Annotated in this window: 46 protein-coding genes and 2 tRNA genes (1 of these 48 cut by a window edge); 29 read left to right on the top strand and 19 right to left on the bottom strand. The window is 63.3% G+C overall.

The annotated features are described in order from the left end of the window. From ACQ4WZ_RS13430 to ACQ4WZ_RS13420, 3 genes are all read right to left on the bottom strand, one after another. Positions 1-1,178: the 5' portion of a TonB-dependent siderophore receptor gene (locus tag ACQ4WZ_RS13430; RefSeq protein WP_436573649.1), read on the bottom strand. Its footprint begins 1,279 nt before the window's first position; the window shows 1,178 of its 2,457 coding nt (coding positions 1-1,178); the start codon lies at positions 1,176-1,178; its stop codon lies beyond the left edge, outside the window. A 140-nt stretch (positions 1,179-1,318) separates the two neighbouring features. Then, complete coding sequence (locus tag ACQ4WZ_RS13425) at positions 1,319-2,335, bottom strand: FecR domain-containing protein (protein WP_436573648.1); 1,017 nt, start codon at positions 2,333-2,335, stop codon at positions 1,319-1,321. A gap of 1 nt (position 2,336) precedes the next feature. Next, complete coding sequence (locus ACQ4WZ_RS13420; RefSeq protein WP_436573647.1) at positions 2,337-2,855, bottom strand: sigma-70 family RNA polymerase sigma factor; 519 nt, start codon at positions 2,853-2,855, stop codon at positions 2,337-2,339. Positions 2,856-3,175: 320 nt separating this feature from the next. On the opposite strand from ACQ4WZ_RS13420, the gene ACQ4WZ_RS13415 reads away from it, so the two are divergent. Continuing rightward, a complete protein-coding gene (locus tag ACQ4WZ_RS13415; RefSeq protein WP_436573646.1) occupies positions 3,176-3,730 on the top strand; it encodes a hypothetical protein in 555 nt (184 codons plus the stop codon). 66 nt (positions 3,731-3,796) lie between these two features. On the opposite strand, the gene ACQ4WZ_RS13410 is transcribed toward ACQ4WZ_RS13415, so the two are convergent. Beyond that, a tRNA-Met gene (locus ACQ4WZ_RS13410) sits at positions 3,797-3,873 on the bottom strand. 111 nt (positions 3,874-3,984) lie between these two features. After that, positions 3,985-4,836, bottom strand: coding sequence for a LysR family transcriptional regulator (locus tag ACQ4WZ_RS13405; RefSeq protein ID WP_101480532.1), 852 nt, complete (start codon positions 4,834-4,836; stop codon positions 3,985-3,987). 110 nt (positions 4,837-4,946) lie between these two features. On the opposite strand from ACQ4WZ_RS13405, the gene ACQ4WZ_RS13400 reads away from it, so the two are divergent. After that, positions 4,947-5,339, top strand: a complete 393-nt coding sequence (locus tag ACQ4WZ_RS13400) for a tautomerase family protein (protein WP_133992576.1) — start codon at positions 4,947-4,949, stop codon at positions 5,337-5,339. Positions 5,340-5,399: 60 nt separating this feature from the next. Here the strand turns inward: ACQ4WZ_RS13400 and ACQ4WZ_RS13395 are convergent. The 4 genes from ACQ4WZ_RS13395 to ACQ4WZ_RS13380 form a co-directional block, all read right to left on the bottom strand. Further along, a tRNA-Met gene (locus ACQ4WZ_RS13395) sits at positions 5,400-5,476 on the bottom strand. Positions 5,477-5,532: 56 nt separating this feature from the next. After that, on the bottom strand, positions 5,533-6,711 hold the full coding sequence (locus ACQ4WZ_RS13390; protein WP_166674826.1) for a methyltransferase: 1,179 nt from the start codon (positions 6,709-6,711) through the stop codon (positions 5,533-5,535). A 58-nt stretch (positions 6,712-6,769) separates the two neighbouring features. Next, on the bottom strand, positions 6,770-7,624 hold the full coding sequence (locus ACQ4WZ_RS13385; protein WP_436573645.1) for a hypothetical protein: 855 nt from the start codon (positions 7,622-7,624) through the stop codon (positions 6,770-6,772). 60 nt (positions 7,625-7,684) lie between these two features. Continuing rightward, on the bottom strand, positions 7,685-7,894 hold the full coding sequence (locus ACQ4WZ_RS13380) for a hypothetical protein (protein WP_034755039.1): 210 nt from the start codon (positions 7,892-7,894) through the stop codon (positions 7,685-7,687). A 178-nt stretch (positions 7,895-8,072) separates the two neighbouring features. Between ACQ4WZ_RS13380 and ACQ4WZ_RS13375 the strand changes: the two genes are divergently transcribed. After that, positions 8,073-8,240, top strand: a complete 168-nt coding sequence (locus tag ACQ4WZ_RS13375) for a hypothetical protein (RefSeq protein WP_166674825.1) — start codon at positions 8,073-8,075, stop codon at positions 8,238-8,240. Between the two features lie 16 nt (positions 8,241-8,256). Here the strand turns inward: ACQ4WZ_RS13375 and ACQ4WZ_RS13370 are convergent, their stop codons facing one another. The 3 genes from ACQ4WZ_RS13370 to ACQ4WZ_RS13360 all read right to left on the bottom strand — a co-directional run bounded on the left by ACQ4WZ_RS13370 (position 8,257) and on the right by ACQ4WZ_RS13360 (position 16,354). After that, on the bottom strand, positions 8,257-12,024 hold the full coding sequence (locus ACQ4WZ_RS13370; RefSeq protein WP_436573644.1) for an AAA family ATPase: 3,768 nt from the start codon (positions 12,022-12,024) through the stop codon (positions 8,257-8,259). Between the two features lie 15 nt (positions 12,025-12,039). Then, positions 12,040-13,266 carry an exonuclease SbcCD subunit D C-terminal domain-containing protein gene (locus ACQ4WZ_RS13365; protein ID WP_436573643.1) on the bottom strand — a complete coding sequence of 409 codons (1,227 nt, stop codon included), beginning with the start codon at positions 13,264-13,266 and terminating at the stop codon, positions 12,040-12,042. A gap of 67 nt (positions 13,267-13,333) precedes the next feature. Continuing rightward, entirely contained in the window at positions 13,334-16,354 is a 3,021-nt protein-coding gene (locus ACQ4WZ_RS13360; protein WP_436573642.1) for a PAS domain S-box protein, read from the bottom strand. Positions 16,355-16,635: 281 nt separating this feature from the next. Between ACQ4WZ_RS13360 and ACQ4WZ_RS13355 the strand changes: the two genes are divergently transcribed. Further along, positions 16,636-17,007 carry a YajD family HNH nuclease gene (locus ACQ4WZ_RS13355; RefSeq protein ID WP_034755042.1) on the top strand — a complete coding sequence of 124 codons (372 nt, stop codon included), beginning with the start codon at positions 16,636-16,638 and terminating at the stop codon, positions 17,005-17,007. Positions 17,008-17,030: 23 nt separating this feature from the next. Then, on the top strand, positions 17,031-17,699 hold the full coding sequence (locus ACQ4WZ_RS13350) for a response regulator (protein ID WP_436573641.1): 669 nt from the start codon (positions 17,031-17,033) through the stop codon (positions 17,697-17,699). Between the two features lie 35 nt (positions 17,700-17,734). On the opposite strand, the gene ACQ4WZ_RS13345 is transcribed toward ACQ4WZ_RS13350, so the two are convergent. Continuing rightward, complete coding sequence (locus ACQ4WZ_RS13345; RefSeq protein WP_436573640.1) at positions 17,735-19,879, bottom strand: TonB-dependent receptor domain-containing protein; 2,145 nt, start codon at positions 19,877-19,879, stop codon at positions 17,735-17,737. Between the two features lie 289 nt (positions 19,880-20,168). On the opposite strand from ACQ4WZ_RS13345, the gene ACQ4WZ_RS13340 reads away from it, so the two are divergent. The 8 genes from ACQ4WZ_RS13340 to ACQ4WZ_RS13305 all read left to right on the top strand — a co-directional run bounded on the left by ACQ4WZ_RS13340 (position 20,169) and on the right by ACQ4WZ_RS13305 (position 33,303). Beyond that, a complete protein-coding gene (locus ACQ4WZ_RS13340; RefSeq protein ID WP_436573639.1) occupies positions 20,169-21,452 on the top strand; it encodes a winged helix-turn-helix domain-containing protein in 1,284 nt (427 codons plus the stop codon). Next, entirely contained in the window at positions 21,449-22,441 is a 993-nt protein-coding gene (locus tag ACQ4WZ_RS13335; protein ID WP_436573638.1) for a DUF2804 domain-containing protein, read from the top strand. Before ACQ4WZ_RS13340 ends, ACQ4WZ_RS13335 begins: the two co-directional genes overlap by 4 nt. Positions 22,442-22,545: 104 nt before the next feature. Further along, entirely contained in the window at positions 22,546-25,242 is a 2,697-nt protein-coding gene (locus ACQ4WZ_RS13330) for a bifunctional acetate--CoA ligase family protein/GNAT family N-acetyltransferase (RefSeq protein ID WP_166674824.1), read from the top strand. Between the two features lie 105 nt (positions 25,243-25,347). Continuing rightward, a complete protein-coding gene (locus ACQ4WZ_RS13325; RefSeq protein ID WP_436573637.1) occupies positions 25,348-26,022 on the top strand; it encodes a hypothetical protein in 675 nt (224 codons plus the stop codon). A 178-nt stretch (positions 26,023-26,200) separates the two neighbouring features. Then, positions 26,201-28,780, top strand: coding sequence for a DUF349 domain-containing protein (locus tag ACQ4WZ_RS13320; protein ID WP_436573636.1), 2,580 nt, complete (start codon positions 26,201-26,203; stop codon positions 28,778-28,780). Then, positions 28,777-29,250 carry a molybdopterin synthase catalytic subunit MoaE gene (moaE, locus tag ACQ4WZ_RS13315; RefSeq protein WP_436573635.1) on the top strand — a complete coding sequence of 158 codons (474 nt, stop codon included), beginning with the start codon at positions 28,777-28,779 and terminating at the stop codon, positions 29,248-29,250. The genes ACQ4WZ_RS13320 and moaE overlap by 4 nt, the downstream gene beginning before the upstream one ends. A 121-nt stretch (positions 29,251-29,371) precedes the next feature. After that, a complete protein-coding gene (gene clpB, locus ACQ4WZ_RS13310; protein WP_101480545.1) occupies positions 29,372-31,978 on the top strand; it encodes an ATP-dependent chaperone ClpB in 2,607 nt (868 codons plus the stop codon). Positions 31,979-32,181: 203 nt separating this feature from the next. Further along, positions 32,182-33,303 carry a polyamine ABC transporter substrate-binding protein gene (locus tag ACQ4WZ_RS13305; RefSeq protein WP_133992554.1) on the top strand — a complete coding sequence of 374 codons (1,122 nt, stop codon included), beginning with the start codon at positions 32,182-32,184 and terminating at the stop codon, positions 33,301-33,303. A gap of 70 nt (positions 33,304-33,373) precedes the next feature. Here the strand turns inward: ACQ4WZ_RS13305 and ACQ4WZ_RS13300 are convergent, their stop codons facing one another. The 3 genes from ACQ4WZ_RS13300 to ppk1 form a co-directional block, all read right to left on the bottom strand. Beyond that, on the bottom strand, positions 33,374-33,499 hold the full coding sequence (locus ACQ4WZ_RS13300) for a hypothetical protein (protein ID WP_254926692.1): 126 nt from the start codon (positions 33,497-33,499) through the stop codon (positions 33,374-33,376). Between the two features lie 187 nt (positions 33,500-33,686). Next, the gene (gene sixA / locus ACQ4WZ_RS13295; protein WP_101480547.1) at positions 33,687-34,145 is read right to left on the bottom strand and encodes a phosphohistidine phosphatase SixA; all 459 of its coding nucleotides are present in this window, start codon (positions 34,143-34,145) and stop codon (positions 33,687-33,689) included. 25 nt (positions 34,146-34,170) lie between these two features. Then, the gene (ppk1, locus tag ACQ4WZ_RS13290) at positions 34,171-36,264 is read right to left on the bottom strand and encodes a polyphosphate kinase 1 (protein WP_101480548.1); all 2,094 of its coding nucleotides are present in this window, start codon (positions 36,262-36,264) and stop codon (positions 34,171-34,173) included. A gap of 286 nt (positions 36,265-36,550) precedes the next feature. Between ppk1 and pstS the strand changes: the two genes are divergently transcribed. From pstS to ACQ4WZ_RS13220, 14 genes are all read left to right on the top strand, one after another. Further along, entirely contained in the window at positions 36,551-37,585 is a 1,035-nt protein-coding gene (pstS, locus tag ACQ4WZ_RS13285) for a phosphate ABC transporter substrate-binding protein PstS (protein ID WP_436573634.1), read from the top strand. 215 nt (positions 37,586-37,800) lie between these two features. Continuing rightward, positions 37,801-38,772: a phosphate ABC transporter permease subunit PstC gene (gene pstC, locus ACQ4WZ_RS13280; protein ID WP_257560884.1), complete on the top strand. Its 972-nt coding sequence runs from the start codon at positions 37,801-37,803 to the stop codon at positions 38,770-38,772. Then, positions 38,769-39,656, top strand: coding sequence for a phosphate ABC transporter permease PstA (pstA, locus tag ACQ4WZ_RS13275; RefSeq protein ID WP_101480551.1), 888 nt, complete (start codon positions 38,769-38,771; stop codon positions 39,654-39,656). Before pstC ends, pstA begins: the two co-directional genes overlap by 4 nt. A 38-nt stretch (positions 39,657-39,694) precedes the next feature. Further along, on the top strand, positions 39,695-40,477 hold the full coding sequence (gene pstB, locus ACQ4WZ_RS13270; RefSeq protein ID WP_373629715.1) for a phosphate ABC transporter ATP-binding protein PstB: 783 nt from the start codon (positions 39,695-39,697) through the stop codon (positions 40,475-40,477). 48 nt (positions 40,478-40,525) lie between these two features. Then, complete coding sequence (phoU, locus tag ACQ4WZ_RS13265; RefSeq protein WP_071078202.1) at positions 40,526-41,236, top strand: phosphate signaling complex protein PhoU; 711 nt, start codon at positions 40,526-40,528, stop codon at positions 41,234-41,236. A gap of 5 nt (positions 41,237-41,241) precedes the next feature. Beyond that, the gene (locus tag ACQ4WZ_RS13260; protein ID WP_094444609.1) at positions 41,242-41,931 is read left to right on the top strand and encodes a response regulator; all 690 of its coding nucleotides are present in this window, start codon (positions 41,242-41,244) and stop codon (positions 41,929-41,931) included. 12 nt (positions 41,932-41,943) lie between these two features. Continuing rightward, positions 41,944-43,260 carry a phosphate regulon sensor histidine kinase PhoR gene (gene phoR, locus ACQ4WZ_RS13255; protein ID WP_101480552.1) on the top strand — a complete coding sequence of 439 codons (1,317 nt, stop codon included), beginning with the start codon at positions 41,944-41,946 and terminating at the stop codon, positions 43,258-43,260. Positions 43,261-43,337: 77 nt separating this feature from the next. Beyond that, positions 43,338-44,534 (top strand): selenoneine synthase SenA, encoded by a 1,197-nt coding sequence (gene senA / locus ACQ4WZ_RS13250; RefSeq protein ID WP_257560893.1) that lies wholly within the window; start codon positions 43,338-43,340, stop codon positions 44,532-44,534. 45 nt (positions 44,535-44,579) lie between these two features. Beyond that, positions 44,580-46,526: a UvrD-helicase domain-containing protein gene (locus tag ACQ4WZ_RS13245; protein WP_436573633.1), complete on the top strand. Its 1,947-nt coding sequence runs from the start codon at positions 44,580-44,582 to the stop codon at positions 46,524-46,526. A gap of 94 nt (positions 46,527-46,620) precedes the next feature. Next, positions 46,621-47,535, top strand: a complete 915-nt coding sequence (locus tag ACQ4WZ_RS13240) for an NAD-dependent epimerase/dehydratase family protein (protein WP_436573892.1) — start codon at positions 46,621-46,623, stop codon at positions 47,533-47,535. A gap of 381 nt (positions 47,536-47,916) precedes the next feature. Then, a complete protein-coding gene (locus ACQ4WZ_RS13235; protein WP_243858168.1) occupies positions 47,917-48,300 on the top strand; it encodes a LiaF transmembrane domain-containing protein in 384 nt (127 codons plus the stop codon). Further along, positions 48,290-49,099 (top strand): LiaI-LiaF-like domain-containing protein, encoded by an 810-nt coding sequence (locus tag ACQ4WZ_RS13230; protein WP_436573632.1) that lies wholly within the window; start codon positions 48,290-48,292, stop codon positions 49,097-49,099. Before ACQ4WZ_RS13235 ends, ACQ4WZ_RS13230 begins: the two co-directional genes overlap by 11 nt. 6 nt (positions 49,100-49,105) lie before the next feature. After that, positions 49,106-50,182, top strand: a complete 1,077-nt coding sequence (locus ACQ4WZ_RS13225; RefSeq protein WP_101480556.1) for a sensor histidine kinase — start codon at positions 49,106-49,108, stop codon at positions 50,180-50,182. Positions 50,183-50,193: 11 nt separating this feature from the next. Continuing rightward, positions 50,194-50,922 (top strand): LytR/AlgR family response regulator transcription factor, encoded by a 729-nt coding sequence (locus ACQ4WZ_RS13220; protein ID WP_101480557.1) that lies wholly within the window; start codon positions 50,194-50,196, stop codon positions 50,920-50,922. Here ACQ4WZ_RS13220 and ACQ4WZ_RS13215 read toward each other — a convergent pair. The 3 genes from ACQ4WZ_RS13215 to ACQ4WZ_RS13205 form a co-directional block, all read right to left on the bottom strand. Next, positions 50,908-53,184: an ATP-dependent DNA helicase gene (locus ACQ4WZ_RS13215; protein ID WP_436573631.1), complete on the bottom strand. Its 2,277-nt coding sequence runs from the start codon at positions 53,182-53,184 to the stop codon at positions 50,908-50,910. The two genes, ACQ4WZ_RS13220 and ACQ4WZ_RS13215, sit on opposite strands and share 15 nt — an antisense overlap. Next, complete coding sequence (locus ACQ4WZ_RS13210; RefSeq protein WP_101480559.1) at positions 53,181-54,833, bottom strand: VRR-NUC domain-containing protein; 1,653 nt, start codon at positions 54,831-54,833, stop codon at positions 53,181-53,183. Before ACQ4WZ_RS13210 ends, ACQ4WZ_RS13215 begins: the two co-directional genes overlap by 4 nt. Before the next feature lie 94 nt (positions 54,834-54,927). Next, the gene (locus ACQ4WZ_RS13205) at positions 54,928-55,632 is read right to left on the bottom strand and encodes an SMI1/KNR4 family protein (protein WP_436573630.1); all 705 of its coding nucleotides are present in this window, start codon (positions 55,630-55,632) and stop codon (positions 54,928-54,930) included. Positions 55,633-55,791: 159 nt separating this feature from the next. Between ACQ4WZ_RS13205 and ACQ4WZ_RS13200 the strand changes: the two genes are divergently transcribed. Together ACQ4WZ_RS13200 and ACQ4WZ_RS13195 are read left to right on the top strand one after the other, a co-directional pair. Then, positions 55,792-57,009 carry an MFS transporter gene (locus ACQ4WZ_RS13200; RefSeq protein ID WP_436573629.1) on the top strand — a complete coding sequence of 406 codons (1,218 nt, stop codon included), beginning with the start codon at positions 55,792-55,794 and terminating at the stop codon, positions 57,007-57,009. Next, entirely contained in the window at positions 57,006-57,635 is a 630-nt protein-coding gene (locus ACQ4WZ_RS13195; RefSeq protein ID WP_436573628.1) for a helix-turn-helix transcriptional regulator, read from the top strand. Before ACQ4WZ_RS13200 ends, ACQ4WZ_RS13195 begins: the two co-directional genes overlap by 4 nt. Positions 57,636-57,671: the final 36 nt, after the last annotated feature.

The raw sequence follows: 57,671 nt of genomic DNA, 5'->3' as shown, positions 1-57,671 counted from the left end.
AAGAGGTCGGTCGAATTGGTGCCGAAGCGATTCGACGTGGCCGCCGGACTGAAGGAGCGGGGCAGGTCCGTCATGGCGCCATTGCTGTAGAACAGGGGAAAGCCCAGGTAGGACAGGGATCCATTCGAGCGCTTGCGCTGGTGCGTGACGCCGGCTGTCAGTTTCGTGTCGGCGGACAGGTCCGCCTCGACCACGCCGTAGACCACTTTCTTGTCGCGGCTGTAGCCGTCGATGATGCTGTCGCCTTCCTCGTACACCGTCACCAGGCGGCCGCGCACCGTGCGCGCTTCGTTGAGCGGGCCGGCAATGTCGGCCAGGACGCGCCGCTCATTGTAGGAGGCCAGCTCGCCCTCGACGGAGGCCTGAAACTGTGGCGTCGGCTTTTTACGCACCATGTTGATGGCACCCGAGGCATCGCCCGCGCCCGTCATCAGGCCCGAGGCGCCGCGCAGCACTTCGATGCGGTCATATAGCGCCATGTCGGCCAGGCTTTGCGACGGTATCGCGTTGAGGCCCAGGTTTTCCGAATGCGTGCTGACGCCATCGAGCTGGTAATTGGTGATCGAATAGCCGCGCGAAGTAAAGCCCGTGCGCTCGCTGCCCAGCGAGAAGAGGGTGATGCCCGGCGTTTGCGCCATTACTTGCGCGATGGTGCTCAAGCCCTGGTCCTGCATGCGCTGCTGCGTGATGACGCTGACCGACTGCGGCGTTTCCCGGATCGACAGGCCCAGCGGCGTGGCCGTGGCGATGGGCAGGGTGGAAACATACGCGCCCGACCCTTCCGTCGCATCCTGCTGCGCTTTCACCGACACTTCCGGCATCATGGACAGCGCCTCGCCGCCCGCAGCGATATCGGCCGGGCGCAGTACATAGCTGCCGTTGGCGCTGCGCTCGGCCTTCAGGCCCGTGCCGCGCAGCACGCCGTTCAGGGCGGCCAGCACCTCGTGGCGGCCCGTGAGGCCAGAAGACGTCTTGCCGCGCGTCTGTTCCGGCGTGAAGCTGAGGATGACCCTGGACTGGCTGGCAACCTGGCGCAGCGCCGCTGCGAGGTCGCCGGCAGGCACCTGGAAGTCCTGGCTGGCCGCTGGCGCTGCCGCGCTTTCCTGCGCCAGGGCTGGCGCCAGGGCGTTCAGCAGCAGGGCCGAACCGATGAAGACGAGTTGGATGGCATGCGCCATGCGTTTGATGTGCGGCCGTGACCGGGACCTGGAAGACATAACTGGAGACATGGTTACCTTGTGGTGTAGTCGTCAAAAAGAACGTTGCCTACACAGGTCACGCGAGAATCGCAAACGGGTAAGGTTTTTATGCGGTGGACTCAAAATAAATGCTTGGCGTGCCGGCGCGCTTCCACCTGCACCCAGTAGCGCGTGCGCAGGCGCACGTCGACGGGCAGGGACTCGGGCAGCGACAGCAGCACGGCGTCCAGGTTGGCCAGCGGGAAGACCCCGGAAATGCGCAGCGCGGCGACGTCATCGTCACAGCCCAGCAAGCCGTGGCGGTAGCGGCTCAGCTCATTGAGGAAGTCGCGCAGCGGCATGGCGTCGGCCAGCAGCAAGCCATGGCGCCAGGCCCAGATGTCGGGCGAGACGGCATGCGTGGGCAAGAGCTGTTGCGCCGTCATGCCGCCGCCCTGGCCCGCCTGAATCACCAGCTTGGCATCGCCATGGCGCGGCGTCAGCCGCACGGCGCCTTCCTCGACGGCGACCAGGGTGTTGCCGTCCGCCTGGCGTACCGAGTAGCGCGTGCCCAGCGCCTGCGCCTGGCCTTGCGCGGTGTCGACGATGAAGGGGCGGTAGGGCCGGCCCGTGTCGCGGGCGGTGGCGATGAACACTTCGCCCCGCACCAGTTGCAGCAGCCGTTGCGTGCCGCTGAAGCGGATGTTCACGGCACTGCCGCCATTCAGGTGCAAACGGCTGCCGTCGGGCAGGGTCAGCTCGCGGCGCTCGTTGATGCCCGTGGCAATGTCGGCCAGTGCGGCACGGGCCATGTCGGGTGCGTAGGGCGAGCGCGCGCCGAACCAGCCCGTGATGCCGATGGTCGATATCCACGCCAGCAGTTGCAGGCTGTTGCGGCGCGAGACGGGTGCCGCAGGACGCCGTGCCAGGGCCGTGCGGCACGCTTGCGCATCGAGTTCCCGCAAGCCGCCGCTGGCGCTTTCGATGTGTTTCCACGCCCGCTCATGGTCGGGGTGCGCCTGGCGCCACTGGTGCCAGGCCGTTTTTTCCGCCGGCGTGGTGGCGCCACTCATCAGGGTGGCCAGCCATTCGGCTGCCTGCATGGCGATGGCCAGGTCGATGGGCTGGCCCTGTGCGTAGACGGTGGCGCCGCGCATGTCAGTGGCTGGCAAAATCGGGTACGGCAAAAAAGCACAGCAAATTGGCCTTGCTCAGGTATTTTTTGACGGAGTGCGTGGTGGTGCCCAGTTCGGCGGCGATCTCGGCGTAGCTCATGCCGTCCAGGTGGGCCAGCAGGAAGGCAGCCTTGGCCTTGGCGGAGAGCTGATCCAGCGCGCGGTCGATCAGTTGCAGTGATTCGAGCAGGAGGGACATCGCTTCCGGTGAGGGTGCGCAGGCTTGCGGCTGCTGCTGCAGCGCGTCGAGGTAGGCCCGTTCGAGTTCTTCGCGCCGGCAGTGATTGGCCAGCAGGCGCTTGGCGATGGTGGCCAGGAAAGGCCGCGGCTGCACGATGCCGGCACTGCTGCGCGCAACGAAGATTTTGACGAAGGTATCTTGCGCCAGATCGCCGGCCAGCCCCGCATCGTGCAGGCGGCGCTTCAGCCGGTGCAGCAGCCAGGAGTGGTGCTCGGCATACAGGGCCTGGAAATCGGGCGGAGGTGAGGTGGTGGACAGCATGCGTACAGGACGCCTTAATCTAAATGAGAATTGTTCTCATAATAACCTGGCAGTGCGCGCCAGGCAATCAGGAAAACGCGGCGTTGTTGAAATGCGACTGCGCGCCCGGGCCGCGCACGGTGGTGGATTTGCGCTGCTGCACGGTAGATGTAAAAGTTTCCTTGGCGCAAGCTTTCATGTGAGAAAATGCGGGCTGTCGATGTGGTGCGGAGCGAAAAATGATGTGGATGGTTGGCGGTGCCCTGATTCTTTTGGTCGCCAGATTTTTATGGTTGGCCTTTTTTCATCGGGTCAACGCGATGTCACGCCAGGCGGAGCTGATGAACTGGCTCGACATCGGCCGGGTGTCGAATGCTGATGGCGGCAAGGATATTTTGTTGGCGAGAAATGAGCGCGGCGCCCGGATCGACTGGCGCACGGGCGAGGTCTGGTTGATGAATCCCAAGGTGGAGGAGCCGTTTGCCGATTTTCTCGCCGTCGAACGCTGGCTTACCCTGCGCGACATGCCGAAGGCGGACAGGCCTGCGCCAGCCACCCCGGCGGAACCGGAGCCGGCGCCTGAACCCGGACCCGCGCGCGATACCTTGCCGGTCTTCCAGCAAAAGGTCGACGAATGCCTGGCCAAGGCGGAAGGCGGCCAGGAATTGCTGGAAACGAAGCAGGCGTTCGAGGCGGGCAGCGAGCCTTATCTCGAGGCGTCGACGGAATTGAGCAAGACCGCGCTTGAGCTCGACGTGTCGCCAGCGATGGTGGCCACGTTTCATATCAGCGCCTTTGCCGCGCTGGCTGAAACGGCGGGCGCCGACAAGCTGGAACGGGTGGCGGCCAGCCTGCATGCTGCAGCCAGGCAGATCAGGGCCAGCGTCGCAGCCTGAGCACGGGCCAGGCCTGGAATGAAAAAGCCGCTGATACCCTTGCGGGTATCAGCGGCTTTCATGTATTGGTTGCGGGGACAGGATTTGAACCTGTGACCTTCGGGTTATGAGCCCGACGAGCTGCCAGACTGCTCCACCCCGCAGGCGAATTATAGCGGGGTTTGCTGCAATGCGCAATGGCCAGGGTAATTGCGCAGGATAGGGCGCAAGGCGGCGGCACGGCAACGCCATTGTGGCGCAGGCATCATCGTGATTTATGCCGCCGTCGAGCGGATGGCGGCGGCCAGGCGGCGCAGTGAGTCCCGCGTCTGTGGATCGGCGGCATTGGAATACAGCAGCACGTCCAGCGTGGGCAGGGCCGGTAGTCCGAACGTTGGCCCCGCGTCCATCGTTCCTGCGGGCGCCACCCGGCACCCCAGCGCCGCAATGGCGAAACCTGCCGTAATGGCGGCGCCGATGGTGGTGATGCCGCCGCCGACGAAAACCTCGGTCCAAGCGATGCCGTGCTCCTTGAGCGCGGCGAGTGCAATGCTTCTTACCCGGCAAGACTCGGATTGCGCCGCGAGACGCAAGGGCTCGTCCGGGTGGTATGCGAAGCCGGGGGCGGCCATCCAGCCGAAGCGTTCTTCGAGTATCACGTCGCCACCTTTGCGCAGATGGTCATGCCCCAGCACGATGGCGGCATCAAGCGTGCCGCGATCAAAGCAGCCGAGCACTTCGTGCGATGAGGCGATGCGTACTTCCAGCACCAGATCCGGCTCGGCGTCGTGCATGTGTTTCAGCAAGAGTGGCAGTTCCGCGCCGACGATGTGGTGGCTGATGCCGATCACCAGTCGCCGCTTGCTGGCGCTGAACGCGGCAAGTGCGCCTTGATGGGCCGCTACCAGCTTGCGCGCTGCGACCATGAACTGGTGTCCATCCGCAGACAGGCCCACCAGGCGCGGCGTACGGTCCAGCAAATGCCGGCCGAGCATCTTTTCCAGTCGCTTGATCTTCAGGCTGACGGCCGACTGGGTGGTGTCGAGCGCCTCGGCCGCGCGCGTGAAGCTTTTCAGTTCCGCTGCCAGAACGAAGGCTTGCACGGCCTCGATATCGAGCGTCTTCATGGGCAATCATTTAAAAAGCGAATCATTGAAATATGGTGCCATGTGTTTTCATTATGGTCAATAGCGCCTATCGTTAGCTATCTCAATCAACCATCAGGAAGGAGTCACTCATGCCGATGACACGCGTATCTCTGCGGCGGGGCAAGCCCGCCACCTATCGCCAGGCCATACTGGATGGCTTGTATCTGGCCATGCGCGAAACGTTTGACGTGCCGGACGATGACCGCTTCATGACGATCAGCGAACACGACGAAGACGATTTCAACTACGGCAAGTCGTATCTTGGCATCGCGCGCAGCGACGATCTCGTCATGATCCAGATCACGATCAGCAAGACCCGGACGATAGCGCAGAAAAAGGCGCTCTATGGCCGGATCGCCGAGCGCCTGTCCAGCAGTCCCGGTCTGCGTCCCGAAGACATTTTTATCAACCTCGTCGAAGTAGCGCCCGAAAACTGGTCGTTCGGCCATGGCGTCGCTCATTACGCGCCGCGCGACGCCTAAGCATTACAGGCATGAAAAAGCCGCTGATCCCTTTGCAAGAATCAGCGGCTTTCATGTATCTGGTTGCGGGGACAGGATTTGAACCTGTGACCTTCGGGTTATGAGCCCGACGAGCTGCCAGACTGCTCCACCCCGCAGGCGAATTATAGCGGGGTTTGCTGCAATGCGCAATGGCCTTGCAGCAGATCTGTTATCAGGCAGCTGCCAGGCGCCACAGCGACGTGATTTCCTTCGAGCGGGCCGCGTGCAGGCTGTCCGTGGCGTCCTGCGCGCGCGGGTGCGTGGGTTTCACGTCCAGGCGGTCGAGCACTTTCAAACCCGCTTGCGCTATCCACTCGAGCAATTGTGCGCGGGGGCGCAGGCCCAGGTGCTCGGCCAGGTCCGATAAGATCAGCCAGCCTTCGCCAGCCGGCTCCAGATGATCGGCCAGGCCGGCGAGGAAACCGCGCAGCATGCGGCTGTCCGGATCGTAGACGGCGTATTCGATGGGCGAGCTTGGACGGGCCGGCAGCCATGGCGGATTGCACACGACCAGCGGCGCGCGTCCAGCAGGGAACAGGTCGGCCTGTACCACGTCGACCTTGCCTTGCAAATCGAGGCGGGCCAGGTTTTCGCGCGCGCAGGACAGGGCGCGCGGGTCCTGGTCGGTGGCGACGATGTGGTCGATGCCGCGCTGCGCCAGCACGGCGGCCAGCACGCCCGTGCCCGTGCCGATGTCGAAGGCCAGTCTGGCGCGCGGGGGCAGGGGCGCGTCGGCCACCAGACCCACGTATTCGCCGCGGATGGGCGCGAACACGCCGTAATGGGGGTGGATGCGCTGGCCCAGGGCCGGCAGTTCCACGCCCGTGCGGCGCCATTCGTGCGCGCCGATCAGGCCCAGCAGCTCGCGCAGCGAGGCGACGAAGGTCTCGTCGCCGCGGCCATATGCCTCATTGCATGCCAGTTTCACGTCCGGCGCGCGGCGCAGCGGAATCGTGTAGTCGGCGTCAAAAGGCAGCAGCAGCATGGCCAGGGTGCGGGCGCGTTGCGATTGGGCCTGGCGGTGCAGATGGAAGGCTTCCGTGGCGGACGGTTCCGGTTTTGCCAGCTTGGCGGCCTTGGCCTTCTTGCTGGGTTTGTCGTTTTTGTGGTCGGCGCGCCGCGCCAGCGCCTGCAGCAGCTGGCGCGCGTTCTGGAAGTCGCCGCGCCACAGCATGGCCGTGCCTTCGCAGGCCAGACGGTAGGCCTGGTCGGCCGTCGTGCGGTCATCCGCGATGACGACGCGCTTGGGTGGCGGCATGCCGCTTTCCGAGCGCCAGCGGGCCGAATGCTCGGCGCCGTTTTCGCTCCAGTGGATCTGCGGATGAACGGTAGGTGAAGAGGTGTCGGACATGGGATTCAATCGATAGAAGGGGGCGCGCGGCATGGTCGCCTGCGCAGGCCGTCTTCCATTATACGTCGCTGGACGTACTGTCAGCGGTGTCCGTGCCATAGGCGAGTGCCAGCGCACGGGCGCGCGCCTGGTCTTCGGGCGCCGTTGCCACGGCTTTTTTTGCGGTCTCGGCGGCATTGTCTGGCTGCACCAGCTTGAGCAAGCGCAAGCTCAGGCTGCCCGCCAGGTCGCCATCCTTGCCGCTGGCGCTGGCGCCGTCGGACGCGCTCTGATGGAGATTGCTTTGCAATTGTTGGCCCAGCAGCTTGAACAGATCGTGCAGATTGCCGGCGAAGGAAGTTGCGGGCAACTCTTTGGCGGGCAGGGCGGCGTCATCGGATGGCGGAACTTCCTGTGCATCATCTTGCGTTTGCGCAAATGCACCTGCGCTGATGTTCGATTGATACTGCACTTCCAGTTCGAAGTCGAACGTCTGGCCATCGGCCGTGGTGATCTTGCCCTTGCCGATAAAATGGGCATTTTCATCGAGGCTGAAGGCGGCGGCGCGACTGCTGCTGCCGGCGCCCGAGACGCTGGCATTGCCGCTGCTGAAGCTGGAACCGGCTTGCAGGTCGACTGAATCGAAGGCGATCGTGGCGCCGTCGCCGAACAGCTGGCGTGTCATGTTGGTCAGAAAATCCTGCGCCACGTCGACGGTGGCGTTGCCCAGCGCATCGGTCCGTTGCGAGAGTCCCCTGGCCGACAGGTCCAGGCCATTCTTCGACAGGGCCACCACGTCTTGCGCCGTGCGCTGCATCAGGGGTGAAGCGCCCAGGCTAGCCACACCGGTGCCCGCCTTTTGCGGCGCTTGCCCGGCCAGGGTATTGGCAGCAGGCTGGCGCGAGCCGGAAACGAGGGCGGGAAGCTGGGACATGGTCGGTTCAAATGGGGAGGATATGCGAATTAACGGCAGTATCTCCCCATTCTTTAACCATTAGTGGTGGTGCGACCAGCTACCGTCTGCCGACTCCAGGTAAGACTTGACGGCATCGGCCTGGCCCGTGGCGTGGCGCTTGAGTTCGCCGCATGCGCAAATGCCCTGATACGGCTGGATATGCGAGCAGGCAGAGACTTTTTGCAGGTAGACCTGCATGGATTTGTGACATTTTACGCACTTGAAGGTGAGGCTGCGGGCGGCTTTCATGGGTTTCCTTGAACTGTTGCGGGGCGTAGGCGGTGCCTGCGCGAAGGCGGCGATTTTAACGCACTCCGGCCACCGTTACACGTTGTTGCATCTGCGCCACGCGCACGTCAACTGAATCCGCGCCATGACGTTGAACGTATACAGGAGGTCAGCTGACCGCCATTGAAGAGGTAGCACCATGGAAAAGCATGACAAGGAAAAGCCAGTACAGCCCGCCAAGGAGCTGGTCAGGAAGTGGTTGAAAGCGGAGTTGGAACAGCGCCGGCCCCCGCCCGACCCCGAGCAAATCCGCCGCGAACTGGGCTGGGATTTGCTCAGGCTGGAACGGGAACCCCTGCTTCGCTGACGTCCTTGCCACTCCGCTAGCGCACCGTCACCACGCTCTTGCCGCCGGACCCCGGCTGCACAAGGATGCGGGTGGCGATGCGCTCCGTCATTTCCTGCACGTGCGAGATGACGCCCACCTTGCGCCCCATCGCCTGCAAGCCGTCGAGCGCATCCATGGCCACGCGCAGGGTTTCCGTATCGAGGCTGCCAAAGCCCTCGTCGATGAACAGCGATTCCACGCGCACGCGGTTCGAGGATAGCGAAGCCAGGCCCAGCGCCAGGGCCAGCGAGACGAGGAACGATTCGCCGCCCGACAGCGAGTGCACGGAGCGCAGTTCGCCGCCCATGTCCTGGTCGCGCACCATCAGGCCCAGCGACGGATTGTTCGGATTGTCGATGCGTTCCAGCTGATAGCGACGCGCCAGGTGATTCAGGTGTGCGTTGGCATAGCCGAGCAGCACTTCCAGTGTGAATTGCTGCGCATAGTTGCGAAATTTCTTGCCGTCGGCCGAGCCGATCAATTCATTCAGGCTGGCCCAGCGCCGCTCGATGGCCGCCTGCGCCTCGATCTGCGCCAGCATCGATTGCGCGCTGTGGCGCCGCGCATCGTCCTGCGCGATGGCCAGGCGCAGGCGCGTCGCTTCCTGATTGGCTGCCTTGCGTTCCGCGCCAAGCGCGTCGAGCGCGGCCTGCAGCGCCGCCACGTCCGTTTCCAGTGCTTCCGGTGGCCGCTCCAGGTGGGCCGCCAGTTGCTGCCGGCGCTCCGCCAGCACGGAGAGCGCCGCCGTATGGCGGTCGGCGATCACTTGCAGGGCGTCCCTTTCCGCGCGCATGGCTTCCGGCGCGATGGCCAGATGCGCACGCAAGGCTGCCATGTCGGCTGGCGCATGGGCCGGATGGGCAAGCTGGAACCGGTGCAGCCAGTCCTCCAGCGCTGCCGCGGCATCGCTGTCTTGCTGGCGCAAGGTATCGAGGCGCAGTGCCGCTTGCGTGCATGCTTCGTCCAGCCGCGCGCGCGCCTGGCTGGCCGCTTGCGCCGCCGCTTGCTGCTGCGCCAGATGGTCTTTTGCGCGCGCGACGGCGCCTGCCAGCGCACCTTCCACCTCGGCCACGGCCTGGCCATTCCACAGCGCCGCGCGCTGCGCTTGCAGCGCTTTCAGCTGCGCGTCCAGGGCGGCGTATGCCGCATGCGCCTCCAGTGCCAGCTGCTGCGTCGTGCGCGCGGCAGCATTGGCCGCGTCCAGTTGCGCGGCCAGGGTCGCCAGCGCGTGGAGACGGCTATCCTGGTCCGCCTGCTGCTTCAGCCATTGCCGGCTTTCCGTGTCGCGCGCCGCGCGGAAGGCGGCGGGGCCGGCGCGCCAGCCATCTTTCCAGCCTTCGGCGCCTTCCACGTCGTCAAACGCGGCATCGAGCTGCGCCAACAAGCCGTCAAGCATGCTGCGCGACGTCTCCGCCTTGTCATGGCTGGCCGCCAGCTGCGCCTGCAACTGCGCCAGCCGTGTTTGCGTTTCGGCGACGGCGGCCGTCAGGCGCCCGTGTTCCGCGCCTGCCAGTTCGTGCGCCGCCTGCGCTTGCTCACGCCGCGCGCTGGCCTGGCGCAGCGCCGTCTCCTGCTGCGCCAGCGCCTGCAAGCCGGCCGCATTGGCCGCCAGTTGCTGCGTGAACCAGTCCGCGCGCTGGTCTTCGGGCGGCAATTGCAGGGTAGCGGCATGCGGCAGCCACTGCGCCTCCAGGGCGGCGATGGCGGACGGCAGGGCCGCCAGTTCGGGCGCTATTTGCGCCTGTTCGCGCGCATAGCCGGCCAGCGCCGCCTTGTGCGTGGCCAGCTGCTCCAGATTGCCGCGCGCCTGCGCGCGGCAGGCCAGCACGTCATCCTGCAAGCTGGACAGCATTGCCTTCAAGGCGTGGTTGCTATGGTCGGCGTGAGTGTACGGGTGCTCCAGCGCGCCGCAGACGGGGCAGGGCTGTTCATCCTGCAAGGTCGCACGCAGCTGTTCGACGCTGGCCGCGCATGCCGCTTCCGCGCCTTTCAAGGACTTTTCCGCCTGCGCCAGGCGCGCTTCCAGCAATGCCGTTTGTGCCGCTGCCGCCGCCAGCGCCGTGTGTTCCGTTTGCGTGGCTTGCGCCAGTTGTGCGGCCCTCGCTTGCCCGTGCGCCAGCGCCTGCTGCTGGCGCGCCAGCTCCATCCACGTCTTTTCCGCCGCATTCAACTGGTGCGCATGGTCTTCCAGCTGGCCGCGCTGTTCCTGCAGCAGCTGCCCGTCGATGGCCTGCACGGCGGACAGCGCCTCGCGCCGCTGCGCGTCGTGCGCGGCGAGCGTGGCGGCGGCGGCCGTCAACGCCGCTTGTGCTTCGTGGCCCGCGTTGCCTGCCGCGCGCACCAGCTGCGCCGCTTCGGCAACCTTGGCATCGGCCGCATCGGCTTGCGCGGCGGCCTGGCCGGCCTGGGCGAACAGCTGGTCCGACAATTGCCACGACGTGGCCAGCGCTTGCCACTGCTGGTGCGACGCCAGCCACAGGCGGCCCGTTTCCTGCTCCGCCTGCATGGCGTGCTGGCGCTGCTGCAGATCGTGCAGCGCGCTGCGCGCGCTCTCGTTGGCCTGGTCGGCGGCCAGGGCGCCATCTTGCGCCTGGCGGTGCGCCGGCAAGTGGGCTGCAATGCCGGCATCGAGCGCCTTGGCGGCATCGAGCAGGGGCGCCGCATCGCGTTGCGCCCCTTCCCTGGCAAGCAAGGCCGCTGCAGCCAGCTGCAAGGCTTGCGCCAGTTGCGCTTCGCTGGCCACGGCGTGCGCCGCCTGTACGCGCGACGCTTCCAGTGCCGCGCCGGTGCTGGCGATCTCGCTGGCGAGGCGCGCCACGTCGTCGATGAGGGGCCGCGCCGGCTGTAGCAATTCCCACTGCGCCAGCGCTCTGCGGCGCTCTTCTGCGGCGGCCCGTTCGGCATCGGCGCTGCCCAGCGCTTCTTGCGCGGCGCTTACCTGGGCGTGCAGCTTGTGCGTCTCCTGGTGCCAGCGCTGCTGCAGTTCCAGCACCGCCTTGCGCAGGTCGAGGTGTTGCAGGGTGCTTTCGGCCGCGCCGCACAGCGCCTCGGCGTCGGTGCGCTCTTGCGGCGACAAGGGCCGCTGGTCGGCCAGTTTTTCGCCCAGGCGTTCGAGGACCTGCTTTTCCTTCTTCGCCCGCTCGAAGGCGCGCACGGAAATATCGGTATAGATGCTGCTGCCCGTCAGGGTTTCCAGCAATTCTCCCCGTTCATTGTCTTCTGTCTTGAGGAAGGTGGAAAACTCGTTCTGCGCCAGCAGCACGGCGCGGGTGAACTGGTCGAACGTCAGACCGATGCGTTTCTCGATCTCGTCCTTCACTTCCGTCTTGGTGCCGCCGATGGGCTGCAGCGCTGGCAGCTGGTGCAAGCTCATGGCGGTCGCCTGCAGCGCCCCTTCGGCCCGGGTGCGCGAGCGGCGCACGCTCCAGCGCGCGCGGTAGTGAGCGCCGTCGTTGCCGACGAAATCGACTTGCGCGTAACCGTCCGGCGTACCGCGGCGCAGCAGGGTGCGCGTATCCTGGGCGTTGACGGTTTCCTTGCCCACGTCAGGCAGGGCGCTGCCCCTGCCCAGTACCTTCAACAGGCGCGGCGTAGCGTCGTACAGCGCCAGGCATAGCGCGTCGAGCAGGGTGCTCTTGCCCGCGCCCGTGGGGCCGCTGATGGCAAACAGGCCGGCGGACGCCAGCGGCTCCTGCTGGAAGTCGACTTCAAATTCGCCGGCCAGCGAAGCCAGGTTCTTACCGCTGATTTTCAGGATTTTCATGGTTCTCAGGTGCGCTCAGGCGCCGGGCAGCAGCAGTTCGGCCAGGGCCGAGAGGAGTTCGGGTGGTGCTTCCTTGGCGTATTTTTGCAGGTACAAGCGGCGGAAGATGTCGTCCGGCTGCAGCTGGCCCAATTGGTCGAGCGTCATGTTCTCGGGTGCGCTGCTGCGCGCGGCGCTCGACGTCTCGATCTTTGCCAGGCGCACGCTCTTGCCGTCGAGCGCCGTCTCGATGCGCGTGCGCAGGCCCGGCTCGGGCGCGTCGAGTCGCACGCGCACTTCCAGGAAGGGCTGCGCTTCCGGTGGCGCAGCGGGCACGTCGAGGGCAGCCAGCTGCGCCAGCACTTCGGCTATGGGCGCAGGCGTGCTTGGCACGCGCAGCAGGGGCACGGCGCGCGGCACCTCGATGACGCGTACTTCGCGTAATTGCTCGCCTTCGATATCGAGGCACAGCACCTGGTGGCGGTAGTTCACTTCCGCGAAGGACAGGGGAATCGGGCTGCCGCAATAGCGGATGTGTTCTTGCCCGCCGACGGCCTGCGCCTTGTGCAGGTGGCCCAGCGCCGCGTAGGCGATGGCGGCATCGAAGATTCCCGACGGCAGCATCTCGGTGCCGCCGATGACGATGCGCCGTTCGGAATCGTTCGACATTTCGCCGCCCACCATGTGGCAGTGGCCCATGGCAAGGATGGCTTGCCCGGGCTGGCGGCGCGCCAGCGCCAGGTCCGCCAGTTGGCGGTACAGCAGGGCGATGCCGCCCAGGTAGGCATCCTGGGTGTCGCCGGCGGGCAGCTTCGGCACGTCGCCGGGACGCAAGAAGGGCACGGCCAGGCACCATGCCTGCACCTGCCCATCGGCGCCCGACAAGGGCAGCAGCAGGCGTTCCAGGTCGATATCGCCATCTTCGCCGCGCAGCACATGGCCGATCACGTGGGTGCCGTGCGCGGCCAGCAGAGGGCCGGGCGCTTCCAGCCGACCGGCCGAATCGTGGTTGCCGGCGACGACCACCAGCTGTAGCGCGGGCAGGCGCGCGCGCGCCTGCTGCAGGAACATGTACAGCTGCTTTTGCGAGGCGGCCGACGGGTTGGCGTTGTCGAACACGTCGCCGGCCACCAGCAGCACGTCGACGCGTTCGGCCACGACTGTGTCAAGCAGCCAGTCGAGGAAGCGCTGATGTTCGTAGCCCCGTTCGTAGTTGTGCAGGGTCTGGCCCAGATGCCAGTCGGAAGTGTGCAGCAGGCGCATGGTGGGGCAAGGGTAGGGAAGACAGGCGCCAATATAGCAGGAATGGCGCCAGGCGCCATTGGCTGGATCAAACTACTGCAGCACCCGCGCGATACGTGTTCCTGCCATCCTGCTTGGCCTGGTACAGCAGCACGTCGGCCCGCTGCAGCAGTACGGCAGGGGGGATGTCTTCGTCGCGGTAGAAGGCCAGGCCGATGCTGGCGGAAATGCGCACGATGATGCCATCGAGTTCGAACGGCTGCTGCATGGCGGCGACGATCTTTTCCGCCAGGACGGCCGCGTCGTCGGGCCGGGTGATCTGTTCCATGATGATGGTGAATTCGTCGCCGCCCAGGCGGGCGATGATGTCGGTGGCGCGCATGGTCTGCGTCAGGCGCTGCGCAAAGGCGCGCAGCAGGGCGTCGCCGGTGCCGTGGCCGTGCGTGTCGTTGACGGGCTTGAAGCGGTCGATATCCATGTACATGACGGCCATCAGGTGCCGCTGCCGGCGGCTGGCGTGCATGGCGTCGCTGAGTTTTTGCTGGAAGCCGGCGCGGTTCGACAAGCCGGTCAGGGCATCGACCTGGGCCAGCTTCAGCAAGCGCTGTTTTTCGCGCTTTTGCACGGTGATATCCTGGCGCATCACGTGAAAGCCCGCCACCTGCAGCCTGTCTTCGCCTATCTGCGGGATGTAGATCACTTCCATGCAACGCTCGATGCCTTCTTTTTCGTCTTCTTCCTCGAAGCTCAGGGTTTCACCGGCAAGCACTCTTTCGATATATGGCGCCATCGTGCGGTAGCGCGCCTCGCCGACGGTCTCGCGCACGCTCTTGCCCAGCGCCTGCCGGCCCGTCAAGCCGAATTCGCGCTCATAGGCGATGTTCAGGAAGCGGTAGACCTGGTCGGCGTCGATATACGCGATCATGGCCGGCAGGGAGTCGGCGATGGTGCGCAGGCGCGCTTCGCTTTCCCGTAGCGCCACTTCCGATTCGCGCAGGGTGGTGATGTCGTCCAGGCTGCCCACATAGCCTTCGATCTGGCCGTCGATGAGGATGGGGGCGATCTTCACGGAGACCCAGACCAGCCTGCCGTCGCGCTGCAGGCAGCGCAGGGTGGACTGGAACGGCGCATGGCTGCGCGTGAGCTGCTCCAGCGCCACGTGCATCAGCGGATAGTCGTCCGGGTGCAGGGCGCTGGTCCAGCCGGCGGCCAGGGCGGCGGCGCGCGGCAGGCCCGTGATCGATTCGAAGGTGCGGTTGACGTAAGTGCAGCGGCGCTGGCGGTCCAGGCGCACCAGCCCGAGCGGCGAGGCGTCGTTGACGGCGGCCAGTTCGGCCTGTTTCTGGCGCAGTTCCAGTTCCTGCTGGCGACGCTGTGAGATATCTTCGGCGATGCACAGGATATGTTCGATCTGCTGGCGCTCATCGAACACGGGCACGGAGACGGCGCGCAGGTAGCGCAGGCTGCCATCATGCAGGCGCAGCGGTTTTTCCGTATGGTCGATGACGCCACGTTCTGCCAGGATGGCGCGGTCGTCCGCGGCGTCGTGCAGGCCGAAGTCGGGCGGGAATGCCTGGCAATCTGTCTTGCCGATGACGTCGGCGGCCAGGTGGCCGGTGATATCCTCGGCCGCCTTGTTCCACACTTCCATCTGGCCGAAATTTTCCGGGCGCGCGCTTTTCACGTAGACCAGCACCGGCAAATGGTCGATCAATGACTGCAGGAAGCTGCGGTTGTCCTGCAGCGCCAGTTCGTCGTGCTTGCGGGCGCTGATGTCGCGCGAAGTGACGGCCACGCCGTCGGTGATCGGCACCACCTGATGGCGCAGCCAGCGTGTGCCGCCCGAGGCCAGCGGCAGCTCGAATTCATCTTCCAGCGGCCGGCCCGTTTCCATCACCAGCACGAAGCGCTTGAAAAAGCGCTCGTCGCGCAGCAGCGGCACTCGCGGCAGCACGCGCTGGCCCAGCAGTTCGGAGCGTGGCTTGCCCAGCATGTCGGCGGCCCGCTCGTTGACGTCGGCGAAGATGAAGTCTTCCACCGGCTTGCCCGGCGCTGGGCGCCAGGCCTTCAGCAGCAGCACGGCATCGAGGCTGCCCTGGTGCGCCGCGCGCAGCAGCGCTTGCGTTTCCTTTGCCTGGCGGATGCTGCGGCGCAGGCGCGCGCTCTGGCGCATCAGCAGGGCCGTAAAGCCGGCAATGAGCACGCTGGCGGCGAGCAGCGCGCCGACATACGCCAGGCGGCGGTGTTCGAAGCGCGTCAGGGCGGTGGCGCGGCTCACTCCCACCACGGCCAGCAGCGGGTAGCGCGGCAGTTCGCGGTAGCTGTAGATGCGCGCCGTCTTGTCGACGGGCGGCTCGATCAGCAATTCTTCGGCGGCATGCTGGGGCGGCCCAGGCATGCGGAAGTCGATGCGGTCGCTGAGAATCAATTGCTCGCCGATGCGTCCCACCGTCAGGCCGCTGTCGCGTGCCACCAGCATCAGCGCTCCCTGTTCATCGAGGTTCAGGCGATCGTAATCGTCGACAAAATAGGTGGGGTCGACGTGGATGATGATGGCGCCGGCAAAGCGGCCCTGACCATCGTTCAGGCGGCGCGCCAGGCGGATGGTCCAGTGCTTGCTGCCCGCGTCGAGCATGGGCGTGTCGACCAGGGCCGTGTCGGAAGCATTGGCGGCCAGCGCCCTGAAAAATGCCTGCTTGGCCAGGTTTTCCGGCAAATAGGCGTTAGTGCTGTCGAGCACATTGCCCCGCGCGTCGACCAGCGCGATCGGCAGTGCCAGTTTTGATGGCAGCACGCTGTCGAGCAGGCCCTGGCGGCGCGTGAATTCATTCAGGCGCAGGCCGCCGTCCGTTTCCTCGTATTTGAGCTTGAACAATTGCGTGGCGTGATCGGTCTGACGCAGAGTGAAACTGGTATGGTCGGCCAGAGTACGCGCCAGTGACTGGCTGACGGCCACGGCGTCGCGCACGGCGCTGGCTCGCTCCTGTCCCACCTGATAAAAGACGGCCGCCCACAGCGCCAGCAGCAAGATGAGCGCGAACAGGGGCACCAGGCTGAAACGGTACAGGCGGCGGGCAAGGCGTTGCAGGGGTCTTGTTATCGCTATCACGGGCGCTTGCAGGCTATATTCATGGAAAAGGGGAGGGGCGGCGTGGCGCGCATGATAGCCGATCCGGCTGCCTTGCGCGTAACCCTGTTGCCGCCGCTCCCATCGTCTGTTCGCGGTCTGTCGCTAGGCTTATTTTGCGTTAAATCAAATATTCGTGGTGCCGCGCACGCTAAAAAAAGCACGCCGGCGGCGATACGGGCTGGCGGCGTGGCAGAAAAAGTACAATTGCGCCTCCATCCTCATTAAAATGAGTGCTTCTCCCTCCCATATCGAAAGTTGTCATGCAGAGTAAAAAGCCCGACGCGGCAAGACTGGACAAGATCGTGGCCGAAGCGCGCCGCGCCGCCGACCAGCGCGAGAGCGGCTACCGCGAGCGCTCGCTGAAGATGTATCCGTGGGTATGCGGCCGCTGCATGCGCGAATTTACGCGCGCCAACGTGCAGCAACTGACGGTGCACCACCGCGACCATAACCACGACAACAATCCGCCCGATGGCAGCAACTGGGAACTGCTGTGCCTGTATTGCCACGACAATGAGCACTCGCGTTATCTGGAAGCGGACCGTGGCGCCGGCCTGCTATCGGCCGAGGTGGCGCCCGCCACGCACAATCCCTTCGCCGCGCTCGCTGGCCTGATCAAGAAAAAGGACTGAGCGGGCCATCCGGCCTTGATCCCATGCGCATCTTGCTGACCGAAGACGACCCGCAGCTGGGCCGCGCCACGCAGATCGGTCTGGAACAGGGCGGCTATGCCGTCGACTGGGTCACGAGCGCCGAACACGCGCACACGGCCGTGCGCCTGCACGACTATGGCTGCATCCTGCTCGACCTGGGCTTGCCGGGGCAGGACGGCATGCAGGCGCTGGGCGTGCTGCGCGACAACGGCTATAGCGGCGCCGTGCTGGTCGTCACGGCGCGCGACCAGGTGGGCGAGCGCATCGCCGGACTCGATGCGGGCGCCGATGACTTTATCGTGAAACCGTTCGACCTCGATGAGCTGGCCGCGCGCATTCGCAGCGCTTGCCGCCGCGCCGCCGGCCGCCTGCGCGAAAACCTCGTGCACGGCGACCTGGTGCTCGATATCGCGGACCGGCAGGTGACGCAAGGGGGAATGCCCGTGATGTTGACGGTGAAGGAATTTCGCATCCTGCAACTGCTGCTGGAACACGGCGGCCGGGTGCTGAGCCGGGAACAGCTGGAGAAAAACCTGTACAGCTGGGGCGATGAAGTGGAAAGCAATGCCGTGCAAGTGCATATCCACCACCTGCGCAAGAAGCTGGGGCGGGATTTGATACGCACCGTGCATGCGATCGGTTACTGCATCGACAAGCCTAAAGCGGCTTGACGAAAAAACGGGCGGCCCGCAGGCCGCCCGCTTGATCAGAAATCGACGGTTGCTGACAGCCACAGACGGCGTCCGTCCAGGCTGTTGACGTAGCGGTTGGCGTAGGTCAACGTCGGAGCGCGGTAAGGCTGGTAGTCGACGAAGTCCTTGTTGAGCAAGTTGTACACGGCCGCGTTGAGGGTGACGCGCTGGTTCAGCTGGTAGCTGCTGCCCAGGTGCAACATGGTGTAACCCTGGTAGTCGCCCAGCGCGGCCTTGGCGGCGCGCGTGGAAGCCGAGGTGCCCGGATCGCGGAAGCGTTCGCTGCGGTACTCGGCGCGCAGCCAGCCGTTCCACTCGCGCGAGATATCCCACGACAGGCGCGCATTGACGGCGTGCTTGGGCGTGTCGCTCAGGGCCTTGCCGGCGTTGCTGCCGCTCTTCTGTTCGCTTTCCGTGTAGGTGTAGTTGGCGCTGGCCGACAAGGTCTTGCCCAGCGGGAAGCGCGTGTTCAGCTCGACGCCGCGCGTGACGGCCTCATCCACGTTGACCGACTGGCCAAACGCATCGACGTTGGGCCAGTTGCCGAAGCTGACGCAGCCGGGACGGTTCGGCGCGGGACGGTAATCGCAGTTGACGAGGCCTGTGCCCGTGGTGATCTTGTCCTTGAATGCGTTGTTGAACAGGGAGCCGCTGGCGGTCCAGCCCGCCAGGTTGTCGAAATACGCGCCGATTTCCGTCGTCGTGCTCGTTTCCGGCTTCAGGTTCGGGCTGCCGACGAGAGGAATCGTGCCCTGGCCGCCGAAACCGTTGATGCCAGGCGACAATTGCTCCACGCGCGGCGTCTTGTAACCCTTGCTGACGCCGCCCTTGATGGTCCAGTTCGGCGTCGCATTCCACACGGCGTAGGCACGCGGGCTGGTCTGGCCGCCAAAGATGCTGTGATTGTCATGGCGGGCGCCGAAGGTCAGCGCGACATGCTCCAGCACCTGCCATTCGTCTTCCACGTACAGGGCTTTTTGCGTGAATTCGAATTTCTTTGGCGCCACGCCGTCCGTCATGTCCGCTTTCCACCATTGCGCGCCGACGGTAGCCATGTGTTTGCCCAAAGGCATGACCAATTTCGTGTCAAACACCTGGCTTTCCACTTCCAGCGTGCGCGCGCTGCCGGCGACGGCGCCCGGCGTGCCTGGCGGAATCGTGCGGCCCAGAGTTTCCGTCTTGTTCACCATGTAGCTACTGTCGAGCGTGCCGAAGCCGAAGCGGCCCGTGTGCGACAGGGTCCACTGGTCGCGCTTGTATTTCTGCTCGGGACCGTAGCCGCCCTGCAAGCCCAAGGTGCCCAGCTGCTGTTTCGAATTGTCGTAGGTCTGGCGGCCCGCGTCGGCGTCGAGGATGACGGTGTGGTAGCGGTTTGGCGTAAAGGCCAGGCGCGCGCCAACGTTTTCAATGTCCGCGCGCACGGGGTTGGCGCCCATGTTCGGCGCGGTTCCCGGACCGGCCGCGCCGTTGTAGCGGATATCGGCCGCATCGCGGCGCTGCTTGCTGCCGCGCAGGGACAGGCCCAGCAGGTCGGCGGCGATGGGGCCGCTCAGGTAGTAGCGGCCGTTTTTCACGTCGCCAAAGTCCGATTCCTGCTGCAAGGTGTAGTCGGCCGAGATAGAACCCATCCATTGCTTGGCCACCTTGCGCGTGATGATGTTGATCACGCCGCCCATGGCGTCCGAGCCGTACAGGGTCGACATGGGGCCGCGGATGATCTCGATGCGCTCGATGGCGGCCAGCGGCGGCATGAAGCTCGTTTGCGTGCCGCCGAAGCCGTTCGGCGTGACATTGCCGGCCGCGTTCTGGCGGCGCCCGTCGATCAGCACCAACGTGTAGTCGCTGGGCATGCCGCGGATGCTGATGTTCATGCCACCCGTCTTGTCGCCCGCCGCACCGACGTCGATGCCTTCCACGCTTTCCAGCGCCTGCGTCAGGTTGCCGAAGCGCTCTTTCGACAGCTCCTCGCGCGTCAGCACGGTGATCGAGGCGGGCGCCTGTTTGATATCCTGCTCAAAACCTGAGGCGGAAACCACCACTTCGGGCATGCTGGCAGGCGTGCCCGTCTGGGCGTGAGCGGGCAGGCAGGACAGGGCGGCCAAGGCCAGGGCCAGGGTGGTGGGACGCGGCAGGCGCGCGCGGCGGGTGCTGTTGGACATGCAAACTCCTGGAGGGTTGATTCGTAATTGGTCTGTATTTTTTGGGTAATGGGAATCATGAAAGCAATAAGAATCATTTACAATTACTGACCTGGCTTCCCAAAAAATATTTGGCTCCGGATCATGCGCAGAAGTTCTTAAGAGATTCTTAACAAGCTGGCCGGGAATGCACGGCGCTGTGTTCTCGTCGGCGGCTGCGGCGTCGTGCGCCTGGGCTGCCTGCCGTTGCCGGGCAAGCCGATAGCGATAAAACGTGCAAGGGTCACGCGGAATGCGGTATCTTTCAGCTATGCACAGCCCAGACAAGCACATTTCTCCCGACCTCCCCCCTTTATCGCTGGCTGCCGCGCGCGCCTTGCACCTGGCCGCGCAGGGATTGCTGCAAGCGCGCCGCAAGAAGGCCGTGAAGGCCGACGTGCTGGCCGCCATCCGCCAGATGGGCGTGCTGCAGATCGACACCATCCATGTGGTGGCGCGCAGCCCGTACCTGGTGCTGTGGAGCCGGCTGGGCGATTATCCGCAGCCGTGGCTGGAGCAATTGCTGGCCGAGGGCGCGCTGTTCGAATACTGGGCGCATGAAGCCTGCTTCGTGCCCATCGAAGACTATGGCTTGTATCGCCACCGCATGCTCGACCCGGCCGCCATGGGCTGGAAATACTCGGTCAAATGGATGGCCGAGCAGGGCGATGCCGTGGCCGCCGTGCTGGAGCACATCCGTGCCAACGGCCCCGCGCGCTCGGCTGACTTTGAACGCACGGATGGCCAGGCGGGCGGTTGGTGGAGCTGGAAGCCGGAGAAACGCTCGCTGGAAGTGCTGTTTACGTCGGGCGTGCTGATGATCGCGAAACGCCATCATTTCCAGCGCTATTACGACCTGGCCGAAAGAGTGCTGCCCGGCTGGCACGATGGCTTGCTGCTGCCTGAAGAGCAGGTGCGCCGCCACCTGCTGCTGGCCAGCGTGAAGGCGCTGGGCCTGGCGCGGGCCAGCTGGATCAGCGACTATTTCCGCACGAAACAGTCGCGCGCCAGTCTGGCGCAGGATTTGCAGGCGCTGGTGGACGAGGGAGTGCTGCTGCGCTGCGCAGTAGCCGGCTGGGATGATGCCGTCTACGTGCATGCCGAGCATGGCGAATGGATGCGCGCGGCGGCGGCCGGCAAGCTCTCGCCCACCCTGACGACGATATTGTCGCCGTTCGACCCCGTCGTCTGGGACCGGCGCCGCGCGCTGGAATTGTTCGGCTTTGACTACCGGCTTGAATGCTATACGCCGGCCGAGAAGCGCCGCCACGGCTACTTCACTTTACCTATCCTGCGCCGCGGTGCGCTGGTGGGGCGCCTGGACGCCAAGGCGCACCGCGCGCAGGGGCGCTTCGAGATCAAGTCGCTGGCGCTGGAAGACGGCGTGCGTCTCAGTGCCCGCCTGGTGCAGGACGTGGCCGGCGCCGTGCAGCGCCTGGCGCACTGGCATGCGTGCCCCGCGATTGATATGGCGCGAGCGCAGCCGGCAGCCTTTGGCGCGCAGCTGGCTGCCGCCCTGCAGAATGGCAGCGAAGCGGCAAGGCGGGTCGCATGATGCTGCCACCAGCCCCGCCCGAACTGCTGGACGCCGAGGGCCAGCCCCGTTTCGGCCGCTACACGGGGCAGTTGAATGCCTTCGACTGGGCCGCGTTGTCGCCGCCGCATGCGCGCGGCGCCTTCTGGCGTTTGTTCCACCACAAGCGCTGGCATTACGTGGCCCTGTCCACGCCCACCCTGTTTTGCGGCGTGGCCATCGTCGACCTCGGCTGGACCAGCACGGCGTTCGCGTATGCCTTCGACCGTCACAAGGGCAAGATCGTGGCCAGCTTTTCGCAGGATGGCATTCCTGGCCTGTCCGCTGCCGTGGCGCCGCACGCCGCTGCCAGCAGCCGTTTCCGCTTCCTGTCGCACACCATCGTCATCGAGTCCCAGCCGCAGCAGCGCTACCGTTTGCAGCTCGATTGCGGCCATTTCGGCATCGATGCGGAATTCGGCCCGCCCGTGGCGCCGACCCTGCTGGCTATCGGGCCGGTGGCCGAAGGCGGCAGTGTGCATGCGACGCAAAAATCGGGCGGCCTGCCTTTGTGGGGCACGGTGCGCTGCGGCGCCATGGGCTACAGCCTCGATGACGGCGTGGCCAGTTTCGACTATTCGAACGGCTTGCTGGCGCGCGAGACGGAATGGCGCTGGGCTTCGGCGCACAGCCTGGACCTGGGTTTCAATCTGCAGGCCGGCTATTTCGGCGCGCATGAAAATGCGCTGTGGCTCGATGGCCAGCTGTATGCGCTGGGCCGCGCGCATTTTGACTTCAATCCCGACAACCCGCTGGCGCCCTGGCACGTGTGGACGGACGACGATTTACTGGACCTGCACTTCAAGCCTGAAGGCGCGCGGCGCGAGGACAAGAACCTGTGGATCGCCGCCAGCCGCTACATCCAGCCCATCGGTACTTTCAGCGGCTGGGTACGCACCAGCGCGCAATCTCCCAAGCGCATCGTGGCGCATCTGGCGGGCGTGACGGAAAGCCACCGCTCGCGCTGGTAGGCACGCGCGGTTTTTTTGCGAAACGCGCTACAAGGTCAAGTTTTTTTGGCAGCGCATCCTATACACTGGCGCGTAGCCGCTCCGGCAATCCATGAGGCCAGAACATGAGTATCCGTAATCTCGACAAGCTGTTCAAGCCGGCCTCAGTGGCCCTGATCGGCGCCACGGCGCGCGAACACAAGCTGGGCGCCATCGCCCTGGCCAACCTGCTGGGCGGGGAGGGGCAGGGTGCGCAGGACAAAGGGGCGCAGTACAGAGGTGATATCTGGCCCGTCAATCCCAAGTATGACGAGTTGATGGGCCTGAAATGCTACCGCAAGCTGTCCCAGTTGCCCAAGGCGCCGGACCTGGCCATCATCTGCACGCCGCCCGCCACGATTACCGGCCTGATCCGTGACCTGGGTGCGCTGGGCACGCGCGCAGCCATCGTCATGACTTCCGGCCTCGATCCGGTGCGCGAGCAGTCCCTGCGCCTGGCCATGCTGAAAGCGGCCAAGCCGCATCTGCTGCGCATCCTCGGCCCCAACAGCATGGGGCTGCTCGTGCCGAAGCTGGGCTTGAATGCCAGCTTCGCCCACCTGGGTGCGACCAGCGGCAAGATCGCCTTCGTGTCGCAGTCGGGCGCGCTGGTGTCGGGCGTGCTCGATTGGGCCAACGCGCACGGCGTGGGCTTTTCCAAGTTCATTTCGCTCGGTGGCAGCTATGACATCGATTTCGGCGATCTGCTCGACTACCTCGCCGGCGACATCGACACGGCTGCCATCCTGTTGTACATGGAAGACATCCAGGCGGCGCGCAAATTCATGTCGGCGGCGCGGGCGGCCGCGCGCAGCAAGCCCGTCATCGTCTTGAAGGCGGGACGCGAGGCGGAAGGCGCGGCCGTGGCAGCCTGGCATACGGGCGCGCTGGCCGGCTCCGACGCCGTGTATGACGCGGCCATCCGCCGCGCCGGCATGCTGCGCGTGTATTCGGCCGAGGAACTCTTCGATGCCGTGGAAACCCTCACGCATATCCGCGCCCAGCGCGGCGAGCGCCTGGCGATTTTATGCAATGGCGGCGGCCTGGGCGTGATGGCCACCGATGCGCTGGTGGGCAGCGGCGGCAAGCTGGCCGATTTGTCGCCCGATACCGTGATCGCACTGGAAAAGGCCCTGCCACGGGGCTGGTCGCACGACAATCCCGTGGGCTTGCCCGGCGACGCGCCCGTGCAGCGCTATGTCGACGCCATCAAGCCCCTGCTCGACGAGCCGCAGGCGGACGCCTTGTTGCTGCTGCACGCGCCCACGGCCATGGTCTCGTCGATCGACATCGCCGAAGCCGTCACGCCGCTGATCAAGGCCACCTCGCGCACGGTGCTGTCGTGCCTGCTGGGCGGCACCACGGTGGCGCCTGCGCGCCAGGTCTTCAACCGGGCCGGCATTCCCACCTACGACACGCCGGAAAAGGCCGTGCATGGTTTCATGCAGATCGTGCAGTACCGGCGCAACCAGGAAACCCTGATGCAGGTGCCGGCGCAGCTGCCCATGTCGGCCACGCCGCGCCGCGCGCGCGTGCGCGAAATCGTCGCCGCCGCGCTGGCCGCCGGCCAGACGGTGCTGGGCGAATGCCGCTCGAAGGAAATCCTGGCTGCCTACGGCATTCCGGTGGCGATGACGCGCATGGCGGCCGACGTGGAAGAGGCGCTGGCCGTGGCCGCGGACATCGGCTACCCGGTGGCGCTGAAAATTCATTCGCCCGACATCGCCCACAAATCCGACGTGGGCGGCGTGGCGCTTGACCTCGACACGCCCGACATCCTGCGCACGGCCGCCGCCGCCATGCTCAAGCGCGTGCGCCGCATGCGCCCCGATGCGCTGATCGACGGCTTTACGGTGCAGCAGATGGCGCGCCGGCCGCAATCGCATGAACTGATCGTCGGCGTCACCACGGACGCCGCCTTCGGCCCCGTCATCCTGGTGGGGCAGGGCGGCATCGCAGTGGAAGTGACGGCCGACCATTCCATCGGTCTGCCGCCGCTGAACATGGTGCTGGCGCGCGACATGCTGGCCCGCACGCGCGTGTCGAAACTGCTGGCTGGCTACCGCAACCAGCCGCCGGCCGACATCGATGCCATCTGCTACACCCTGATCCAGGTGGCCGAACTGGTGGCCGATATCGGCGAGCTGGCCGAACTCGACATCAACCCGCTGGTGGCCGACGCCGACGGCGTGATCGCCCTCGACGCGCGCATCCGTCTGGAACCGGGCCAGAAGAGCGACCGCTTGGCCATCCGCCCGTATCCGCAGGAGCTGGAAGAGCAGGTGACGTGGATGGGGCAATCCATTTTGCTGCGCCCTATCCGCCCCGAGGACGCGCCGCAGCACCTGGACCTGTTCAATGCGCTGGACCCGGACGACGTGCGCCTGCGCTTCTTTACCTCCATGCGCGAGCTGCCTGTGTCGCAGCTGGCGCGCCTGACGCAGATCGATTACGACCGCGCCATGGCCTTCATCGCCACGCACACGGGCCCGGACGGCAAGCCGGAAACCCTGGGCGTGGTGCGCGCCGTGGCCGACCCGGACAATATCCACGCCGATTTCGCCATCGCCGTGCGCTCGGCCCTGAAGGCCAAGGGCCTGGGCCACATCCTGTTTGAAAAGCTGGTCGACTACTTCCGCAGCCGCGGCACGGAAGCGCTGGTGGGCGAGGCGATGGCGCGCAACAAGGGCATGCAGCGGCTGGTGAAAAGTTTTGGCGGCGAAGTCACGCCATCGGAAGAGCCGGGCGTGGTCAACCTGCATATCGGCTTGCGCGCGCCCTGAAAAAAGCCGGTGCGGGTTTGTGCAGGATCAATCCCGCCCCTGTCGGTAGTCTTTACACTTTCACTTCCAGGATGAGACATCCAGCGCATTTTCGGGAGTGAGTGCATGCTTACGGCAACATATATATTGGTTTCCCTGTCGGTGGAACAGGCCAGTATCCGCATGAGTTTGTTGGCATTTCAAAAATACATGCAGGTGCAACTGCGCCAGCAGAGCCGGCTGAGTCTGGCGCAGCTGCAGTACACGGGCGACTGGCTGAACCGGCTGTATCAGGGCGGCTACTGGCGCAAGGTGGAGATGTATCTGATCCCCGCCATGCGCCAGGCCACACCGCATGCGGATGGCTTGCTCAATGGTCTGCTCGATGAACTCAACGGCCTGAACCACGCGGCGCTGGAGAGCATCAACGTCGTGCAGCAGCGCGCAGGAGCCACCCTCGACTGCTCCGAGCAGCAAACCGAGCAGCTGTGTGCGGCCATCGATGCCTTTTGCACGGCCTTGTTGCAGCGCCTGGAAAAAGAAGAGCGCGAACTGTTCGCGCTGGCGCGCAAGGTCATCGTGGGCGAAGCGTGGTTTGCCATCGCCTACCAGTTCCTTGCCCACGATGCGCAGGTGCGGGAAGCACGTCGTGGCAGGGCGCAAGTGCTGCCCTTTATTTTGCCCGTGCCTGTGCCGGCATCGGGTACGCCCGGCGGTGCCATTGCAACCACGGGTATGGCCGGCACCTCGGCGGAGGATGCCTTGCCTGGCATGCCACCGTCCCTGCTTGCGCAGGCTTGAACGGGTAGCAAGCGCCCACCCCGTCCGCCCGTTTGCGCCGGCTCCGCGCCCCTGATTTTGCGCTGGCGCCAGCTGGGGAGAAATGTTGTGTTACTCATTTGGTAACTTGTACAGACCTGTCCGATGCAATACCCCGGGCTTTGTTATGATGATGGTTTTGATTCACGCGAAACCCGTCATGTTCGAATTTCTTTTCAAGCGTTCTGCCAGCAAGTCTTCCGCACCAGACCCTGTCGTGGCAGAGCAGGCCGCCGCTACGGCGCAGAGCGCATCGCGCCGCGCCGAACAGGTTGCGCGTGCCCACGCCGTGGCGGGCGACGAAGTCGCTGCCGCCGATTTTATTGTTTCCAGCGAATTTGCCGATGCCCGCCTGATCGCGGCTGAACACGTCCATACCTTGCCACTGCTGGAAAAAGTCCACCAGGCCATGCGTAACACGGACCGCCGCGTCGCCAAGCTGATGCAGGGCCGCATCGACCTGATCCGCCATCAGGCGGCGGAAACCCAGCGCGCCCAGGCCAGCATAGCTACGGCCCAGCGCCTGTTGAACGATGACAAGCTCAGTCCCAATCAGGTAGCCGAGCTGGACCGCCAATGGCAAGTCATCAAGGCCACGCCCGAACTGGCGGCGGCCTTTGCCGCCGCGCGTGCCGCGCTGGCAGCCCGCCTGGAAGCGCAAGTGGTATTGCAACGCGCCGTGATCGACGCCGTCGCCGCCGCGCGCGCACTGGCCAGCAATGGTCAGTCCGCCGACGAACTGGCGCAGGCGCTGGCCCGCCTGGATGCGGAACATGCGCGGCATGCGCAATCGCCCGAATGCGGTTCGCTGCCGAAACACCTGGAAAACGATTTTATCCAGGCGCGCGAACAGGCGCAGTCCGCTTTGCAAGCCCTGCAGCAGCACCAGGCCGTGTTCGACGCGCGCCAGGCCGCGCTGGCCGAATGGCAGGCGCAGGACGCCGCCACCCTCGATGTGGATACCCTGAAACGCGCCTGGCAAGCCTTGCCGCGCCTGCCTGAGTCGCCGCTGTCCGACAGCCTGCAGCAGCAATTTGCAGCCGTGCTGGCCAGCGCCCCTGCGCCTGCCGTCACTGCCGCGGTCGTGGCCACGCCAGTGCATGCCGAAGCGGCGCCGCGCAAGCCGCGCCAGGAGCTCGCTGCCGTGTCGAAAGAAGCGACGGAGCAGTTCTTCAAGACGCTCGACGCCATGGAAGCGGCGCTGCAGGATGGCTTGTTGCACGTGGCTTCCGAGCATGACAAAACGTTGCGCGATAGCAAGCACGGGCGCTTGACGCCTGCGCAAGCGGATCGCCTGGCCCATGTGCGCGGGGAGTTCAAGCGCCTGGCCGACTGGGCACGCTGGGGCGGCAACGTGTCGCGCGAGGAACTGGTCAAGGCGGGCGAGGAATTGCCGGCACAAGAATTGCCGATGGCCGAGCTGGCCAAGAAAGTGGGCAGCCTGCGCGAGCGCTGGAAGTCGCTCGACACCTTGTCCGGCCCCGCGCCAAAATCCCTGTGGGAGCGTTTCGATGCCGCCTGCAGCCTGGCGTACGCGCCGGCGGCCCAGCATTTCAAGCAACTGGCCGAAGAGCGCCACGGCAATGCGGCCAAGGCCCAGGAATTGATCGCGGAAACGGCGGCCCTGGCAGCCGAAGAAAGTACCGACTGGAAACACGTCGCCTCCGCCTCGCAGCGCTTGCGTCAGGCGTGGACGCGCCTGGGCACCATCGACCGCAAGGAAAAGAAACGCCTGGATACGGAATTTGGCGCCGCACTGGACGCCTTGTCGAAGCCGCTGGACACGCAGCGCCAGATCGAGACGGCGCGCCGCGAACAATTGATCGTCGAAGTGGGCTTGCTCAAACCATCCGAGCGCAACACGGTCGACATGTTGAAAGCCTTGCAGGATAAATGGCAGGAACTGGCGAAAGCCCTGCCGCTGGAGCGCCGCGCGGAACAGGCGCTGTGGCAGCGCTTCCGCGCCGCTTGCGATGATATCTTTGCCAAGCGCAAGGAAACGGCGCACGCTGCCGACCATGAACGCCGCGAACACCTGCATGCGCGCGTAGCCCTGTGCGCCAGCCTGGAAACGGCCGTCGTGCCCGAGGGTGACGACAAGGCCCGCAGCGCCTTCATCCATCACTTGTTGCGCGAGACGCGTGCCGCCTGGAACGCCACCGGCCCCGTGCCGCGCGCCAGCGAAGCGAAGATCGAACAGCGCTACCAGGCGGCTGTTGCCGGCGTGCAAGCGCAAGCGGATGCCATCGCCGAGCGCGCCGGTGCGGCCCAGGCCAACGCCTTGCGCGACAAGCTGCGCCTGACGCAGGCATTGGAAACGGCCTTGGTCGAAGGTGATGCCGGCGCGGATGCGGCGCCTTGGGTTCAGCGCTGGAGCGCCTTGCCGCCACTCGACGCCCAGTACGAACGCAGCCTGCAACAGCGCTTTGCCGCTGCCCAGGCCGCGCTGGGCGAGGGCGCTGCCGCCTACGTGCAGCAATTGCAGGCTAACCAGGATCGCCTGCGTGACGAAGTGCTACGCCTGGAAATCGTCGCCGGCGTCGACAGCGGCGCCGAATTTGCCCGCGACCGCCTGAAAATGCAGGTGGAAGTGCTGCAATCGTCGCTCAAGTCAGGCCAGAAGCCGCTCACGCAAGTATCGCAGCTGATGCAGCTGTGTGCGATTGCCGCTGCCACCGATGCGCGCACGGCCAGCCGTATCGAAACCTTGCTGCGCCGCATCGGAGGCCACGCCAAATGAGCACTTCCGTCCGCGTCCAGCAAGCTGATTTTGACCTCGGTCAAGAAATTGCACAATTGCGTGCAGGCAACCCCAAGGTAGGCGCCGTCGTCGGCTTCGTCGGCACGGTGCGCGACATGAACGAGGGGCTGGACGTGGCCGCCATGGAGCTCGAGCACTATCCTGGCATGACGGAAAAGTCGATCGAGGCCATCGTCGAGCAGGCGCGGGGTCGCTGGCCCCTGTCCGGCGCGCTGGTGATCCACCGTGTAGGGCCCCTGCAGCCGCAGGAACAGATCGTGCTGGTGGCCGTCTCGTCCGCCCACCGGGGCGAGGCCTTCGCCGCATGCGAGTTCATCATCGATTACCTGAAGACGGAAGCGCCGTTCTGGAAGAAGGAAGACACGCCCGAAGGGGCGCGCTGGGTCGATGCGCGTGACAGTGACGAGACGGCGCTGGACAAATGGACGGCAAAAGCAAGCGCCATTTGAGGCGTATCCGCCGCGCACGTTAGCATTTGCAAGAATGCATCAGTTTTCTGCTTTGTGTATGCTTGAAAAGCACTGCCTCACCCCAATTTGGTTAACAACTAATTAACCGGGAGCGCTTTTCATGCGACAAGACAAACTCACTACCAAATTACAGGAAGCCCTGGCCGATGCGCAAAGCTTGGCCGTGGGCAACGACAACCCCTATATCGAACCAGTCCATCTGCTGACGGCCCTGTTGAACCAGGACGACGGCGGTGCCCGCTCGCTCTTGCAGCGAGCCGGCGTCAACGTGGGCGGCTTGTCCAAGGCCCTGGGCGCCTCGATCGAACGCCTGCCGAAAGTCTCTGGCACGGGAGGCGACGTGCAGGTCAGCCGCGAATTCGTGGCCCTGTTGAACCTGGCCGACAAGGAATCGCAAAAGGCGGGCGACCAGTTTGTGTCCAGCGAAATGGTCTTGCTGGCCATGACGGACGACAAGTCCGACTGCGGCAAGCTGGCGCGCGAAAACGGCCTGACCCGCAAGGCCTTGGCATCGGCCATCGAGGCCGTGCGCGGCGGCAATAAGGTGGACTCGCAAGAGGCCGAAGGCCAGCGCGAAGCCTTGAAAAAATACACCCTGGACCTGACGGAGCGGGCGCGCAAAGGCAAGCTCGACCCTGTAATCGGCCGTGACGATGAAATCCGCCGCACCATCCAGATCCTGCAGCGCCGCAGCAAGAACAATCCCGTGCTGATCGGCGAACCGGGCGTGGGCAAGACGGCCATCGTCGAAGGCCTGGCGCAGCGTATCGTCAATGGCGAAGTGCCCGAATCGCTGAAGGGCAAGCGCGTACTCTCGCTGGACATGGCCGCCCTGCTTGCCGGCGCGAAATTCCGCGGCGAATTCGAGGAACGCCTGAAATCCGTGCTGAAGGAACTGGCCATGGATGAAGGGCAAACCATCGTCTTCATCGACGAGATGCACACCATGGTGGGTGCGGGCAAGGCCGAAGGTGCGATGGATGCCGGCAATATGCTGAAACCGGCGCTGGCGCGCGGGGAGCTCCATTGCGTGGGCGCGACCACCCTCGACGAGTACCGCAAGTACATCGAGAAGGATGCCGCGCTGGAACGCCGCTTCCAGAAAGTGCTGGTCGACGAGCCGACCGTGGAAGCGACCATCGCCATCCTGCGCGGCTTGCAGGATAAATACGCGCTGCACCACAAGGTGGAAATCACGGACGCGGCCATCATCGCCGCCGCCGAGTTGTCGCACCGCTACATCACGGACCGTTTCCTGCCCGACAAGGCGATCGACCTGATCGATGAAGCGGCGGCGAAGATCAAGATCGAGATCGACTCGAAGCCGGAAGTGATGGACAAGCTGGAACGCCGCCTGATCCAGCTCAAGATCGAGCGCGAAGCCGTCAAGAAGGAAAAGGACGAGGCATCGTTGCGCCGCCTGGCCTTGATCGAGGAAGAGATCGTCAAGCTGCAGCGCGAATACAACGACTTCGAGGAAATCCTGAAGGCGGAAAAAGCCGTGGTGCAAGGCAGCACGCACATCAAGGAAGAGATCGAGAACGTCAAGCTGCAGATGGAGCAGGCCACGCGTGAAAGCAACTGGCAGAAAGTATCGGAATTGCAATACGGCAAGTTGCCGCAACTGGAGGCCCAGCTCAAGCAGGCTGACAGCGGCATCCCGAAACGCGATCCCGACCAGCCAAAATTGCTGCGCACCGAAGTGGGCGCCGAGGAAATCGCCGAAGTAGTGTCGCGTGCGACGGGTATTCCCGTATCGCGCATGATGCAGGGCGAGCGCGACAAGCTGCTGCATATCGAAGAAAAGCTGCATGAGCGTGTCGTGGGCCAGGATGAAGCGATCACGGCCGTGGCTGATGCTATCCGCCGCTCGCGCGCGGGCTTGAGCGATCCGAACCGTCCCTATGGTTCCTTCATGTTCCTGGGGCCGACGGGCGTGGGCAAGACCGAGCTGAGCAAGGCGTTGGCGACCTTCCTGTTCGATACGGAAGAATCGATGATACGCATCGACATGAGCGAGTTCATGGAGAAGCATTCCGTGGCCCGTTTGATCGGCGCACCGCCCGGCTATGTGGGCTACGACGAGGGCGGCTACCTGACGGAAGCCGTGCGCCGCAAGCCGTATAGCGTGATTTTGCTCGACGAAGTGGAAAAGGCGCATGCCGACGTCTTCAACGTGTTGCTGCAAGTGCTCGACGATGGGCGCATGACGGACGGCCAGGGCCGCACGGTGGACTTCAAGAATACCGTCATCATCATGACCTCGAACCTGGGCTCGCACAAGATACAGGCCATGGAAAGCGATGATCCCGGTGTCGTAAAGCTGGCCGTGATGGCCGAGGTACGCTCGCACTTCCGTCCCGAATTCGTCAACCGTATCGACGAAATCGTGGTGTTCCATGGCCTCGACGAGAAAAACATCGGCGCGATCGCAAAGATCCAGCTGAAGATACTCGAAGAACGCCTGGCGCGCATGGACATGCAACTGAGCTTGACGGACGCGGCACTGCAGCAAATCGCCGAAGCGGGCTACGATCCGGTGTATGGAGCACGTCCTTTGAAGCGGGCGATCCAGCAGCAGATCGAAAATCCGCTGTCGAAGCTGATCCTGGAAGGCAAGTTTGGCCCGAAAGACGAAATCCGCATCGATGCCCAGAACGGCAACCTGGTGTTTTCGGGTGCGCAAGTGGGGCTGGACAAGGTTTAATCTGGCCGGTCAGTCCCTGCGGGATTGGAATTTGCCCCATTGGGGCAAATTCCCCCGTCGGGTCTGACCCCAGTTTTGCGCTGTGGGGTGTTGGCGCAAGCTAACATCGGCATAATCTAAAGCAGGGCGCGATCAGGGTAGACCTGATCGCGCCCTTCTTGCTATCATCGTCACTATTTTCTGATACTTCTGGAGGCGACACGATGGCAAACACATGGCAAGCAGGACGGCGCATTGGAGCGGGATTGACCTTGGCGGCAGCCGTGCTGGCTTTGCCTGCCCAAGCTCAGGCCCAGGAAGAGAAAGTGCTGAACATCTATAACTGGTCGGACTATATCGGCGACGATACGATCAAGAATTTTGAAAAGGAAACGGGCATCAAGGTACGCTACGACGTTTTCGATAACAACGAAATCCTCAACGCGAAACTGGTGGCGGGCAAGTCCGGCTACGACATCGTCGTACCCACGGCCCAGTGGGCACGCCTGCAGATCGACGCGGGCCTGCTGCGTAAGCTCGACAAGAGCAAGCTGACGAACCTGGGCAACCTGGACCAGAACTTGCAGGCGAAGCTGGCGAAGATCGACCCGAACAACGATTACCTGGTCGACTGGCTGTGGGGCTATACGACGGTGGGCATCAACGTCAACAAGGTCAAGGCCGCGCTGGGCGCCATGCCCATGCCCGACAATGCCTGGGACCTGGTTTTCGACCCGAAATACGCGTCGAAGCTGAAATCGTGCGGCGTGTCCTTCCTCGACTCGCCATCGGAAGTGCTGCCGGCTGCCCTGCAATACCTGGGCAAGCCGGCCTACTCGAAAACGGCTGGCGACTACCAGGAAGCGGGCAAGGTGCTGCAAGCGATCCGCCCCTACGTGACCCTGTTCAGCTCGTCTGGCTACATCAATGACATGGCCAACGGCTCCGTCTGCGTCGCGCTGGGCTGGTCGGGCGATATCAATATCGCGCGCCAGCGTGCCATCGATGCGAAAAACGGCAATGTGATCCAGGTACTGGTGCCGAAGACGGCCGCCCTGATGTTCGACACCATGGCCATCCCCGCCGACGCGCCCCATCCGAACAATGCGCACCTGTTCATCAACTACATCCTGCGCCCGCAAGTGCATGCCAGCCTGAGCAACAAGGTGTTTTACGCGAATCCGAATCCGGCCAGCATCAAGTATGTACGCAAGGACATCGGCGAGAACAAGGCCATCTTCCTGTCGGACACCGACAAGCAGCGCATGGCCGCACCGGAAGCGACCACGGCCGATATCCGCCGATTGATGACGCGCATCTATACGAAGTTCAAAACGGGAGTGTAAATACAAGGATGGCGCGAGGGACGGGCCTGTAGGCCGTCACTGGCGCCATGCGATATTGCCGAGGTGAACACTACTCGTGGTAGCGGTCCATCAGCTTGTGGTGGCTGCCGCGCATTTCTTCGATCAGTTCAAAGGCGACGAAGCCGATGATGGCGGCGAAGATGGCGATGAAGAGAAAAACGAGGAAGGTTAACATGGTCTTTCAGCCGCCGTTGGACGGCTGTCCGCTGGGTTGCTCAAGGTGCCAGAGCATTGCTCCAACACGTCGTTGATGCAATTAAACTCTAGCAGATCGGCAGCGCTTTGCAAGGCTGCCGAGTTGCAATTCCTACTAGTATTTGTCCCAGCGCACTTTTTGTGCATTAAGCTGTTTCACCGCCCCCTTATTTCACCACCAGGTCATGCGCCATCACAGCTTTCAAGTAGACGCTGATCGGGTCGCCCAATTCTCGCTGCGAGAACCACCAGGCGCTGGCCTTGCGCATCTCCCATTCCTGCTCCTCGCCCGTCAGCAGCAGGGCGGCGGCCTGGCCCAGGGTGGGCTGGTGGCCGACGATGAGCACGGTTTCCTTGCCGCCGGGCCAGTTGGCAGCCTTCAGAATGTCTTCCGCCTCGGCACCTGGCGCCAGTTCCGGCATCAGCTTGAACTTGCGCCCCAGCGCTTCCGCCGTTTGCAAGGTGCGCAGGGCGGGGCTGACGAGGATGCGGCAATTTTCCGGTAGTTGCGAGGCCAGCCATTCGCCCATGCGGCGCGCCTGTTTCTGACCTTTGACGGTCAGGGCGCGTTCGAGGTCGGGCAGGCCCGGCTCGGCTTCTGCGTGTCGCCACAAGATGAGATCCATGCTGTGCTCCTCTGTGTAGAATTGCCTATTCGCCGACCTCCGCGCCCGGCGTGCCCAGTGTATGCATCAGATACTGCTGGGCGCTGAATGGCGTTTGCTTGCCGCGTGGCTTGCGGCGCGCATAGTGGCCTGTCGGCTCCAGTTCCCATGCATTCGTATTATCCTTCAAATACGGATTCAGGCCCTCGGCGATCACACGCCGCTTCAGCGCCCGGTCCAGCACGGGGAATGCCACTTCCACGCGGCGGAACAGGTTGCGGCTCATCCAGTCGGCGCTTGCCAGGTAGACATCGTGCGCCAGGTCGTTGCGGAAGTAGTAAATGCGGCTGTGTTCGAGGAAGCGGCCGATCACGGAGCGCACCTTGATGTTTTCCGACAGGCCAGGCACGCCCGGTTTCAGAGTGCAGGCGCCGCGCACGATCAGGTCGATCTTCACGCCATCGGTCGACGCCGCATACAGGGCGCGGATCACGGATTCATCGACCAGCGCGTTGACTTTCACGATGATGCGCCCGCGCCGGCCGGAGCGGGCGATCTTCGCCTCGTTGCGGATGGCCTTGATGATTTCGCTCTGGAGGCCGAACGGCGCCAGCCATAAATGGTTCAGGTTGTGCGGCTTGGTCAGGCTGGTCAGGTGGATGAAGACTTCGTTCACTTCCACTGCCAGGTCCTGGTTGGCCGTCAGCAAGCCAAAATCCGTGTACAACTTGGTGGTGGTGGGGTGATAGTTGCCTGTGCCCAAGTGAGCGTAGAAGCGCAGCGCGCCTTCTTCGCGGCGGATGACGAGCGCCACCTTGGCGTGGGTTTTCAGGCCCACCACGCCGTACACGACTTGCGCGCCCGCCTGTTCCAGCTTGTCGGCCCAGTTGATATTGGCTTCTTCGTCGAAACGCGCCATCAATTCCACGATGACTGTCACTTCCTTGCCCATCTTCGCGGCCGCAATGAGTGACTCCATCAAGTCCGAATTCATGCCCGTGCGGTAGATCGTCTGCTTGATGGCCACAACGGACGGATCGTAGGCGGCGCTGCGGATGAAATCGATGACTGTCTGGAACGACTGGTAGGGATGGTGCAGCAGGATGTCATGCTTGTTGAGCGCGGCAAAGATGTCGCTGCCGATGGCTTTATGCGCCAGGCCCGGGAAGAAGGGCGGGAAGCGCAGCTCGGCTTGCTTGACGTGGTCGATCATCTCCGACAGGCGCACCAGGTTCACGGGGCCATTGACGCGGTATAGACGGCTTTGATCAAGGCTGAACTGGTCGAGCAGGAATTGTGACAACTCCGGTGGACAATTGCGCGCCACTTCCAGGCGCACGGAGGTGCCGAACTGGCGTCCCACCAGTTCGCCCTTCAGGGCCTGGCGCAGATTCTTGACTTCGTCTTCGTCCACCCACAGGTCGCTGTCGCGCGTGACCCGAAATTGCGAATAGGCAATCACTTCGCGTCCGGCGAACAGGTCCGAGATGTGTGCATGGATGACGGAGGACAATAAACAGAAGGACACGCCATCACCGGATATCTCGTCCGGCAGCTTGATGACGCGCGGCAAGACACGGGGCGCCTTGACGATGGCGATCGCCGTGCCGCGCCCGAAGGCATCCTTGCCGCTCAGCGAAACGATGAAATTGAGGCTTTTATTCACCACTTGCGGGAAAGGATGGGCCGGGTCCAGGCCGATAGGTGTGAGCAGGGGGCGCACTTCGCGGTCAAAATACTGCTTCACCCACGCGCGCTGCGCCTCGTTGCGGTCGCTGTCGCGCAGCAAATGCACGCCCGCTTCGCGCAGGGCTGGCAAGACGTCGCTATTTAATATCTCGTACTGGCGTTCCACCAGCGCATGGCATTCCTTGCCGATGCGTTCCAGATTGGCCGCCAGGACAGGGTGGCCCGCCAGTGAACCGCCGATGCTGCCGGCCGCCAGCAAGCTGGCCACGCGCACCTCGAAGAACTCATCCATGTTACTGCTGACGATGCACAGGTAGCGCAGGCGCTCGAGCAGTGGAATGTTCGGGTCTTCCGCCTGGGCCATCACGCGCCGGTTGAAAGTCAGTTGCGACAGTTCGCGGTCAAGCAAGATGCCCGATTTGGTCACTTCCGTGTGCAGTTCAGGTTTCATATTCTTTTGTCTTTGCAGATAGTTAATTCTAGCCGTATTTCATCATGTATGACGCGCTGTGAGTGTAATCATGAAATATGACGTAAGCGTGACATAAGCTGTCATAAAGCGTCGCCCATTCTGTCATTTTTCGTGCCGGAAATGGCGTTCCCCGGGGCGTAGGCAAATATTTCATGAAATTTTGCACATGTCATAAAGCTGTCATATTCGCTTGCTAGACTGCGCAGCATTCAACCGGGACTTTGAGCCCTAACAACCCTGAGGACTTGATATGCAAATGAAGCAAATGTTCAAATTTATCGTCGTGGGTGCTTCGGCAGCGATGGCATTTTCTTCCGCTTCCGTCATGGCGGCAGATATGACAGGTGCTGGTGCTACCTTCCCATACCCTATCTACGCCAAATGGGCTGAGACTTACAAAGCCAACACCGGCAACGGCCTGAACTACCAGTCCGTCGGTTCCGGCGCTGGCATCAAGCAAATCAAGGCCAAGACTGTTGAATTCGGCGCCTCGGACATGCCTTTGAAGGCAGAAGAGCTGGAAGAAGCAGGCCTGATGCAGTTCCCTGCCATCATGGGCGGCGTGGTCACCATCGTCAACCTGGACGGCGTGAAGCCAGGCCAGCTGAAAATGACGGGCAAGGTCGTTGCCGACATTTACCTGGGCAAGATCACCAAGTGGAGTGCTCCTGAGATCGCCGCACTGAACACGGGCGTCAAGCTGCCAGACACGGAAATCACCGTGGTGCACCGCGCCGACGGTTCGGGTACCTCTTTCCTGTTCACCGACTTCCTGTCGAAAACCAACCCGGAATTCAAATCGAAAATCGGCGCTGGCTCGGCTGTGAAATGGGCCGTGGGCGTGGGCGGCAAGGGTAACGAAGGCGTTGCCGCTAACGTACAGCGTATCAAGGGTTCGATCGGTTACGTCGAGTGGGCTTACGCCAAGAAAAACAATATGTCGCACACCCAGCTGCAAAACAAGGACGGCAACTTCCTGCAGCCTGACGACGACAACTTCAAGGCGGCAGCCGCTTCGGCACCTTGGACGCAAACCCCAGGCTTCGGCGTGGTCCTGACCGACCAGGCTGGCAAGAACAGCTGGCCTATCACGGGCGTGTCGTTCATCCTGATGCACAAAGTCCAGCCTGACGCAGCCAAGGCAAAAGAAGTCCTGAAATTCTTCGACTGGGCCTACAAGAACGGCGGCGCAGCTGCTGTTGAACTGGACTACGTGCCTATGCCAGCATCGGTCGTGAAACTGGTGCAGGAATCGTGGAAAGCCAATCTGAAAGATGCATCGGGCAAAGCGATCTATTAATTCGATAGCTTGACCAAATAAGTACCGATCCTTGTCCCCGCCAGCAGCACGGCGGGGCAGGGAGTTAGCCAGGACCGCCCGCAAGCCCTTGCAGGCGATCCTGGCTAAAAATAAAACATGAGTTCAAAACAAGCAATACCGGCAGTACCACCCACATCTGGCACAATATGAGCGCACAATCAACCTCCTCCACGATCCCCATGCCAGGCGGCACCATGACCGACTCCATCAGTCACGCGCAAATGCTTTCCACCATGCGCAAGCAGCGCATCCAGGATTTCCTGTTCCACAAGGTGACGATGCTGTTCGCCCTGTCGGTGCTGATCGTCCTGGTCGGCATCATCATTTCGCTGATCATGGAATCGATACCGGCCTTCAAGACCTTCGGCCTGCATTTCATCGTGTCGGCAGAATGGGACCCCGTCAATGACCAGTACGGCGCCCTGATCCCCATCATCGGCACCCTGGTGACGTCCGTCATCGCCCTGCTGATCGCTTTTCCCGTCAGCTTCGGCATCGCGCTGTTCCTCACGGAAATCTGCCCGGCCTGGCTGCGCCGCCCGCTGGGCACTGCTGTCGAGCTGCTGGCCGGCGTGCCATCGATTATCTACGGCATCTGGGGCCTGTTTGTCTTCGCGCCCCTGTTTGCCGACCACGTCCAGCCTATCCTGAAGGCCACGCTGGGCAACGTGCCCGTCATCGGCCAGCTGTTCAGCGGCCCCATGATGGGCATCGGCTTGCTGACGGCAGGTCTGGTGCTGGCCATCATGATCATCCCTTTCATCGCCTCGGTGATGCGCGACGTGTTTGAAATCGTCCCTGCCGTGCTGAAGGAGTCCGCCTACGGCCTGGGCTGCACACGCTGGGAAGTGGTGCGCAAGATCGTCTTGCCTTACACCAAGACCGGCGTCGTCGGCGGCGTCATGCTGGGCCTGGGCCGCGCACTCGGTGAAACCATGGCGGTGACCTTCGTCATCGGCAACGCCAACAAGCTGTCGTGGTCGCTGTTTGCCGCCGGTAACAGCATCACCTCCTTGCTGGCCAATGAATTCGGCGAAGCGCAATCGGCGCTGCACGTGTCCTCGCTGTTCTCGCTGGCCCTGATCCTGTTTGTCATCACCTTTATCGTCTTATCCGCCGCCAAGCTGATGCTGGCTGGCATGTCCCGCAAGGAAGGCACGAAATGAGCCAAGTGAGCACCCTCGACGTTCCGGCCAAGCCGGCCATGAATCCCGTCTACCGCAAGCGCCTGCTGATGCACCGCATCGGCATCGCCCTGTCGGTGGCGGCCATGGCCCTGGGCCTGGCCGTGCTGGTATGGATTTTGTTCACGCTGGTGATCAAGGGTTTCGGCGCCCTGTCGATCGACCTGTTCACGCAAACGACGCCGGCCCCCGGCAGCGAAGGCGGCGGCCTGATCAATGCCATCGTCGGCAGCGCCCTGATGGTGGGCCTGGCTACCGTCGTCAGCACCCCGATCGGCATCCTGGCCGGCATCTACCTGGCCGAATACGGCGAAGAAAACAGGCTGGCGCAAGTGACGCGTTTTGTGACGGACATCATGCTGTCGGCGCCATCGATCGTCATCGGCCTGTTCGTGTATGCGCTGTACGTGGCGCATGTCAAGCACTTCTCCGGTTACGCGGGCGCCATCGCGCTGTCGCTGATCGCCGTGCCGGTGGTGGTGCGCACGACGGACAATATGCTGCGCCTGGTGCCGAACAGCCTGCTGGAAGCCGCGTTTGCCCTCGGTGCGCCGCGCTGGAAGGTCGCCACCCTGGTGCGCTTGCGCGCCGTCAAGGCTGGCGTGATCACCGGCGTACTGCTGGCATTGGCCCGCATCGCAGGCGAAACGGCGCCGCTGCTGTTCACGGCCCTGAATAACCAGTTCCAAAGCTTTAACATGAATGCGCCGATGGCCAACTTGCCGTCCGTCATCGCATCGTTTGCGATGAGCCCGTACGATAACTGGCGCTCGCTGGCCTGGGGTGGCGCACTGCTGATCACCTTCAGCGTGCTGGCCTTGAATATCCTGTCGCGCACCGTGTTCAGCCAAAAAGTCCCTAATTAAACAGATATCGAGCGAAGCGAACCCACATGAATACGCAAATGAATCCAGCACAAGACCTGGCACCAAAGAAAAAAACCATCGAAATCTCGGGCCTGAACTTCTTTTACGGCAAGACGCAAAGCTTGCATAACGTCAACCTGGACATTCACGAGAAGAAGGTTACCGCTTTCATCGGCCCGTCCGGTTGCGGCAAATCGACCCTGCTGCGCACCCTGAACCGCATGTACGACCTGTACCCGGGCCAGCGCGCGGAAGGTTCCATCCTGTACCGCGGCCGCAACGTGCTCGACGCCGACCAGGACGTCAACATGCTGCGCGCCAAGGTCGGCATGGTGTTCCAGAAGCCCACGCCGTTCCCCATGTCCGTGTATGACAACATTGCCTTCGGCGTGCGCCTGTATGAAGACCTATCGAAGGGCGAGATGGACGAGCGCGTCGAGTGGGCCCTGAAAAAAGCGGCGCTGTGGGGCGAGGTCAAGGATAAGCTGAACAAAAGCGGCCTGTCGCTGTCTGGCGGCCAGCAGCAGCGTTTGTGCATCGCGCGCGGCGTGGCCGTGAAGCCGGACGTGTTGCTGCTCGATGAGCCGACCTCGGCACTGGACCCGATTTCGACGTCGAAAGTGGAAGAGCTGATCAGCGAACTGAAACAGGATTACACGATCGCCATCGTGACGCACAATATGCAGCAGGCGGCGCGCTGCTCCGATTACACGGCCTATATGTATCTGGGCGAACTGGTGGAATTCGGCGAAACGGACCAGATTTTCATGAATCCGGCCCGCAAGGAAACGCAGGATTACATCACGGGCCGCTTTGGCTGATCTGCCCAGAATAACGACATACAAGACAACTGAATACGGAGAGACAGCATGTTAGGCGAACATTCATCCAAGCAATACGACAACGAACTCGAAGCGATCCGCTCGAAAGTGCTCCTGATGGGCGGCATCGTTGAAACCCAGTTCCTCGACGCGATGACGTGCTTTCGCATCGGCAATCCGGAACGCGCCGACCGCGTGATGCGGGAGGACGACGTCGTCAACCAGCTGGAAGTGTCGCTGGACGACGCCTGCAGCCATTTGATCGTGCGCCGCCAGCCGGCCGCCAACGATTTGCGCACCATCATGGCCACCATCAAGGTGATTACCGACCTCGAGCGTGTAGGCGACGAAGCGACCAAAATCGCCCGCGTGGCGAAGAATCTGCACAAGCGCGGCAACGGCGTCGTCAACCATTACGAGATGGTGCGCGGCATTGCCAACACGGCCACCGACATGCTGCACGACGCGCTCGATGCATTCGCACGCAACGATGGCAAGCAGGCCTTACAATTAATTGCACAAGATGCCATCATTGACCATGAGTTTCGGTCTATCATGCGCAACTTGATCACCTTTATGATGGAAGACCCGCGCACGATTTCGGCAGCGCTCGATACCCTGTGGGTGGCCAAGGCCATCGAACGCATCGGCGACCATGCGAAAAACATCGCCGAATACGTGATTTACGTGGTTGAAGGCAAGGACATCCGCCACACCAAGGTGGCTGCTCCCGCCATTTCCGAGGAGCTCCCTGAGTAAGCTTTATGGCATCTGATAAAACCACGGTATTGATTGTTGAAGATGAGCCGGCCATCGTTGAATTGGTGACTTATTCGCTGCGCGAATCCGGCTGGAATTGCTGTTCCGTGCAAAACGTTGCCGATGCCTGGGATTTCATCCAGCACCGCACGCCGCACCTGATCTTGCTGGACTGGATGCTGCCGGACCAGACGGGCTTGCGCCTGCTGTCGCGCATCCGCGCCGACCGCAATTTCGCCGCCATCCCCGTCATCATGCTCACCGCCAAGAGCATGGAAGAAGACAAGCTTGCGGGCCTGAACAGCGGGGCCGACGATTACGTCACCAAGCCGTTCTCGCCGCGCGAACTGCTGGCGCGCGCCAAAGCTTTGCTGCGACGCAAGAGTCCGGAACACGCGCAGGCGCCCATGCGCGCCGGCAACGTGGCCTTGGACCCTGTCAGCTGCACCGTGATGATGGATGAGCAGAAGATCGATATCGGCCATGCCGAATACAAACTGTTGAAATTCCTGCTGGCCCATCCGGAGCGCGTGTTTTCGCGCAGCCAGTTGCTCGACAAGGTGTGGGGCGACCATGTGGTGATCGAGGAACGCACGGTTGATGTCCACGTATTGCGCTTGCGCAAAGCCTTGAAAGAGGCGGAAAGCCTGATCAAGACCGTGCGCAGCGTCGGCTACATGTTGTCTGAAAAGTAAAGCCTGTCTCTTATGAATCCGAAATTGCTGTTCTGGGTACCGGCCGCCTTGCGCATGGTGCTGGCGCTGCTGGGCGTGACCGTCGTCTGGTATCTGTTTGGCGCCACGTATGCGCTGGGCATCGCCTTCGTGCTGATGGCCATGATGGTGTTCGTGCAGCTGTCGTATCTGTTCCAGCTGAGTAACTGGCTGGACAATCCGCAAAGCGCCAAGTTGCCCGACGGCTGGGGCGCCTGGACCAGCATCTTCGCGCGCCTGTACCGCATGCGCCGCGACGACGAGAAAAACCAGGCCGAGCTGACGGAATGGCTGGCGCGCTTCCGGCAGGCCATGCACCTGTTGCCCGATGGCGTCGTCATCATGGACGACGTGCTGTTCCTCGAATGGTGCAATCCCGCCGCCGAGAAGCATCTGGGCCTGACGCACGAGCGCGACAAGGGCATGCGCGTCACCAACCTGATCCGCAGCCCCGAGTTCATGGATTACATCATCCTGGGCCGCTACGACCAGCCGCTGACGATCACCTTCCGCAACCGCAAGCTGATCGTGCAGATCATTCCGTTTGAAAACCGCCGCCAGATCCTCGTCACCCACGATGTGACGGAGACGGAGCGCATCGAAATGATGCGCCGCGACTTCATCGCCAACGCCTCGCACGAACTGCGCACGCCGCTGACGGTCATCGTGGGTTTCCTGGAAATCGCTTCCGCCGAGCTGGACCTCGATGCCACCACGCGCGCCGCCCACCTCAAGCTGATGACGGAGCAGGGCCACCGCATGCAGCATTTGATCGAGGACATGCTGACCCTGTCGCGCCTGGAATCGGTCGACTATCCGCTGCGTCCCGAGCCCGTGGATGTCAAGAAACTCATGCAGCAAGTCTTGCGCGACGCCAAGGGCTTGTCGGCCGGCAAGCATGAAGTGACGATGGAATGCAATGGCCCCGATGTGCTGGGCAGCTACGACGAACTGTATAGCGCCTTCGGCAACCTGGCCTCGAACGCCGTGCGCTATACGCCGGCAGGCGGCAGCATCATGCTTCGCTGGCAAGATGGCACGGCAGGACCGCAATTCATCGCGCAAGACACGGGCATCGGCATCAGCCAGGAACATATTTCGCGCCTGACGGAACGTTTCTACCGCGTCGACAAGAGCCGCTCGCGCGAAACCCAAGGCACGGGCCTGGGTCTGGCCATCGTCAAGCATGTGCTGCTGCGCCACGGGGGGACTTTGGCCATCCAGTCCGTGGTTGACAAGGGCAGCAGCTTCATCGTCAGCATGCCCAAGTCCGTCGTCACGCCGCTGCAGGGCGAATTGCTGGTCAAGTAGTTCGCAGGGGGCGACAGTCGCCCCTGTTTCCCCCTGGCGGCTGGTGCATTGTTGGCATAAGTCGTTACAATCAGGTCATGACTTTAATCAACACCTCTTTTCGCCACGCCGGCGCGCAGCAACTGGCCCAGTCGCTGCAGGCTGCGCGCCAGGACACTCTTTCCCTGTTCGACTGTTATGTCAATGCCGGGCTGGACGTGGTGGCGGGCCTGCCCCGCCATCCGCGCCTCAATCCGCCCTTGTGGCAACTCGCGCATATCGCCTGGTTCGCCGAGTGGTTCATCTTGCGCGAAGCCGCTTCCAGCCATCCGGCCGACGCCATCTACAATTCACTGCTGACGCGCGGCGACGATTTGTTCGACGCCAATATGGTGGAGCACCGTGCGCGCTGGAAGCTGGAACTGCCCAGCCCGGGCGCCGTGAAAACGTATTGCCACGAAGTGCTCGACAGGGTGTTGGACAAGCTGTCGCGTGAACCCAACGTCGACAGTGCCCTGGCGCCGTACCGGCTGGCGCTGGCGCAAGAAGACTTGTGCGGCGAGGAAATGCTGGCCGGCTTGCAATGGCTGGGCCTGGAAGCACCGGAACCCCTGTCTGCCAGCCCGGCCTTGCCGCCCGGGGCGGGGGAGATTGCGTTTCCTGGCGGAAGCATTGAAATGGGCTCGCCGCGCGATGCCGGTTTTGCCTTCGACAATGAATCACCGCCCTATCGCTGCTATGTGCCGCCGTTTTCCATCGATGCTTGCGCCGTATCAAACGCCCAGTTTTCCGATTTCGTCGCCGATGGCGGCTACCAGAACCGCCAGTTCTGGAGCGCGGCCGGCAGCGCCTGGCTGATGCAGCAGGAGCGCTCGTCGCCCCTGTACTGGCTGCGCGAAGCGACGCAGTGGCGCACCATGCGTTTCGGCCGGCGCACGACCTTGCCGCCGAATGAAGCCGTACGCCACATCAATCTGTATGAAGCGCAAGCGTACTGCGCCTGGGCAGGCCGCCGCCTGGCGACCGAGGCGGAATGGGAGTATGCTGCGCTGTCCGGCCATCCGCGCTTTCATTGGGGCCAGGTGTGGGAGTGGACGGCGACGCCGTTCGAACCGTATCCGGGCTTTGCGGCTGATGCCTGGCGCGAATACTCAGCGCCGTATTTCATGCAGCACCAGGTGCTGCGCGGCGCCGCCTTCGCCACGCCGCCACGCCTGCATTCGGCCCGCATGCGCGCCTTCCACGCGCCCGAGCGCGGCGACATCTTTGCCGGCCTGCGCACCTGCGCCTGGTAAGTCCGAGACAGCCAGTTGCAGTTGCTACCCTTTTCAGGAATACTTTTGAGTACAGATAACGCCCCGCAGTTCATTCCCAAACGCATCACGCCCACGCCGGAGCAGGTCGCCGTCCAGACAGCGCAAAAGAAAGTGGTCTTGATCGACGCCAATGCCGGCGCGGCCAAGACGACGACTCTGGCCCTGCGCCTGGCCGAGGCCTTGCACCGGGGGCGCGCGCCCGAACGCATGCTGGCTCTCGTGTTCACCGAGGCGGCGCGCGTGGCCCTGCGCCAGCGCCTGCTGGAAGTGGGCGTGCCGCTGGGCGTCGTCAAGCGCCTGACTATCGACACCTTCGACGCTTTTGCCGCCAAGGTGTTGCTGCAGCTGGAAAACATGCAGGTGGCGTTCATGCGCAGCGATGAAGAGCTGCGCCCCGTGGCCTGGGAAGCACTGGAAGTCGTGTCGGAAAAGTACGCCCACCGTTATCCGCTGGAAATCAATACGACGAACGGGGCGATTGCCGAGTTTTTGAAACTGCAATTGCGCACCAAGGCCCGCCTGGATTTTCAAAATCCTGACTTCGAGAGCAATTCCCTGGATGACAATCTGGAGCTGCTGGGCATGTCGCGCACGCATTATCTGTGGCTGCGCGAATACGAAGGCTTGCGCGGCGCCGACACGGGTGATATCCAGTTCCGCGCACCGTTCGACGCCACCTACGATCTGGTGCGCATGCTCGACGGCGACGAGCCGCTGCGCCAGCAATTGCCGGCCTTCCAGATCATCGTGGCCGATGAATTGCACGATCTGAACGAAGCGTCGTTCCGCCTGCTGACCATGCTGATACGCCGCGGCAACGCCTTTTTCTGCGGCGCCGGTGACAAGGATCAAGTGATTTACACCTGGTCGGGCGCCGACCACCGCTTCCTGCGCCAGCGCTTCGAGCAGGAGTTTCCTGCCTTGCAGCGCCTGCCGCTGACGGCATCCTACCGCTATGGCACGCAGCTGGCGCAGGCCGTGGGCGTGCTGAAGAACAAGGCCAGCGTGTCGGCCCTTTCGCGCGCCACCCACATCGACGTGCTCGAGTACGATCATGCGCAGCCGCAAGCGTGCAGCGCCCAGCTGATCGCCGCGCTCGAACACGCGCATGCGGGCACGACGGCCATTTTGCTGCGTGACCGCGACCAGGCTATCCGCGTGGAAACGGCGCTGTTCCAGAGCGGCATTGCGTATGGCCTGGTGGACATGAACAGCTATCTGCTGAGCCTGGAAGTGCTGATGCTGCGCGGCATGGTCGCCATCGCCCGCAAGGACTTGCACGCGATCAAGAGCGGCCCGCGCCGCGGCGAAATTCTCGAAGCCCTGGTGGCCTTTGCGGAAATCCCGTTTACCCGCACGGAGTTACAGCAAGCCAAGGCCGACGTGGCCAATTACCCGGACTTGCTGGAAGGCTTCCTGACGAACCAGCTGGCCAAGTCGCACAACCAGGACAAGGCGGCCCTGACCCTGGCCGCCGTCGATTACCTGCGCGCGCTGCCACCCGACGCTTTGGCGGGCGACGCCCTGCAGCACATCTTTGGCCTGATGCAGCTGGAACAGACGGCGCGCCGCATCTATGTCGATCCGGCGCAGGCGCGGGTCGTCGCCCGTTCCCTGCATGGCTTCATTGCCGTGTGCAGCGAAGCGGGCGTGTCGCTGGGCGGCTTTGCCGGCTGGCTGGGCGAGATGGAGGAGGCCGTTGCCGTGACCAGCGGCAAGGCCAGGCTGGTGATCGCCTGCATCGACCAGATCAAGGGCCTCGAATACAACCACGTCATCTTGCCTTACCTTGCCGTCGATGAATTCCCGCGCAGCAAGACTGACCCGCTGGAAGAGGAAAACCGTTTTTATGTGGCCGCCACGCGCGCGCGCGACAGGCTCACCTTAATCACGCCGCAAGACCCCGGCTACCGGAGCCGTTACATTGCCGCCCTGCAGCTCAAACAGAAGATTGTTGCGTCCAAGTCATAGATCTTTTGCTGGACAGCTACTTTTTGCGAAAGGGGAAACGGCGCATACTTTGTTGGTGTGATTGATTGCAATCTGAACCAACAAAGGAGTAATGATGCGAGTATTTTTGACGGGCGCAGCTGGCTTCATCGGCAGTTCCATCGCGGCGGGCCTCGTGCGCGCCGGCCATCAGGTCACGGGCCTCGTGCGCAAACCGGAACAGCTGGCCGAGTTGGCCACCCTGGGCGTGCACGGCGTCGTCGGCACACTGAACGACCGCGAATTGCTCATCGAGCAGGCGAAGGCGGCGGATGCCGTCATCAATGCGGCCAGCAGCGACCACCGGGGCGCCGTCGAAGCCATCCTCGACGCACTGGCCGGCACGAACAAAGTGTTCCTGCACACGAGCGGCTCGTCCATCGTCGGCGACGCTTCGGGCGGCGAGGGTACCGAGCAGATTTATGATGAAGACAAGCTGCCCGCGCCTGCGGCCGACAAGGCGGCCCGGGTCGCCATCGACGACCTGGTATTGGCCAGCGCCAGTCAGGGTATCCGTGCCAGCGTGCTGTGCAATACCCTGATCTACGGCCATGGCGCCTTGCCGCGCGACAGCGTGCAGTTGCCCCGTTTGCTCAGGCAGGCGCGCAAGAGCGGCATCGTGCGCCACGTGGGGCCGGGCCGCAACATCTGGTCCAACGTGCATATCGACGACGTCGTCAGCCTGTATCTGCTGGCGCTGGAAAAGTCGCCCGCTGGTACGTTTTACTTTGTCGAGTCGGGCGAAGCGGCCTTCCGCGACATGACGGCCGCCATCGCCAAGGCACTGGACCTGGGGCCTGCGCAGGATTGGCCACTGCCCGAGGCGATTGCCGAATGGGGCTACGAGATGGCTTCCTACGGCCTTGGTTCCAACAGCCGCGTGCGCGGTGCACGGGCACGCACCGTGCTGGGCTGGCAGCCGCAGGGACCGACCGTACTGGAGTGGATCGAGAACGACATGCTGCAGCCGCCGCATGCCATCGCCGCTTGATGCAGCTCAGCAAAACGCCATCTGTGTGCGCTAGCGAACGGTGCTTTGTGGCGATCAGGAGTATGATGGCTTTGCTTGGTTGAGACGCACTGCCGTGAAGTTGGCGGCATGTTCGATCTTCCAGCAGGTCAGCCGGTCGCCTCAAGGATCGGCACCAGATTTCCGCTGCCGGCGCGTTGGCGCCACGCGGCTGTTCACTGTAACTCCAGGTCGCGGTGTGTACTGCGAACCCCTTCAAGGCCGGCGCCAGCCGGTCTTTTTTTGCCTCTCGTTCCTGCCGCTGCGCCATTCACCGCCATCTGTCCGCCATTCGCCGAAGCGGTGTTTTCGCGCGCCCGAAATCCGCGTATCTTTACGATCAACCAACTACCAGGGGTGACCGTGAAATCTGAACCAGCTTATTGCCGCCGTACCCAGCTGCTGTGGGGCGTGCTGCTGATCGCCATCGGCGCCATCATCCTGCTGGACCGGCTCGATGTGATCTATCTCCACGATTACTATGCACTATGGCATTATTGGCCGCTGATACTGGTCGTCTTCGGCCTGAACAAACTGCTCACGCCCGTGTCCGCGAAGCAGGTACTGAGTGGCCTGTGGCTGATCTTTTTCGCTGCCTGGTGGTATGTGTCGTACGAAGAACTGTGGAATTTGAATTTCTACAATAGCTGGCCAGCCTTGCTGATCGCCTGGGGTGTGGGCCTCGTGCTGGAACCGCTGTTGAACAAACATTTTATTGCCTACCGGGAGTCCGAGCATGAAAAATAAACCGCCGCTGCACTCGCCATCGCAGATCGTGCTGGGCGTCATTGTCATCGGCCTGGGCTTGTTGTTCCTGCTCGATAACCTCGGCTTCATCAATGTGCGCTACACCTTCCGCTTCTGGCCCACGGTGCTGATCGTGTTTGGCTTGCTGAAACTGTCGCAAAGCCGCAGTGCGAACGGCTATTTGCTGGGCGGCATGCTGGTGCTGCTGGGTGTGGTATGGACCCTCAAGCACATGGGCATTTTCTACATGAACTGGGACTTGTTGTGGCCCTTGCTGATCATCGGCCTGGGGGTGGCCGTCGTGTCGAAGTCCTTGCCCGGCGCGCAACAGCGCCAGCGGCGCCGGCGCTTTGCCGCGCAGCAGGACAGCACGGCAGCGCCTGACTCTTTCGGCCAGGCCCGCAATGGCGCCTTGTCGCTGGACAAGGACGCCGCAGCGGCAGCGCCCGGCGCCAGCGGGCAGGCGGACGATGACAGCATCATCGAAGTGACGGCCATCCTGGGCGGCTATGTGCGGCGCGTGTCGTCCCGGCGCTTCAGGGGCGGCGATATCAATGTCATCATGGCCGGCTGCGAAATCGACTTGCGCCAGGCCTCGATCGAAGGCGAAGCCGTGCTCAACGTGTTCGCCCTGTGCGGCGGCGTCACCATCAAGATTCCGCCTGACTGGAGCGTGGTGCTGCAGGGCACGCCCATCCTCGGCGGTTTCGAAGAAAAGACCATCGTGCCGCCGAACCAGAACAAGCGTTTGTACGTGACGGGCTACGCCATCATGGGCGGCCTGGAAATTCGCAACTAGGCGCGCATGTCCGGGACCTTGTCGAAGCGGCGCGGTGCCGTGGCCGTGGTGGTGGTTTGCCTGGCGCTGGGCCTGGCCTTGGCGTTCGTGCTGGCCAGGGTGGCCCATGCGCCCAGGCTCAACGCCGTCCTGCTGGTGGTGCCCGCCACGCTCGTGTATGCGATAGGATCCGGTTTTTCCGCGTTTTACCTGTGCCGCGCCTACCCCTTGCACGCGGGCCATCCGCTCGCCATTGCCGGCGTGATGGGCGTAGCGGCCCTGTTCGCCGGCTTGTTGTGGGCCACCTTGCTGCAATTTCTGAACAGCGTCAGCCTGTTGCTGGAACTGCGCTGGCTGGGCGTGAACCTGACGCAATCGCTGCTGGCCCTGTTTTTCGGCCTGGGCTTGCTGCTGTATTGCCTCGCTGTCGCCGTGCATTATCTGCTGCTGGAATTCGTACGCGCCAGGATGGCCGAGCAGCGGGGCCTGGAAGCGCAGCTGATGGCGCAGGAAGCGCAATTGCGCATGCTGCGCACGCAGATCGACCCGCATTTCCTGTTCAACAGCTTGAACTCCATCAGCGCCTTGACGTCTATCAATGCGGCGGGAGCGCGCCAGATGACGGTGCAGCTGGCCAGTTTCTTTCGCCAGAGCCTGAGCTTGGAGGCGCACAAGCACATTACCTTGGAGCAGGAACTGGTACTGATCCGCCATTTCCTTGCCATCGAACAGGTGCGTTTTGGCGAACGCTTGCAAGTGTCGGAAAGCATCGACACCGCCGCGCTGGCGTGCTTGCTGCCGCCCATGCTGATACAGCCACTGGTGGAAAATGCCGTCAAGCATGGTATCTGTGGCTTGACGGAGGGCGGATTGATCGAGATCGAGGTACGTCGCGCGGGCAGCCTGCTGCAGATTGCCGTGCGCAATGCTGTTGATGCGGATCAAGGACCTGCCCGCGGCAAGGGCATGGGGCTGGAGAATGTGCGCCAGCGCCTGGCCAGCGCCTATGGGCATGAGGCGGGCGTGCACTGGGCGCGGCGCGGTGCGACGTTTGAAGTGACGCTATCGATGCCGGCGCAGACCGGCGACACGGAGGAAGCATAATGCAGGAAAGAATGCGGGTGGCCATCGTCGATGATGAATTGCTGGCGCGCAGCGTGCTGCGCGAATACCTGGCGCGCCATGACGATATCGACATCGTGGCCGAGTGCAGCAATGGCTTCGAGGCCGTCAAGGCTATCGCGGAACTGGAACCGGAACTGGTGTTTCTCGACATCCAGATGCCGCGCCTGGACGGTTTTGAAGTGGCGGAACTGACCGGCGCGAAGACAAAGCTGATCTTTGTCACGGCCTACGACCAGTACGCCTTGAAAGCGTTCGAATGCCATGCCCTGGACTATCTGCTGAAGCCGTTCAGCGAACAGCGCTTCGAGCAGGCGCTGGCCCATGCGCGCGCCAAGCGCAGCACGCCCGCGACTGTGCTGACGGTGGCGCGCGAGGCGGCCACGCGCGCAGCGCCCCTGGACCGCGTGCTGATACGTGACGGCGCCAAGGTCCACGTCATCGCCAGCGCGCGCATCGACTATGTCGAAGCGCAAGACGATTACATCAGCATCCGTTCCGAGGGCAAGTCCTACCTGAAAAGCCAGACCTTGGCGGAGCTGGAAGCCCAGCTCGACCCTGCCAAGTTCCTGCGCGTGCACAGGTCGTATCTGCTCAATATCGACGGTATCCGCCGCATCGAGGCGGCCACCAAGGACAGCCACGTGGCCATCCTGCGCGACGACACGAGGATACCCGTGAGCAAGGCGGGCTACCAGAAGCTCAGATTACTGGTCGGCTAGCTGCACGTCCCACCAGGACGGCAGCAACTGGCGGATTTCCGGCCGGGAAAAGCGGTCGTCGATCAAATACACGACGCCCTTGTCCGACTGCGTGCGGATGACCCTGCCGGCCGCCTGCACCACCTTTTGCATGCCCGGATACAGATACGTGTAGTCGTAACCGGCGCCGAAGATGTCGCCCATGCGCTGGCGGATCTGTTCGTTGACGGGATTGATCTGCGGCAAACCCAGGGTGGCGATGAAGGCGCCGATCAGGCGCGCGCCGGGCAAGTCGATGCCTTCGCCGAAGGCGCCGCCCAGTACGGCAAAGCCGATGCCGCGCGTATCCAGACCGAAGCGGCCCAGGAATTGTGTGCGGGCACTATCGTCCATGCGGCGCGGCTGCTGCCAGATGGGCACGTCGGGATAATGCTGGGCAAACAGGGTGGCCGTCTTTTCCATGTAATCAAAACTGCTGAAAAAGGCCAGGTAGTTGCCAGGCGTTTGTGCATACTGGCGCGCCATCAGCTGGGCAATGGGCAGCAAGGACGCGGCGCGATGCTGGTAGCGCGTGGAAATACTGTCGGCCACGCGCACGCACAATTGTTCTGCCTGGAATGGCGATTCCACGTCGACCCAGGCCGTGTCGGCTGGCATGCCCAGGGTGTCGCTATAGTAATTCCACGGGCTCAGGGTGGCGGAAAACAGGGCCGTGCTGTGGCTGGCCGCGAAGCGTTCCTTGAGGAAGGGCGCCGGCACGATGTTGCGGATGCAGACGGTGGAGCCAGCAGTGGATCCCGTATTTGTCTTGCTGACATCGAACAGCGAATGCTCGCCGAAACTCTCCGCCAGGCGGTTGATCAGCAGCACGTCGAAATAAAAGCGCTGCAAGTCTTCATCGAGCGCCGCCACATGTTCGGCCAGGTAATCGCCGATGGCCGTCGCCACCCCTTGCAGGGCGCCAAAGAATTTCTCCGGCAAGGCTGGATGCACGTGGTAGTCGCCATCCTGCTCCTTGAGCAGGGCCGTCCATTGGCGCGAAAGGCGGTCCAGCGGCTTTTTCAGCCCCTCGGGCGCAAACTTGCGCAGCATTTTCAGGTTGATTTGCGCCAGCTCCGCCGAATACATGCTGCGCGCGCGCGACACCATATTGTGCGCCTCGTCGACCAGCACATTGACCTTCCAGTCGTGGGCCAGGGTCATGCCGTACAGCATGGCGCTGAGGTCGAAGTAATAATTGTAGTCGCCGATGACGACATCGCTCCAGCGCGCCAATTCCATGCCCAGGTAGTAGGGGCAAATACCTTGCTGCAAGGCGATGGCGCGCACGGCTTCCTTGTCCAAAATCAGGCCGCTGGCCAGCGCCACTTCGCGCGCCAGCGGCAAGCGGTCGTAAAAACCCTTGGCCAGCGGGCATGATTCGCCATGACAGGCTTTGTCAGGATGCTCGCAGGCGCTGGTCTTGGCGCTCAGTTCCAGCACGCGCAGGGGCAGCAGGGGTGCGCTGTCCTTGAGGATGGCACAGGCGTCGAGCGCCATTTGCCGCCCCGGCACCTTGGCGGCCAGGAAAAACAGCTTGTCGAGGCCATGCGCTGCCGTGGCTTTTAACATGGGAAACAGGCTGCCCACGGTCTTGCCGATGCCTGTGGGAGCCTGGGCCAGCAAGCCGCAGCCGCGGCTGCTGGCCTTGTACATGGCTTCCGCCAGATGGCGCTGGCCCGGACGGAAGTCGGCATGAGGGAAGGCCATGCTGGTCAGCTGCGCATCGCGGCTGGCCCTGTGCGCCAGCTCCTGCTCGGCCCAGTCGAGGAACAGTGCGCAATGCTGCTCAAAGAAAATGCGCAGCGCCTCTGCCGTGCATTCCTCGTGCATCACGGTTTCCTTCTGGCTGGCGATGTCGAAATACACGAGCGCCACCCGCAGCATGGGCAAATTCAGCTGCTGGCACTGCAAATGGCCGTAGATGCGCGCCTGCGCCCAGTGCAGCTGGCGATGGTTGGCCGGCATGGCATCGAGCTCGCCCCGGTAAGTCTTGATCTCTTCCAGCTGCCGCCGGGCCGGGTCGTAGCCATCCGCGCGGCCCCGCACGTGCAGGGGTCCGAAGTCGCCGGACAGGCTGATTTCGCGTTGGTAATCGTCGTCGCGCCGGCCCGTGACGGTGGCGTGGCCGGCCATGCCTTCCTGCGCCGTGGGCGATGGCGTAAAACGCAAGTCCAGGTCGCCCACCTTGGCAGTGAATTCGCACAGGGCGCGCACGGCGATCGTGTACCTGCTGGCGCTCATGTGGCCACCTCCCACTGCAGGTAGCACACGCTGACGGGCATGGCGTGTTCGGCGCAATACGCAATCCAGCGCAGCTGGTTGTCTTGCAGGCGGTCGCCCGGACCCTTGACTTCGATCATGCGGTAGCGCTGCTCTGCCGGCCAGAACTGGATTAAATCAGGCAAGCCGCTGCGGTTGCTTTTGATATCGAGCAAGATGCGCTCGAACGCTTTCTTCAGGTGGGTGGACGGGATGCAGGCCAGCGCCAGGTCCAGCAAGCCGCCGTCCAGCACTTCCCAGCTGACAAAGGGCGAGACGATGCCGTGCTTGGCGGCATGTGCGGCGCGTATCGTCGCCTGATATGTGCCGTCGTCCAGTTGCGCCAGGCAGGCGGCAAAGTCCAGGCTGCGGCGCTGGTAAAAATCGGCGCTGTGCAAGTCGGCCGGGCCACGGTGGAACGGGTGGAAGAAGGCACCTGGCATGGGCTTGAAGATGGCGGGCCAGCACAGCAGGCCGAACAGCGAGTTGATCAGGGTGTTTTCCACGTAGTACACGGGCGCGTCGTCCTGCATCAGGTGTTGCTGCACCACGCCCTCCACGTAGCACGCTACGCCTGGATAGGGCAGCAGCAGGTCGATGCGCTCGACGGCGGTGGGGGCGTTGGCCGCCTGCTTCGCATGGCCCAGCTTGCGCCGCAAACGGGGCGCCATGCGCAATAATAATTGCAGCTCCGCCTCGCTTTCGGGCGCTGCCAGCGCGATTGTCAAGCGCTCGTAGGCCGCTTGCGGCTGTTCATCTTTTTCCAGCACGCGGATGGCGCGGCCCCGCGCGCCCGGATAGCGGCAATCGGCGTAGGCGCGGTAGGCGGCAGGCCAGTCCTGGCATTTCTCCAGATGCTGGGCGATCTGGAAACGCAGCTTGTCGCGCCGGCTGGCCAGCCAGGTATTGTCCTGCGACAAGGGTAACGCCGCCAGTTCCTGCAGCACTTCGTTCGCCGGCGCACTGTCGTTGTAGCGTTCGCGGCACTGGTGCAGCACTTCGTAGTACTCGATATCCTGGCGCGTGCGAAAGCCGCGCGATTGCGGCGAGAATTCCACTTTTTCGTACTGGTACACGCCGAGATCGGACAGCACGAATTCCGACCAGTCCTGGTGATAGTTGCCAAAGTAAATCAGGCGCAGGCGGTCGCACAGCGCTTGCAGGCCGATGCGGTACAGCACGTCGTTGCAGGCCGGATGCCAGGTGGAAAACGGTTTATTTTCTGCATGCTGTTCGCGCAAGGCGTCGAGCTGCTCGGCCTTGCGTGCCGCTTTCAGGGGCGCGCCGAGGTGAAAGGCCTGGGCGATCTCAGCTTTTAGCAGCAAGTCGAACAGCTCATCGAGCGAGATGAGGGGATCGGCTTCCACCCATGCCAAGGCCAGCAAGGGCAGGGCGGCCGCGCGCGTGTCGCCGATTTCCGGATAATTGAGCTTGCTGGCGCGAAACAGGCAGCCCTTGCGCATGACGAGGCGCACGAACAGGGCGCGCGACGGCTGCGGCAGTGCGCCGAATGCGGCGATGAACTGCATTTCTTCAGCACTCAGCAGATCGGCGTAACGCGCGCTGATCCAACTCAGCACATCCTGGAAATTATCCAGATAGTACAGGGGATTTTCCAGGACTCTCAGCATGGGGATGGCAATAGGGCAAGTTGCAAGGTGAAGGTTTTTACTGTGTTTATATACAGTTTAAACCTTCGGCCGCCGCTTGCCCAGCGAATTATGTTCAGCCAGCCGTGCTGTAGGCAAAACAGTTGTCGAACTTTGCGTAGGGAATCATTCCCTCGCGCAGGCTGGTCAGTTCGGTATCGGTCAGCAAGCCCCGATGCGCTTCCTTGCGTCCTTTCGGCAGCACCACCTCGTAATCGATGATGTCCCTGGCCAGCAGCGTTTGCAGGACCTGCGCCTGTTCCGGCGTCAGGTAGCGTGCATGCGTGCCCAGGGTCTTTGCCAGTTGCTCCCTGAATTCCTCGTCGCCGACCTCGTTGTACGTATCCTGGTCCGCCATGCTGATCAACAACATGTGAAACACGAAGTCTTGCAGGTTTTTCGCCAGGTACTGGGCTTCATTCTGGTCGTGCCACAGCAGCACGATGGGTATGTCGCCCTCGTGCAGGCTGGATGCGAAAAAGCAGTAGTGGTCGCCCGCGCCCGTTTGCGCGAACGGGATGAAGCGGAAGGCGGGGTCGATCTGCCGGTAATCGTCCGCGTCGCGCAAGGTGTCCGCTGCTTCGGCAACGGCCTCGATATTGAACAATTCGAAATCATCGGCATGCAGCAGCAGGGTGGGTTTATCTTTTAATGTGGGATAGACCAGCTTGTACCAGTCGGGGCCATATTCACCCACGTCCAGCATGCCGTCGCGCTCCAGCTGGCGGTACAGTGCAGGATAGCTGAAGCCGTGTTTGTGTTCAATTTCTGACAGTGTCATGTTTGCCCTGTTAAACGTGATTCATGGGCGCATGATAGCCGAGGCGATGGTGCGCACGGTGCGCATCATGGCGGCAACGCCTGGATAATTAATAAACATTTTGGTTTACTTATGTGGCATGCTCACGTAGTCTTGCCAGAAAATATACTTCGAGCCTGCATGAAAAACATTATCCTGATTTCCGCCGCCTGTTTGCTGGCGCTGCTGTCGACCATCGGCGCCTCCCTGCCATATCCTATCCTGCCGCCTTTGTTTGCCGCCGAGGCGCCGAACGCCTTCAACAATTTCCTGGGCTTGCCGTCGAAACTGCTGTTCGGCCTGGCGCTGACCATCAATCCGCTGGGTTTGCTGATCGGCTCGGCTTTGCTGGGACCCTTGTCGGACCGCTACGGCCGCCGTCCCTTGCTGATGCGCACGGCCGTGGGCGCCGCCATCGGCCACGCCATCACGGCCTGGGCGCTGGTGATACAGTCCTACCCGCTGTTCATTGTGGCCCGTTTCATCACGGGTTTGCTGGAGGGAAACGGCGCCGTGGCGCGCGCCATGCTGGCCGACCAGCTGACAGGGCCGCTACGCCTGCGCGCCATGTCCTGGCTGAATGGCGCCTTTTACCTGGGCTGGCTGGTGGGACCCATCCTGGCGGGCGCGACTCTGCATTGGGGCGTGACGGTGCCGTTCTGGATTGCCGCCGCCGCCCTGATGCTCGTCGCCGTACTGGTGGCCGCCGGCTTGCCGTGCGAAACGCCGTCCTTGCTGACGACGTCGTGGTGGCAGGTGGCGCGCGACCGCCATTCTCTGAACCTGTTGCGCCATGCGGAGCTGCGCACCCTGTTCATCGTGCAACTGGCACTCACCTGCGGCGTGGCAAGCTTTTATGAGTTTTATCCGCTGTGGCTGGTCGAGACGGCCAGTTACCATGCGCAGGAAATTGCCTGGGTGAATGTGGGCCTGTGCGGCACGATGACCATCACTTCGCTGCTGGCGGGCGGTCCCAGCCGCCATGCGCCGCTGCTGCGGGCCAGCTGGTATGCCTGCGGCGTGGCGCTGGCCGTAGGGATCTTGGCGCTAGGCAATATCTGGGTAGGCATCGCCGCCATCGTGCTGTTCGGCATTCCGAATGCGCTGTACAACACGGTGATCCAGGGCTGGTGCGCCGAGCGCTTCAGCGCGCACGGGCAGGGCGCCGTGATGGGCTTGCTGGCCACCACTTTTTGCATCGCCAACATCGTCGTGGCCCTCAGCGGTTCCGTGCTGACCTTGATCGACACGCGGCTGATCCTTGTCGCGGGCGCCTTGTCCGCCGCCTGGGCCGCCTGGCGCATGGCGGCCTGGCGCCGGCAGCTGGACGGCGCCGTGGACGCCAAGGCGGTGGCATGAGCGCGAGTACGTCCGAGCAGACCTTGTTCCTGCTGAAGATGCGCGGGCCGCAAACGGCGCAGCAATTGGCGGCCTTGCTCGATATCACGTCCATGGGCGCGCGACGCCAGCTGGAAGCGGCGCAGGGCAGGGGCCTGGTGGCCTTCGAGGACCTGGCCGACAAGGTGGGGCGCCCGTCGCGGCGCTGGGCGCTGACGCGGGAGGGCCACGCGCGCTATCCTGACCGCCATGCCGACCTGACCCTGGAATTGATTGCGCAAGTCAAAACCCTGTTCGGCGACGAGGGGCTGGATAAGTTGATCGTTGCGCGCGAGCGCAGCAGCGAAGACGCCTACGCCAGACTGGTCGACTTGCGGCTTGAGTTGGCGCAACGAGTCGATAGCCTGGCGCGGGCGCGCGATGGCGAGGGGTACATGGCCCATGCCGAGCCGCAGGACGATGGCAGTGTCTTACTGGTGGAAAACCATTGCCCGATCTGCGCGGCGGCCACGGCATGCCAGAATTTCTGCCGCTCGGAGCTGGCCATCTTTCAGCGGGTGTTAGGGGACGATTGCAAAGTGGAGCGCAGTGAATATCTGCTGGACGGGGGGAGGCGCTGCGTGTATCGGATCATGCCGGTGAGGTGAACCCTGCAAAAAGCTGAAAGGCTGGGGTCAGACCCG

The organism is Janthinobacterium darwini (genome assembly GCF_051380905.1).
In the GTDB taxonomy this organism is placed as follows: domain Bacteria; phylum Pseudomonadota; class Gammaproteobacteria; order Burkholderiales; family Burkholderiaceae_D; genus Janthinobacterium.
The sequence above is the reverse complement of the archived record's forward strand: the minus strand, read 5'-3'. Positions and strand labels throughout refer to the sequence as shown.

Coding starts and splice junctions, on each gene's coding strand:
- ACQ4WZ_RS13425 (WP_436573648.1), bottom strand. CDS start 2,335: ATGCGCGGCGCCACCGTCTACGCACAGGGCCAGCCCATCGACCTGGCC.
- ACQ4WZ_RS13420 (WP_436573647.1), bottom strand. CDS start 2,855: ATGCTGTCCACCACCTCACCTCCGCCCGATTTCCAGGCCCTGTATGCC.
- ACQ4WZ_RS13415 (WP_436573646.1), top strand. CDS start 3,176: ATGAACTGGCTCGACATCGGCCGGGTGTCGAATGCTGATGGCGGCAAG.
- ACQ4WZ_RS13405 (WP_101480532.1), bottom strand. CDS start 4,836: ATGAAGACGCTCGATATCGAGGCCGTGCAAGCCTTCGTTCTGGCAGCG.
- ACQ4WZ_RS13400 (WP_133992576.1), top strand. CDS start 4,947: ATGCCGATGACACGCGTATCTCTGCGGCGGGGCAAGCCCGCCACCTAT.
- ACQ4WZ_RS13390 (WP_166674826.1), bottom strand. CDS start 6,711: ATGTCCGACACCTCTTCACCTACCGTTCATCCGCAGATCCACTGGAGC.
- ACQ4WZ_RS13385 (WP_436573645.1), bottom strand. CDS start 7,624: ATGTCCCAGCTTCCCGCCCTCGTTTCCGGCTCGCGCCAGCCTGCTGCC.
- ACQ4WZ_RS13380 (WP_034755039.1), bottom strand. CDS start 7,894: ATGAAAGCCGCCCGCAGCCTCACCTTCAAGTGCGTAAAATGTCACAAA.
- ACQ4WZ_RS13375 (WP_166674825.1), top strand. CDS start 8,073: ATGGAAAAGCATGACAAGGAAAAGCCAGTACAGCCCGCCAAGGAGCTG.
- ACQ4WZ_RS13370 (WP_436573644.1), bottom strand. CDS start 12,024: ATGAAAATCCTGAAAATCAGCGGTAAGAACCTGGCTTCGCTGGCCGGC.
- ACQ4WZ_RS13365 (WP_436573643.1), bottom strand. CDS start 13,266: ATGCGCCTGCTGCACACTTCCGACTGGCATCTGGGCCAGACCCTGCAC.
- ACQ4WZ_RS13355 (WP_034755042.1), top strand. CDS start 16,636: ATGCAGAGTAAAAAGCCCGACGCGGCAAGACTGGACAAGATCGTGGCC.
- ACQ4WZ_RS13350 (WP_436573641.1), top strand. CDS start 17,031: ATGCGCATCTTGCTGACCGAAGACGACCCGCAGCTGGGCCGCGCCACG.
- ACQ4WZ_RS13345 (WP_436573640.1), bottom strand. CDS start 19,879: ATGTCCAACAGCACCCGCCGCGCGCGCCTGCCGCGTCCCACCACCCTG.
- ACQ4WZ_RS13340 (WP_436573639.1), top strand. CDS start 20,169: ATGCACAGCCCAGACAAGCACATTTCTCCCGACCTCCCCCCTTTATCG.
- ACQ4WZ_RS13335 (WP_436573638.1), top strand. CDS start 21,449: ATGATGCTGCCACCAGCCCCGCCCGAACTGCTGGACGCCGAGGGCCAG.
- ACQ4WZ_RS13330 (WP_166674824.1), top strand. CDS start 22,546: ATGAGTATCCGTAATCTCGACAAGCTGTTCAAGCCGGCCTCAGTGGCC.
- ACQ4WZ_RS13325 (WP_436573637.1), top strand. CDS start 25,348: ATGCTTACGGCAACATATATATTGGTTTCCCTGTCGGTGGAACAGGCC.
- ACQ4WZ_RS13320 (WP_436573636.1), top strand. CDS start 26,201: ATGTTCGAATTTCTTTTCAAGCGTTCTGCCAGCAAGTCTTCCGCACCA.
- moaE (WP_436573635.1), top strand. CDS start 28,777: ATGAGCACTTCCGTCCGCGTCCAGCAAGCTGATTTTGACCTCGGTCAA.
- clpB (WP_101480545.1), top strand. CDS start 29,372: ATGCGACAAGACAAACTCACTACCAAATTACAGGAAGCCCTGGCCGAT.
- ACQ4WZ_RS13305 (WP_133992554.1), top strand. CDS start 32,182: ATGGCAAACACATGGCAAGCAGGACGGCGCATTGGAGCGGGATTGACC.
- ACQ4WZ_RS13300 (WP_254926692.1), bottom strand. CDS start 33,499: ATGTTAACCTTCCTCGTTTTTCTCTTCATCGCCATCTTCGCCGCCATC.
- sixA (WP_101480547.1), bottom strand. CDS start 34,145: ATGGATCTCATCTTGTGGCGACACGCAGAAGCCGAGCCGGGCCTGCCC.
- ppk1 (WP_101480548.1), bottom strand. CDS start 36,264: ATGAAACCTGAACTGCACACGGAAGTGACCAAATCGGGCATCTTGCTT.
- pstS (WP_436573634.1), top strand. CDS start 36,551: ATGTTCAAATTTATCGTCGTGGGTGCTTCGGCAGCGATGGCATTTTCT.
- pstC (WP_257560884.1), top strand. CDS start 37,801: ATGACCGACTCCATCAGTCACGCGCAAATGCTTTCCACCATGCGCAAG.
- pstA (WP_101480551.1), top strand. CDS start 38,769: ATGAGCCAAGTGAGCACCCTCGACGTTCCGGCCAAGCCGGCCATGAAT.
- pstB (WP_373629715.1), top strand. CDS start 39,695: ATGAATCCAGCACAAGACCTGGCACCAAAGAAAAAAACCATCGAAATC.
- phoU (WP_071078202.1), top strand. CDS start 40,526: ATGTTAGGCGAACATTCATCCAAGCAATACGACAACGAACTCGAAGCG.
- ACQ4WZ_RS13260 (WP_094444609.1), top strand. CDS start 41,242: ATGGCATCTGATAAAACCACGGTATTGATTGTTGAAGATGAGCCGGCC.
- phoR (WP_101480552.1), top strand. CDS start 41,944: ATGAATCCGAAATTGCTGTTCTGGGTACCGGCCGCCTTGCGCATGGTG.
- senA (WP_257560893.1), top strand. CDS start 43,338: ATGACTTTAATCAACACCTCTTTTCGCCACGCCGGCGCGCAGCAACTG.
- ACQ4WZ_RS13240 (WP_436573892.1), top strand. CDS start 46,621: ATGCGAGTATTTTTGACGGGCGCAGCTGGCTTCATCGGCAGTTCCATC.
- ACQ4WZ_RS13230 (WP_436573632.1), top strand. CDS start 48,290: ATGAAAAATAAACCGCCGCTGCACTCGCCATCGCAGATCGTGCTGGGC.
- ACQ4WZ_RS13225 (WP_101480556.1), top strand. CDS start 49,106: ATGTCCGGGACCTTGTCGAAGCGGCGCGGTGCCGTGGCCGTGGTGGTG.
- ACQ4WZ_RS13220 (WP_101480557.1), top strand. CDS start 50,194: ATGCGGGTGGCCATCGTCGATGATGAATTGCTGGCGCGCAGCGTGCTG.
- ACQ4WZ_RS13215 (WP_436573631.1), bottom strand. CDS start 53,184: ATGAGCGCCAGCAGGTACACGATCGCCGTGCGCGCCCTGTGCGAATTC.
- ACQ4WZ_RS13210 (WP_101480559.1), bottom strand. CDS start 54,833: ATGCTGAGAGTCCTGGAAAATCCCCTGTACTATCTGGATAATTTCCAG.
- ACQ4WZ_RS13205 (WP_436573630.1), bottom strand. CDS start 55,632: ATGACACTGTCAGAAATTGAACACAAACACGGCTTCAGCTATCCTGCA.
- ACQ4WZ_RS13200 (WP_436573629.1), top strand. CDS start 55,792: ATGAAAAACATTATCCTGATTTCCGCCGCCTGTTTGCTGGCGCTGCTG.
- ACQ4WZ_RS13195 (WP_436573628.1), top strand. CDS start 57,006: ATGAGCGCGAGTACGTCCGAGCAGACCTTGTTCCTGCTGAAGATGCGC.